Consider the following 55,193-nt stretch of genomic DNA (forward strand, 5'->3'; position numbering starts at 1 on the left):
CGCCGGCCGATGCGGACGCCATCCGCCGGGCGAGGCTGCAGGTCATCGGCTTTTCGCCCGCGATGGCCGCGGCTGACGAGGCCATCAAGGGCTTCCTCTATCCCAACATGTATCGCCACCCGCGCGTGATGCGCATCAGGCGCGAGGCGGAGGCGGTGGTTCGCGATCTCTTCGGCAAGTTTCTGCGCGAGCCGGAACTGATGCCGGAGGAGTGGCGGCTTGACCGTGAGCGGGACGATGAGCCCCGCATTGCCCGGCGGGTCGCCGACTACATTGCCGGCATGACGGACGGCTACGCCCTGCAGGAGCATCGCCGCCTGTTTGACGCAACACCGGAATTGCGCTAGGGCGCCGCCTTCGGAAAGGGCGCCCCCGGCGCGGCTCATCTTGTCTCAAGGACGGCCATGAACATCTTCGACGCGTACCAGCGCCGCCTGACCGGCGCGATCGAGCGGCTCGTTGCCGCGGGCAAGCTGCCTGAAGGGCTCGATCTTTCTCGCGTCGTGGTCGAGCCGCCGCGCGATCCCGCCCACGGCGACCTCGCCACCAACGCTGCCATGGTGCTGGCCAAGCCCGCCGGCACCAATCCGCGCGCCCTTGCGGCTCTCATCGCCGGGGAGCTGGAGAAGGAGGAGGGCGTTACGGCCGTCGAGATCGCGGGGCCCGGCTTCATCAATCTGCGCCTCGCACCCACCGTCTACCAGGAGGTGCTGCGGGCGGTCGCCACCCTCGGCACCGACTTCGGCCGTGGAGCGCCGAAGAAGGGCAAACCCATCAACGTCGAATATGTCTCGGCCAATCCGACGGGGCCGATGCACGTCGGCCATGGCCGCGGTGCCGTCTTCGGTGATGCGCTCGCCGGGCTCCTCGCCTTCGCCGGCCACGAGGTGACGCGCGAATACTACATCAACGACGCGGGCGCGCAGGTGGAGGTTCTCGCCCGTTCCGCCTTCCTGCGCTATCGCGAGGCGCTGGGCGAGGATATCGGCGCCATTCCGGAGGGGCTCTATCCCGGCGACTATCTCAAGCCCGTCGGCGAGGCGCTCAAGGAGCGCTACGGCCGCAGCCTCCTCGACATGGGCGAGGCGGAATGGCTGCCCATCGTGCGCGATGTCGCTATCGACGCGATGATGGCGATGATCCGCGACGATCTTGCCGCGCTCGGCGTCGTCCACGATGTCTTCTTCTCCGAGCGCACGCTGCACGGCAAGAACGGCGGTGCCATTGCCGAAACCATCGAGAGCCTGCAGGAGCGCGGCTATGTCTACCGCGGGCGCGTTCCGCCGCCCAAGGGCCAGCTTCCCGAGGACTGGGAGGATCGCGAGCAGCTTCTCTTCCGCGCGACCGATGTCGGTGACGACATCGACCGGCCGCTGATGAAGTCGGACGGCAGCTACACCTATTTCGCCGCCGACGTCGCCTATATGCGCAACAAGTATGAGCGCGGCTTCCGCGAGCTGATCTACGTGCTCGGTGCCGATCACGGCGGCTACGTCAAGCGCCTGCAGGCGGTGGGCCGCGCCATCGGCGGCGACGCACTTGAGGTCGTTGTGCTCCTGTGCCAGCTCGTCAAGCTGCTGCGCGCCGGCGAGCCGGTGAAGATGTCCAAGCGGGCAGGGGATTTCGTCACCCTGCGCGAGGTCATCGACGAGGTGGGCCGCGACGCGGTGCGCTTCATGATGCTGTTCCGCAAGAACGATGCGCCGCTCGACTTCGATCTCGCCAAGGTGGTTGAGCAGTCGAAGGACAACCCCGTCTTCTATGTGCAGTATGCGCATGCGCGCTGCGCGTCGGTATTCCGGCAGGCGGCCGAGGCCTTCCCCGATCTTGATGTGCGCGGTTCGGCGCTCGCGGGTGCAGACCTCGCCATGCTGGACGATGCAGCAGAGATTGATCTCGTCAGGCAGATCGCGCAGTATCCGCGCGTGATCGAGAGTGCGGCGGCGTCGCACGAGCCGCATCGAGTGGCGTTCTACTTGCACGAGCTAGCCAGCGCCTTCCATAGCTTATGGAACCGCGGCAAGGAGTCACCCCAATTACGGTTTGTTAATCAAACCGACCGAAAGTCGACCTTGGCGAGGCTGGCGCTCGTGCATGCGGTGCGGTCGATCCTTGCGTCGGGACTTGCGGTGCTCGGTGTAGCCGCTCCCGAGGAGATGCGTTGAACGCGACCTGCGTCGCGCTGCCGTAGGCATGGGGGCCGGTGCGCGTCGACTGGTCGAGCGATCGGCGCGCTGGTCATGGTCTGCGTGCGGCTGCATGGGCGGTCGGCGCAAGGAGTGCGGACAAGGCCCATGAACGAAACAGCCAAATCACGCTTCCTGCTCGATCTCGACGATCTGGAGCGGCAGCTGCGCCAGCCGTCCGAGGATGAGCGCAGCTTCGGTCCCGCCCCCGGCTCCGGCGCCGCCCCCGGCTTCGGCGGTGGCCAGGGCTCCCGTGTCGACGACCCGCTGGCGGAGCTTGCGCGCATCGTCGGGCAGGAGGACCCGTTCCGCGACCTCTTCAACGCGCCGCCCCGGCCGGCGGCGCCACCGCGCATGGAGCCGGCCTTCGATTTCGGCGACGTGCCGCTGCGCGGCGCCCAGCAGGACTTCTCCCGGGCCGACGGGCGGGCGCCCGATCCCTTCGAGGCCGCGTTCGAGAAGGCGTTGCTCGGGGACGATCCGCTGCCGGCGGCCGGCAATGCGACCAGGCGCTCCGACGATGACTTCCGGCCGGACGACTGGGACGCGCTCGCAGGCCGGCGCGCCGCGGAGCCGGAGCTGGCGGATGATGTGGAATATCCCCTGGCGCCGGTTAGTGCCTACGATCCGCGGTCGTTCGACCTCGACCAGGACTATGTCGATGAGAGCCGGGGTGACGATGAAGGGGTCGATGAGGAGGTTGAGCCGGCGCGGCGCAGCCGCAAGGGGCTGATCGCCGTCGCGTCCGTGTTCGCCATGGCGGTAGCAGGCGTCGCCCTCGCGCTCAACTACACCGGCAGGGATGAGGCAGAGGGCGAGCCGCCCCTGATCAAGGCCGCCGCCGAGCCAGTGAAGGTCGCGCCGCAGAATCCGGGCGGAGTCGACATTCCCAACCAGAACAAGCAGATCTACGAGGGCAGCAATGCGGCGCGCAAGCCGGCGGACGCGAACGTCGTGCGCCAGTCTGAGCAGCCGGTCGACGTCAATGCGCTGCTGCGTGCCAATGCAGCCCGCGCCTCCCAGGGGCAGCCGAATCCCGATGACGTGCGCCTGACGCTGCCGGAAGGGCTGGAGCCGCCGAGCCAGACGATTCCGGGGCTCGGCGAGCCGCGGCGCGTCAAGACCGTCGCCGTGCGGCCCGACGGCAGTGTCATCGACGCCGGGCAGCCGGTTCCGGCGGAGGCTCCCGCTGGGGCGCAGCAGCCTGCCCCGCAGCCCGAGCCTGCGACCGAGACCGCGGCCGCGGCCGCGACGCCTTCGCCGCCCGAGCCCGCCCCGCAGATGGCGGCCGAGCCGCCGCGGCAGCCGGCGCAGCGCTCCGCGCCGCTTTCCATCGTACCGCAGGCCTCCCAGGCCCAGCCCCGACCTGCGCCGGCGCAGCCGGCGCGCGTGGCGGCGGCGGATCCGGTGGTGCCTGCGCCTGACACGCGTCCCGCCGTCGGAACGGCACCGCGCGGTGGCGATTTCGCGGTGCAGCTCGCGGCCCGGCCGACGGAGGCGTCAGCGCGCGAATCCTTCGCCCAGCTGCAGCGCCGCTATGCAGACCTCAGCGCCTACCAGCCGATCATCCGGAAGGCCCAGGTCGGCGAGCGCACCGTCTATCGCCTGCGCGTCGGCCCCATGAGCCGGGAGGAGGCGACGAACCTTTGCTCATCGCTGCAGGCCCAGGGGGGCGACTGCTTCGTGGCCCGCAACTGACGGAATGGCGCTTTCTCGTAATGTTTCAGGCGGCGGCCCCCGGGTCGCCGCATCACTTTTGCGAGGGCCTTTTTCCACCGTCCGGATTGGGCTAGACCCGCCTGCATGATTATCCGCACTGCGATGAGAGACCGGACATGACGGCGATCAAGGCGTTCATCGCCGGCTGTGCCGGCCCGAGGCTCGATCCGGAGGAGGCGGCGTTCTTCCGTGAGGCCCAGCCCTGGGGCTTCATTCTGTTTCGGCGGAACGTCGACACGCCGGACCAGGTGCGGCGGCTGACAGATGCCCTGCGCGAGAGCGTGGGGCGCGCCGATGCGCCGGTGCTGGTGGACCAGGAGGGTGGGCGTGTGCAGCGCCTCGGGCCGCCACACTGGCCGGCCTACCCGCCCGCCGCTATCTTCGGACGCCTGCCGGCCAATGATTTCTTGCTGCGACGGGAGATGGCGCGTCTCGCGGCGCGGCTCATGGCGCACGACCTGCGGGCCGTCGGCATCACGGTGGACTGCATGCCGGTGCTCGACGTGCCCGTGCCGGGGGCCGACAGCGTCATCGGCGATCGGGCCTACGGGCGCGACGCCCGCGAGGTCGCGGTGCTGGGCCGCGCGGCCGCGGAGGGGCTTCTCGCCGGCGGAGTGCTGCCCGTCATCAAGCACGTGCCCGGCCACGGCCGCGGCAATGCCGACAGCCACCATGCCCTGCCGGTGGTGGAGGCCTCGCGGGAGGAGCTCGCCGCAAGCGATTTCCTGCCCTTCCGGGTGCTGGCGGATATGCCGCTCGCCATGTCGGCCCACATCGTCTACCGCGCCCTCGATCCGCGCCGGCCGGCGACGGTCTCGCGCCGCGTCATCGCGGAGGTGATCCGCGGCGAGATCGGCTTTTCCGGCCTGCTGATGAGCGACGACATCTCAATGAACGCGCTCGCCGGCACCATTGGCGAACGTGCTCGCGCTGCGAGCCGGGCCGGCTGCGACATCGTCCTGCACTGTAACGGCAAGCTCGACGAGATGAAGGCGGTGGCCGAGGCGGTGCCGACCCTGTCCGGCGCGGCGCGGGTGCGGGCGGCGGCGGCTCTAGCGCGCCTCGGGCACGAGCCGGAACCCTTCGATGTTGGGGAGGGGCGGGAGCGGCTGAAGTCCGTGCTTGCCATGGCGGGCGCCGGCGCCGAAACTTGATTCGGGCCCTGGGGGGGCTGCAAGAAGGTTGATCGATGTCTGTTGCTGAACTGCCCTTCGAGGAGGTTGTCGAGCGCGGCACGAGCGAGCCGGCCCTGATCGTCGACGTCGATGGTTTCGAGGGGCCCCTCGATCTGCTGCTCGAGCTCGCACGCCGGCAGAAGGTCGACCTCGCGCGCATCTCGATCCTTGCCCTCGCCGAGCAGTACATAGCCTTCATCGAGGAGGCGCGCCGCCTTCGCCTCGAGCTTGCGGCGGACTATCTCGTCATGGCCGCCTGGCTCGCCTATCTCAAGTCCCGCCTGTTGCTGCCCGAGAAGCCGAAGGGGGACGAGCCGAGTGCTGCCGATCTCGCCAGCGCCCTGACCCTGCGCCTGCAGCGGCTCGAGGCCATTCGCGCCGCGGCGCAGCGGCTGTCTAATCTCGACCAGCTCGGCCGTGACGTCTTCGCCCGCGGGGCGCCGGAGCCGATTGCCGTGGTGACGCGCCCGACGTGGGACGCGACGCTCTACGACCTGCTCGACGCCTATGCCCGCCAGCGGCAGAAGGTGGCCAACGCGCGCGTGACGCTGCGCAAGCGCTTCGTCTGGTCGCTCGTTGAGGCGCGGGAGGCGCTGGAGCGGCTCGTCGGCAGCGCGCAGGACTGGACGATGCTGGACCATTATCTCGCGGCCTACATCGCGTCGCCGGGGATGCAGGCCACCGTCCGCGCCTCGGCACTGTCCGCAACCCTCGAGATGGTACGTGAGGGCGTGCTCGACGTGCGTCAGGACGGCGCCTTCCGGCCACTGTGGATCCGGCGTCGTGCCGAAAAGCACCGGTCCGGCGGCGAGGGGGGCGGGGCCGAATGAGCGCCAGCATTGAGCGCATCGACCGGCACGACGAGACGGCCGAAGCCTTCGTCCAGGCGCTGCGCATCGCCGAGGCCCTCATCTTCGCCTCCCGCGAGCCGGTGGATGAGGCAGCCATCGCCGAGCGGCTGCCAAAGGGCGTCGACGTCTCGGCCGTGCTCGACCGGCTGCAGCACCTCTATGCCGGGCGTGGCGTCAACCTGAGGCGGGTGGCGCAGGGCTGGATGTTCCGCACGGCCTCGGACCTGTCGTACCTTCTGGCGCGCGAGCTGGCGGAGCCGAAGAAGCTGTCGCGCGCAGCGCTGGAGACGCTGGCGATCATTGCCTATCACCAGCCCGTCACGCGCGCCGAGATCGAGGAGATTCGCGGCGTCGCTACCTCGCGCGGCACGCTCGACCTGCTGCTGGAGACCGGATGGGTGCGCCTGCGCGGCCGGCGCCGCACGCCCGGCCGGCCGGTGACCTACGGCACGACGCCGGCCTTCCTGACCCACTTTGGCCTCGAGAGCATCGACGACCTGCCCGGGCTTGACGAACTCAAGGGGGCAGGGTTCATCGAGGGGCGTCTGCCGTCCGGCTTCTCCGTGCCGGTGCCCAATGATGCGCCGGAACTGCGTGATGACGAGGATCCCCTGGAGGAGGATCTCTTCCTCCTGCGGGAGCCGGAAGAGGACGAGCCGCTGACTGACGGCGACCAGTGACGGATGCGTGATGAGCGACAGTACGATGCGTGAGCCGGTGCGGTGGCCCTGGCGGGAGTGGGGGCCGCGCGGCACGGCGGGGGCGAGCTTCCCGTCCTCGCTCAGCATCGAGGACGTGTATCAGTTCTACGGCGATGTGGCGGCACTCTCGGGCGTGACGCTGTCGGCGGAGCCGGGCGAGATTGTCGGGCTGCTCGGCCATTCGGGATGCGGCAAGACGACGCTGCTGCGCATCGCTGCCGGCATCGAGCGGCCGGCGGCCGGCCGGGTGGTGCTCGACGGGCGGGAGGTGGCCGGGCCGGATACTTTCGTGGAGCCGGAGGCGCGCGGCGTCGGCCTGATGTTCCAGGACTATGCCCTGTTTCCGCACCTGACTAACCTGCGCAATGTGATGTTCGGCCTGCGGCGTCTGCCGCCGGCGGAGGCAGAGAGGGTGGCCCGGCATGCGCTCTCCCGCGTCGGGCTCGAGCGTCATGCGGACGATTATCCCCACATGCTGTCAGGCGGTGAGCAGCAACGCGTCGCCCTGGCGCGGGCGGTGGCCCCGCGCCCCGGCATCCTGCTGATGGACGAGCCTTTCTCCAACCTCGACCGGCGCATGCGCGACGTGATCCGCGACGAGACGGTGGCGCTCATGCGTGAGACCGGGGCGACCGCCATCGTCGTGACGCACGACCCGGAGGAAGCGATGCGCATCGCCGACCGCATCGTGCTGATGCGCGGCGGCAAGGTGGAGCAGATCGGTACGGCGGAGGAGCTCTATCGTCGGCCGCGGACGCTGTTCGCGGCGCGATTCTTCTGCGACTTCAATGAATTGCCTGGTGATGTGAAAGCCGGACGTGTAACGACTCCCCTGGGCACGTTCCCGGCGCCGGGCGTGCCCGACGGGCAGGCCGTCGTCTGCGTGCGTCCGCAGGGTGTCGCGCTAACCGTCCTGGACGAGGGCATACCAGGACGGATCACCATGCGGTGTTTCCTGGGGGAAGTCGACCTGCTGCACATCACGCTGGACGGGCTGGAAAGGCCCTTGCAGGCGCGCATTCGCAACGACGGGACGTTCCGCGAGGGGCAGGATGTGGGGGTGACGATCATTCCCGACGAAGTTCTTGTTTTCGCCGCGGGGGGAGCCTAGTTTCGGGGCGAAGTCGCAAAATGCGCCGAAGGGCGCGCGGGGACGCCGGGACGGCGTGGAGAAAAAGGTATGGGTGGCGCAAGCATCTGGCATTGGATTGTCGTCGGTCTGATCGTTCTGCTGCTTTTCGGTCGCGGCAAGATCTCAGAGATGATGGGTGACGTCGCGAAGGGCATCAAAGCCTTCAAGAAGGGCATGGCGGAGGACGACACTCCCGAGGCAGCGCCCGCGAGCGCGTCCGACAAGGGCAAGGTCATCGAGCACAAGGCGACGCCTGCAGCCGAGGTCGACGCGAAGTCGAGCGAGCGCAAGGTCGGTTGATCCGAGACAATCGCGTGTAGCCGGCCTGGACGGGGCGCCCGGGGCGTCCCGTCGGCTTCGTGACGCAGGTAACTGAGCGCGCCATGTTCGATATCGGTTGGAGCGAGCTTCTCATCATCGGGGCGGTTGCGCTCATCGTCATCGGCCCGCGCGACTTGCCGCGCACGCTGCGCGCCATCGGGCAGATGACGGCCAAGGTCCGTCGCATGGCCGGCGAGTTCCAGAGCCAGTTCAACGAGGCCATGCGGGAGGCCGAACTCGACGAGATCCGGCGCAACGTCGAGAGCGTCAAGGACGTGACCTCCGCCTTCGACAAGCCGTTCAACCCCATCGAGACAGCGCGGCGGGAAATCAAGAGCGCCATCGAGGGCGCGGGCACCGTCGCCAGGCAGGACGACGCTGCCACGAACGCCACGCCGGCCGCACCGGCGCCGGTCGATCTGCCGCCGCCGGAGCTGCCGCCTGCGCCCGATCCGGTCCAGTCGATCGCGGCTGCGCCGGCACCGGAACCTGCGCCGAACCCCGATCCGGCACCGAAACCCAGGCGCCGGACGAAGGCCGCTGTGGCCGACGGCGGCGCGCCGGCGGCCGGGGAGGCCAAGCCTGCCGCACCCTCCCGCAGGAGCCGGTCCAGTGCCGGGCCGAAGGCTGCTGACGGGCAGGAGGCGAAGCCTGTGACAACGAAGGCCCGGTCCACGGCATCGAGAAAGAAGACCGTCGCGTCTCCGGCTGACGGGGGCGAAGCATGAGCCAGGAAGACATCGACGCCACGCGCGCGCCGCTCATCGACCACCTGATCGAGCTGCGCTCGCGCCTCATCAAGTCGCTCATCGCCTTCCTGGCGATGTTCTTTCTCAGCTTCCTCTTCGCGAGGGAGATCTACAACGTCCTGATCTGGCCCTATGTCTTCGCGGCCGGGCCGGACGCGCAGGTCCAGCTCATCTACACGGCGCCGCTCGAATATCTGTTCACGCAGATCAAGATCGCCCTGTTCGGCGCGGCCTTCCTGTCGTTCCCGGTGGTGGCGGCGCAGATCTACATGTTCGTGGCGCCGGGCCTCTACAAGCACGAGCGCGAGGCCTTCCTGCCCTATCTCGTGGCGACGCCGGTCTTCTTCCTCATCGGCGCGGCGGTGGTCTTCTTCGTCGCCATGCCGATCGTGATGCGCTTTTCCATCGGCCAGCAGCAGGTGGCCGAGGCGGGGCAGGCGGCGATCACGCTTCTGCCGAAGGTGAGCGAGTACCTGTCGCTCATCATGACGCTGATCTTCGCCTTCGGCATCTGCTTCCAGCTTCCGGTCATCCTCACGCTGCTGGCGCGCGCCGGGCTGATCGACAGCGCCTTCCTGAAGGACAAGCGGCGCTACGCCATCGTGCTGGTCTTCGTGGTGGCCGCGGTCCTGACGCCGCCGGATGTCATCAGCCAGCTTGCCCTTGCCCTGCCGACGCTGCTCCTTTACGAGGCTTCCATCTTCTCGGTTCGGATGATCGAGAAGAAGCGCGCGGAAGCCGAGGCCGCGCGCGAGGCGACCTGACGGCTGATCCGGAAGGCCGCTGCCTTGACCTTCGGCCGGTCCGGATTGCCATGCACGATATCCGCTTCATTCGCGAGAATCCGAAAGCCTTTGACGAGGGCCTCGCCCGCCGCGGCCTCCCAGCCCAAGCGGAGGCCCTGATTGCGCTCGACGAGAAGCGCCGGTCCGTCATTTCCGAGCTGCAGGCCGCGCAGGAGCGGCGCAACGCCCTCTCGCGCGAGATCGGTGAGGCGAAGAAGGCCAGGGATGAGGCGCGGGCCCAGGCCCTGATGGCGGAGGTGGCCGCGCTCAAGGAGGCGATGCAGGCCGGCGAGGCTGCCGAGCGCAGGGCCATCGCCGAGCTTGAGGCTGCGCTCGCTGCCATCCCCAACCTGCCCAAGGCCGACGTACCGGATGGGCCGGACGAGACCGGCAATGTCGAGCGTCACCGGTATGGCGAAAAGCGCTCTTATGCTTTTGAGCCGAAAGAGCATTTTGATCTCGGCGAGGCGCTCGGCCAGATGGATTTCGAAACCGCGGCCAAGCTCTCGGGTGCCCGTTTCGTGGTGCTGAAGGGGCAGCTTGCCCGGCTTGAGCGCGCCATCGGCCAGTTCATGCTGGATGTCCACACGAGCGAGCACGGCTACACCGAGGTCAGCCCGCCGCTTCTCGTGCGGGACAACGCGGTTTATGGCGTCGGGCAGCTGCCGAAGTTTGAGGAGGATCTCTTCCGGACGACGGACGACCGCTGGCTGATCTCGACAGCCGAGGTGCCGCTGACGAACCTTGTCCGCGAATCGATCCTGTCCGAGGAGGAGCTGCCCAAGCGCTTCACGGCGCTGACGCCGTGCTTCCGCTCCGAGGCGGGCTCGGCCGGGCGCGACACGCGCGGCATGCTGCGGCAGCATCAGTTCTCCAAGGTCGAACTCGTGTCGATCACGACGCCGGAGGCGTCCGCGGACGAGCACGAGCGCATGCTCGCCGCTGCCGAGGCCGTGCTGAAGAAGCTGGACCTGCACTATCGCGTCGTGACGCTGTGCACTGGCGACATGGGCTTCGCCTCGCAGAAGACCTACGACATTGAAGTGTGGCTGCCGGGGCAGGGCGCCTACCGTGAAATCTCGTCCTGCTCGGTCTGCGGCGACTTCCAGGCCCGGCGCATGCGCGCCCGCTACCGGCCGAAGGATGCGAAGGAGCCGCGCTTCGTCCATACCCTGAACGGTTCAGGCACGGCTGTCGGGCGTGCGCTCATCGCCGTCATGGAGACGTGGCAGAACGAGGATGGCTCCATCACCGTCCCTCCGGCGCTGGTGAGCTACATGGGCGGCGTTACGCGAATCGAGAGAGCGGGCTGACATGCGCATTCTGTTGACCAACGACGACGGCATCCACGCCCCTGGCCTCAAGGTGCTGGAGGAGATCGCGCGCGAGCTGTCGGACGACCTGTGGATTTTCGCGCCGGAGACGGACCAGAGCGGCGTCTCGCACTCGCTGTCGCTCAACGATCCGCTGCGCCTGCGCATGGTCGACGAGCGCCGCTATGCCGTGAAGGGCACGCCGACGGATTGCGTCATCATGGGCCTGCGCCATGTGCTGAAGGACAATCCGCCCGATCTCATCCTGTCCGGCGTCAACCGCGGCCAGAACGTCGCCGAGGATGTGACCTACTCCGGCACCATCGCCGGGGCGATGGAGGGGACGCTGCTCGGCGTACCGTCGATTGCGCTGTCGCAGGCCTACGGTTCCTACGGGCGCGCGGCCATTCCGTGGAACTGCGCCCGCACGCATGCGCCGGGCGTCATCCGTCGCCTCATCGAGGCGGGAATCGAGCCGGGCATCCTCGTCAACGTCAACTTCCCGGCCTGCGAGCCCTCGGAGGTGAAGGGCACGGCCGTGACGGTGCAGGGGCGGCGCGACCAGGCGCTCCTCAACATCGAGGAGCGGCACGACGGGCGCGGCAATCCCTACTACTGGCTGATCTTCGCCCGCGAGAAGCAGGAGGCCGGAGCCGGCACGGACCTGCGCGCCATCGCCGAGAACCGCATATCCATCACGCCGCTCGAGCTCGATCTGACGCACGAGCCGACTATGACGCGCTATGCGCGAATTTTTGGGTAAGACCGGCACCTTCGACGACGCGGACGACGACGCCGGGCCGATTACCGGCGCGGAGGAGACTGTCGCCTTCCTTCTGAGCCTCAGGGCCAAGGGCATCCGCGACACGGCTGTGCTGAGGGCGATGGAAGTGGTGCCGCGGGACCTCTTTGCCCCGAGGCGCTTCGCCGATCTTGCCCGCGCCGACGTGTCGCTGCCGCTGCCCTGTGGCCAGACCATGACGGCTCCCGGCATCATTGCCGCGATGCTGACGGCGCTCGCCGTGCAGCGGCACCACCGCGTGCTCGAGATCGGCACCGGCTCCGGCTATCTCTCGGCAGTTCTCGGCAATCTCGGGCGCGAGGTCATCTCCATCGAGCGGTTCCGCACGCTGGCGCTCGCGGCGGCCGAGCGGGTGGCTTCGCTCGGCATGCCACACGTGCGCATCATGCCTGGCGACGGCCTCGGCATCGGCAATCTCGGCGGTCCCTTCGACCGCGTCATCCTCAACGGCCTCGTTGCATCCGTGCCAGCGGCCCTCACATCGACCCTGCCTCCCGGAGGCCGTCTGGTGGCGGCGCGGGTCGTGGACGGGGTCTCGCGCATCGTTATGATCGAGCGCGGCGCCGACGGCGAGCTGGCAGAGACGCCATTGCAGCCGGCGCGCATGCCGCCGCTCGTCCGCGGCCTTGCCCGTGCGCTTTGAGGCGAGGGGAAAAGGCTTTCCCGCGTTGCCAGCCTTACCATGCGTGCGGCCCGCGGCCGGCATCGCAACGGTTGCTTAACCTGAATCTCTTTTAATCACCCTAGATGCGTTGCGTTCTCGTGGGTGGTTCAATGGGTCAGAGCGTTGTCAACGAGCAGTCGCGGCTCCTGGTGCGCCTCGCTGCTGTCAGCCTGGTGGCAGGCGTTGCGGCCGGCTGCAGCTCGGATGTGATGCGCTTCACGGATGATCCGTTCTCGAACCCCTTCAAGGATCCCGGCGTGACCGGCAGCATCCAGCCCTCGCCGCCGGCGCCCGTCGCAAGCCAGCCGCTGTCCTCGCCCGCCGTGGCCTCCACCTACCGGCCAGCGCAGTCCGTGCAGCAGGCAGCCTATGCAACGCCCCAGCCTGCGAGGGCGACCAGCGCGCCGCCCCCTGTCACCGGCAGCGCGAACGGCTGGACGGCCCAGGGCGGAACCCCCATCTACGTCGGCACCGGTGACACCCTCGCGAGCATCTCCGGCCGTTACGGAGTGCCCATGGCCGCCATTCTGGCCGCCAACGGCCTGACCAGCGCATCGCAGATCACCCCGGGGCGCCAGATCGTCATCCCCGTCTATAATCCCGGCGCGTCGTCCGTCGCTGCTGCGCCGCAGCCGGTGAAGGTGGCCGCTGCCGGCAATAGCGTGCCCGCGCCCGCCCCGGCGCCTGTTCCGCCGCGGGCCTCGCGTCCGGTCGTCCAGGCGGCTCCGCAGTCCGCGCCGTCCAGGCCGGCCGAGAAGCCGGTTCAGGTGGCAAAGCTCGAGCCCAAGGCCGAGCCGGCCAAGCAGGAGGTGAAGGCTGCGCCGGCGCCGGCGCCGGTCGAGGCCGCGAAACCGGCGGAAAAGGCGCCCGAGCCCACTCGGACGGCGAGCCTCAATCCATCGGAGGTCGCGGGCGGGCTCGAGTTCCGCTGGCCGGCGCGCGGCCGCGTCATCGCCGGCTTCGGTGGCAAGGGAGGCAACGAGGGCATCAACATCGCCCTGCCGGAGGGCACGCCCGTCAAGGCGGCTGAGAGCGGCACGGTGGCCTATGCCGGCAACGAGCTCAAGGGCTACGGCAATCTCATCCTCATCCGCCACGATAACGGCTGGGTGAGTGCCTATGCCCACAACAGCGAGCTGCTCGTGAAGCGCGGGGACACCGTGCGCCGTGGGCAGACGATCGCCAAGTCCGGGCAGACCGGCAACGTGTCCTCCCCGCAGCTCCACTTCGAGCTGCGGCGCGGCTCGAGCCCGGTCGACCCGATGCCGTATCTCGCGGGATTGTGAGAGGGACTCTTCGCGCCACGGCCCGATGATCAGGGACGAACGATCGGTACGCGTGAGACCCCGTACCGATCCCAGGAGGCGGGCCCGGCGTGTGCCGGGCCCGTTTTCCTTTGCTCAGGCGTCGAGTCGGCGGCCGAGCCGCCCGGCGAGGTCCTGGATGAACTGCCAGGCCGTGCGGCCGGAGCGGGCGCCGCGCGTGGTCGCCCATTCGAGCGCCTCGGCACGCAGACGCTCCGGCTCGTAGTCGAGGCCGAAATGCGCAGCGTAGCCGTTGATCATGTCGAGATACTCGTCCTGGCTGCACTTGTGGAAGCCGAGCCACAGGCCGAAGCGGTCGGACAGGGAGACCTTCTCCTCCACGGCCTCACCCGGGTTGATGGCCGTCGAGCGCTCGTTCTCCATCATGTCGCGCGGCAGCAGGTGGCGACGGTTGGAGGTGGCGTAGAAGATGACGTTTTGCGGGCGCCCCTCGATGCCGCCTTCGAGCACGGCCTTCAGCGACTTGTAGGAGGTGTCGTCGGTGTCGAAGGACAGGTCGTCGCAGAAGACGATGAACCGGTGCGGATCGGCCTTGAGCAGCGCCATCAGGGCCGGCAGGCTCTCGATGTCCTCGCGGTGGATCTCCACCAGCTTCAGCGGGCGGGCACCGTCACCGGCCAGCCGCACGTTGGTCTCGGCGTGGATGGCCTTGACGAGGGAGGACTTGCCCATGCCGCGCGCGCCCCACAGCAGGGCGTTGTTGGCGGGCAGGCCGCGGGCGAAGCGCTCGGTGTTCTCCGCCAGCACGTCGCGCATGCGGTCGATGCCGCGCAGGAGGACGAGATCGACCCTGTTGACCTTCGGAACGGGGTCGAGTCGGGCCGGGGAGGGATGCCAGACGAAGGCGTCCGCCGCATCGAAATCGGGCGCCGTCGGGGCGGGCGGAGCGATTCTCTCGAGGGCGTCGGCGATCCGCCTCAGCGTCGCCAGCAGGGCGTCCGTGTTCGGGCTGTCGGTGGTCGGTTGTACGGGCATTCCTCGGCCTGTCATTCCTCGTTAGACTTGTGCCTGCGTGCCCGCGGCGGCAGCCGGCGGCCGGCGCCGGACAAACGGCAGCGGCCACGCCGACGGACGGGTGATGTCGTGCCGTCGGCCGTCACCACGGGCGGTTTGCTTTCAGCGGGCTCATCGTTATAGTCCGCGCGCTCTAATAACCCTTTGCGCCGCATGCATGCCAGCGATGCGGTTTCTCGCCGGAGGTCCGTCAGTGATCACGCCAGCCTTCGCCCAGTCCGCCGGATCGGCCGGTGGGGGCGACATGCTCATCCAGCTCGTTCCGTTCATCCTCATCTTCGTCATCATGTGGTTCCTCATCATCCGTCCGCAGCAGCGGCGGGTGAAGGCCCACCAGGAGATGATCAAGAACGTGCGGCGCGGTGACACCGTCGTCACCTCCGGCGGTCTCGTCGCCAAGGTGACCAAGGTCGTGGACGACGGCGAGATCGAGGTGGAGATTGCCGAGGGCGTCAAGGCGCGCCTCGTCCGCGGCATGATCTCCGAGGTCCGTTCCAAGTCCGAGCCGGTCAAGACCGAGGCACCGAAGAGCTGATTGATATCGCGCGCGGCGCCGCCCACGGCCGCCGCGCCCCGCCCTGCGTCAAGGCTGTCCCATGCTGCGCTTCTCGACCACCAAGGTCGTCCTCATGCTCGCCGTCACGGTGTTCGTCTGCCTTCTGGCAGTACCGAACCTGATGGCGCCTGATACCCGCAACGCCCTTCGCGAGGCCATTCCGGGCTGGGTGCCGTCGTGGCTCGTGCCGACGCAGGCCGTGGTGCTCGGCCTCGACCTGCAGGGCGGCTCGCACGTGCTGCTCGAGGTCGATTCGAACGATCTGGTGCGGTCGCAGGTGGCGACCCTGCGTGACGATGTGAGGCGGATCCTGCGCGAGACGCGCGTTGCGCCGCAGGGCGGCATCGTAGCGATGCCGCGCGGCGTGCAGCTGCGCTTCGCCAGCGAGGCCGACCGCGACAAGGTGCTGCCACGGCTTCGGGAGCTGTCGCAGCCCATCGGCAACGCCATCCTCGGCCAGACGGGCGAGCGCAACATCGACATCACGACGAACGGGGACACCGTCCAGCTCACGCTGAGCCAGGCGGGCATCGACGAGCGGGTGCGCCGCGCCGTCGACCAGGCCATCGAGGTGCTGCGTCGCCGCGTCGACGCGCTCGGCACGACGGAGCCGAACATCCAGCGCCAGGGCGCGGACCGCATCCTGGTGCAGGTGCCGGGTCTGCAGGATCCGCAGCGCCTCAAGGAGATTCTCGGCCGCACCGCCAAGCTCCAGTTCCGTTTCGTGGCTGATGCCGGCGCCAATCCTTCCGACGTGGAGATGATGCCCTCGCGCGACAGCGGGGGGCAGATGATGCCCGTCGAGCGCCGCGTCATCGTCGAGGGCGAAGACCTCACCGACGCACAGCCGGCCTTCGACCAGCGGACGGGCGAGCCCATTGTCAACTTCCGCTTCAATGTGCGCGGTGCCCAGCGCTTCGGCCAGGCAACGAGCGAGAACGTCGGCCGTCCGCTCGCCATCGTGCTCGACAACGAGGTCATCTCGGCGCCGCGCATCCTGCAGCCCATCACCGGCGGCTCGGGCCAGATCTCGGGCAACTTCACGGTGGAGCAGGCGAACAACCTCGCCATCCTGCTGCGCGCTGGCGCGCTGCCGGCCAAGCTCACCATTGTTGAGGAGCGCACGGTCGGCCCTGGCCTCGGCCAGGACTCCATCGAGGCCGGCAAGATGGCCGCCATCGTCGGCACCGTGCTCGTCGCGGTCTTCTTGATCGCGAGCTACGGCATCTTCGGCCTCATCGCCGACCTTGCCGTGCTTATCAACGTCATCATGATCATCGGCCTTCTGTCTGCCCTCGGAGCCACGCTGACGCTGCCCGGCATCGCCGGCATCGTGCTGACGGTGGGCATGGCGGTGGACTCGAACGTGCTGATCTACGAACGCATCCGCGAGGAGAAGCGAGCGGGACGCTCGGTGATCTCGGCCCTCGACGCCGGTTTCAGCCGGGCGCTGTCCACCATCATAGACTCCAACATCACCACGCTGATCGCGGGCGTCGTTCTGTTCCTGCTCGGATCGGGGCCGGTGCGCGGCTTCGCCGTCACGCTGTCGATTGGCATCGTGACGACGGTCTTCACGGCATTCACCCTGACGCGGCTGATGACGGCGCTGTGGTTCCGCACCGTGCGTCCCACGACGATCCCGCTTTGATCTGCTGCAGCGAGTGACGAAACCATGCGTCTTCTGCGCCTTGTCCCGGACGATACCAAATTCGGCTTCATGCAGTATCGCCGGGTCAGCTTTCCGCTGTCCGCGATTCTGTCCATCCTGACGGTCGTCCTGTTCTTCACCGTCGGCATGAACTTCGGCATCGACTTCCGCGGCGGTACGCTCATCGAGCTGCAGGCCAAGAGCGGGGAGGCCGATCTTGCCGCGATCCGCGCGAAGGCCGGCTCGCTCGGCTTCGGCGATGTCGAGGTGCAGACCTTCGGCGGGCCCGACCAGGTGCTCATGCGCTTCGGCCTGCAGGGAGACAGCGAGCAGGCCCAGCAGTCGCTGGTCAGCGCAGCGCGCGGTGCGTTCGAGACCGACTACGACTTCCGCCGCATCGAGGTGGTCGGTCCGCGCGTGTCGGGCGAGCTCGTCCAGTCGGGCACGCTCGGCGTCGTCGTGGCTGTCATCGGCGTGCTCATCTACCTGTGGTTCCGCTTCGAGTGGCAGTTCGCCGTCGGCGCCGTCATCGCGACCCTGCACGATCTCGTCCTGACCATCGGCTTCTTCGCGCTGACGCAGATCGAGTTCAACATGACCTCGATCGCGGCCATCCTCACCATCGTCGGCTATTCGCTGAACGACACCGTCGTCGTGTACGACCGCATCCGCGAGATGATGCGCAAGTACAAGCGCCTTTCGATCGCGGACATGATCGACGTTGCCATCAACTCGACCCTGTCGCGCACCGTGATGACGTCCGTGACGACCTTTCTCGCGCTGCTCGCCCTCGCCATCTATGGTGGCACGGTGATCGAGAGCTTCTCGTATGCGATGATCTTCGGCGTCGTCATCGGCACCTATTCGTCGATCTTTATCGCCGCCCCGGTGCTCATCTACCTCGGCGCGCAGATGGGCAGCGAGAGCGAGGCCGGTGAGAAGGCGCAGGCGGCGGCGCAGCGCTCGGCTCCCTGAGCGGGAGGATGGTGATGGCCGGACCGCGCTATGACGGCTTCGTACCGGGACGTCACCAGATCGACGCCTACGGCAACGGCGGCTTTCGCTTCGCCGACATGTCGCACAAGGGCTCGATCCTGGCGCTGCCATCGGGGATCAAGGCCTGGGAGGCGACGTCGGCGCAGAACCTCGGCCCCGCCGATTTCCTCCCGGTGCGGGCGGAGGCCGACGACATCGAGCTGCTGATCGTCGGCACCGGTACGGAACTTGTGCCGCTGGGCGAGCACTTGCGCTGGCACCTGCGCGAGCTGCGCATCGCCGTCGAGGTGATGCCGACTGGCGCGGCCGCCCGCACCTACAACGTGCTGGTCGCCGAGGGGCGCAAGGTCGCCGCGGCGCTCATCGCCGTCGCGTAACCCGTCGCGCAGCACGGAAAGGGAGCTGCCGTGAACGACGCCGCCGGGCCGAATACAGACGCCTTTGCCTATTGCGCCGGCGAGGTGCGCCGTCACGACCCGGACCGTTTCTTCGCCACCCTGTTCGCGCCGGCCGAGAAGCGGCCCTATCTGCACGCGCTCTATGCGTTCAATCTGGAGATCGCTCGCGTGCGGGAGGTGGTGAGCGACCCGATGCCGGGCGAGGTGCGTCTGCAATGGTGGCGCGACGAGCTCGAGGGAAGGGCGCGTGGTGACGCGCTGGGCCATCCGGTCGCTGCTGCGCTGCGGGAGACCGTCACCCGTTTTGGCCTGCCCGTCGGGGCGCTCATGGCGCTCATCGATGCGCGCAGCTTCGATCTCTACGAAGATCCGATGCCGAGCCTCGTCGATCTCGAGGGCTATTGCGGCGAGACTGCCTCGGCGCTGTTCCGCCTGGCATCCCTGATCCTCGCCGACAGCGGTGAGGTCGGGCCGGCCGATGCGGCGGGACATGCCGGCGTCGCCTATGGCATCACCATGCTGCTGCGCGCCTTCCCGTGGCATGCGGCGCGCGGCCAGCTCTACCTGCCGGCGGATATTCTCTCGCGCCATGGACTTTCGCGCGAGGAGGCGCTGTCGAGGGAAGAGGCGGCGCGACTCGCCCCCGTGCTGGCCGAGATGCGCGCCATCGCCGAGGACCACCGGCGGAAGGCACTCGCCTTCATCGCCGAGACTCCGGCAGTTGTGCGCCCCGCCTTCCTGCCGCTGGCCATCGTCGCTCCCTACCTTGCGCGGATGAAGCGGCGCTACGATCCCTTCTGCGACGTTGTGGAGGTGGCACAGTGGCGCCGTCAGTGGGCGCTGTGGCGCCTCGCGCGGCGGCTCTGAACGCAGGCAGTCCCTATTCCGCGGCGTGGCGGGCCTGCCCCTCGAGCCAGGCGGCGAGGTCTGCCCGCGCACGGTCGGTGAGGGCCTTTTTCTTGGCGAGTGCCTTGTCCTTGCCGCGCAGCCGGCGACCGTCCGCCCCCTTCGGCTCCGCTTCGAGCGGCGGGAAGAGGCCGAAGTTGATGTTCATCGGCTGGTAGGACTGCGGGCCGCCGTCGATGGTGCTGATGTGGCCGCCCGTGATGTGGTTGAGCAGCGCACCGAGTGCTGTCGTCGCCGGCGGCGGCGTGAGCGGCTCGCCGAGTCGCTCGGCCGCCGCGAAGCGCCCGGCGAGAAGGCCTATGGCGGCACTTTCCACATAGCCCTCGCAGCCGGTGATCTGGCCGGCGAAGCGAAGGCGCGGTTCGGCCCTGAGGCGCAGGGTGCCGTCAAGCAGGCGGGGCGAGTTGATGAAGGTGTTGCGGTGCAGGCCGCCGAGGCGGGCGAACTCCGCATTCTCCAGCCCCGGAATCATGCGGAAGATGCGGACCTGCTCAGAGTACTTCAGCTTGGTCTGGAAACCGACCATGTTGAACAGCGTGCCGAGGGCATTGTCCTGCCGCAGCTGCACCACCGCGTAGGGGCGCTCGTCGGGCTTGTGCGGGTTGGTGAGGCCCACCGGCTTCATGGGACCATAGCGCAGCGTCTCGCGGCCGCGCTCGGCCATCACCTCGATAGGCAGGCAGCCGTCGAAATAGGGCGTGTCCTTCTCCCACTCGCGGAACGCGGTCTTCTCGCCGGCGAGAAGCGCATCGACGAAAGCCTCGTACTGCTCCCGCGTCATGGGGCAGTTGAGGTAGTCGGCGCCGGTGCCGCCGGGGCCGGCCTTGTCGTAGCGCGACTGCGCCCAGGCGACCGACATGTCGATGCTGTCGCGATAGACGATGGGGGCGATCGCATCGAAGAAGGCGAGCTCGCCCTCGCCGGTGAGGCTGCGCACGGCCTCGGCGAGCGCGGGTGAGGTGAGGGGGCCGGTGGCGATGATGACGCTGTCCCAGTCCGCCGGCGGCAGGCCGGCGACTTCCTCGCGCACGATGGTGATGAGCGGATGCGTGGAGAGCGCCTCGCTGACGGCGGCGGAGAATCCGTCACGGTCGACGGCGAGCGCGCCGCCCGCCGGCACCTGGTGGGCATCGCCCTTGGCCATGATGAGGGAGCCGAGCGCCCGCATCTCCTGGTGCAGCAGGCCGACGGCGTTGCTTTCGGCGTCGTCGGAGCGGAAGGAATTGGAGCAGACGAGCTCCGCCAGGCCCTCGGTCTTGTGGGCCGGCGTCATGCGCACGGGGCGCATCTCGTGCAGGATGACGGGCACGCCGCGCGAGGCGAGCTGCCAGGCGGCCTCCGAGCCGGCGAGGCCGCCGCCGACGACATGGACAGGTGCGATCTTGGTCATGCCGCCTATGTGTCCGCAGGCCGGGCCCGCGTCAAGGCGCGCCGGGGGCAGACCCGGAAAACACGAACGCCCGCTGGCGGCGGGCGTTCCGAGCAAACAGTCCGGTGGATGGCGCAGCGGGCGGAGAAGCCGCAGCGCTCACCCTCAGACGGCAGCGTGCTTCTTCGCGACGAAGGGAATGTCCCAGCGCGAGATGCCGAGGTCGTTGAGCTCCCGGTCGGTCAGACGCGACAGCTCACGGACGGTCTCGCGGTAGCGAAGGTACGCCTTGATCCTGGCAAGGATGTAAGAAACGAACATGGGGCTCTCTCCTGTTCTTGCGGTCGCAACATGCTCGTTGCGCCGAACCGGACACACACTAGTTGTTGCGGTGCAGCATATAAGTGCGGCAACGCACATTGAGGAGAGGCAAGTTTGTATGTCAGCCCCGCGTCACCTGCATAACACGGCGGCAGTCGTGCCACAATTCGGGCACCGTTATGCTCCCGATGTGGGCAAAAGGGCGCTCCAGGTCTATTCCGCGGCCTGTTTGCGGTTGCGAAGGGGGCGCCGCGCCAGGACCTCGGCAAGGAAGCGTCCGGTGTGGCTTGCAGGCACCTTGCAGATCGTCTCGGGCGGGCCTTCGGCCACGATGGTACCGCCGCCGTCGCCACCCTCCGGGCCCATGTCGATCACCCAGTCGGCCGTCTTGATGACCTCGAGGTTGTGCTCGATGACAACGACGGTATTGCCCTGGTCAACGAGCTCGTGCAGCACCTCGAGCAGCTTGGCCACGTCGTGGAAGTGCAGGCCCGTCGTCGGCTCGTCGAGGATGTAGAGCGTGCGGCCGGTGGCGCGCTTCGATAGTTCCTTGGCCAGCTTGACACGCTGGGCCTCGCCGCCCGACAGGGTCGTGGCCTGCTGGCCGACCTTGACATAGTCGAGCCCCACGCGGGCCAGCGTCTCCATCTTGTCCCGGATGGCGGGTACCGCCTTGAACAGTTCCTTCGCCTCCTCGACGGTCATGTCGAGCACGTCGGCGATGGACTTCTCGCGGTACTTTACCTCCAGCGTCTCGCGGTCGTAGCGCTTGCCCTTGCACACGTCGCAGGTGACGTAGACGTCGGGCAGGAAGTGCATCTCGATCTTGATGACGCCGTCGCCCTGGCAGGCTTCGCAGCGCCCGCCCTTGACATTGAAGGAGAAGCGCCCCGGCTGGTAGCCGCGCGCCTTTGCCTCGGGCAATCCCGCGAACCACTCGCGGATCGGCGTGAAGGCGCCGGTGTAGGTCGCCGGGTTCGAGCGCGGTGTGCGGCCGATGGGCGACTGGTCGATGTCGATGACCTTGTCGAGATGCTCCAGCCCCTCGATGGCATCGAAGGGGGCGGGATGCTCGATGGCGCCGTTGAGGCGTCGCGCCACTGCCTTGTAGAGCGTGTCGATGACGAGGGTGGACTTGCCGCCGCCGGACACGCCTGTGACGCAGGTGAAGAGGCCCAGAGGCACGTTCACCGTCACGTTCTTGAGGTTGTTCCCGCGGGCGCCGACGAGCCGGAGCATCCGGCTCTTCTGCGGCTTGCGCCGCTTCTCCGGCACAGGCACGGACAGACGCCCGCTCAGATACTGCCCTGTCAGCGAGTTGGGGTTGGCGATGATCTCCTCGGGCGTGCCCTGGGCGACGATCTGCCCGCCGTGTATGCCGGCGCCGGGCCCCACGTCCACCACATGATCCGCCGACAGGATCGCGTCCTCGTCATGCTCGACGACGATGACGGAATTGCCGAGGTCGCGCAGGCGGCGCAGCGTGGCGAGGAGCCGCTCGTTGTCGCGCTGGTGCAGGCCGATGGAGGGCTCGTCGAGCACATAGAGCACGCCCGTCAGGCCGGAGCCGATCTGCGAGGCGAGTCGGATGCGCTGGCTCTCGCCGCCCGACAGCGAGCCCGAGTTGCGGGAGAGGGTCAGATAGTCGAGGCCGACGTCGAGCAGGAAGGTCAGGCGCTCGCGAATTTCCTTGAGGATGCGTCCGGCGATCTCGTTCTGCTTGTCGGTCAGCTTGCCGGGCAGGGCCTCGAACCACTTGCGTGCGTCGGCGACGGACATCTGCGCCACCTCGCCGATGTGCAGCCCGTCGATCTTCACCGCCAGGGCCTCGGGCTTGAGGCGGTGCCCCCCGCAGGCGCCGCAGGGCGTCTCCGACATGAAGCGGCCGATCTCCTCGCGCGCCCAGTCGCTCTCCGTCTCCTTCCAGCGGCGCTCGAGGTTGTTGACGACGCCCTCGAAAGGCTTCCTCACCTCGTAGGAGCGCAGGCCGTCGTCATAGGCGAAACGCACGGCCTCGTCGCCCGTGCCGTAGAGGATAACGTCGCGCGCCTTCTGGGGCAGCTCCTCCCAGGGCACGGTGAGGGAGAAGCCGAAGTGCTTCGCCAGCGCCTCGAGCGTCTGGCCATAGTAGGGCGAGGTGGACTTCGCCCACGGCGCGATGGCGCCGCCGCGCAGCGTCAGCCGTCTGTCCGGCACGACGAGGTCGGGGTCAATCTGCATCTCGTGGCCGATGCCACCGCAGACCGGGCAGGCGCCGAACGGGTTGTTGAAGGAGAAGAGCCGCGGCTCGATTTCGGGGATGGTGAAGCCCGAGACGGGGCAGGCGAAACGGGAGGAGAAGACGAGGCGCCTGGGTTGGCCCTTTTCGTCCTTCTCGTCGGCGAATTCCATCACGGCGATGCCGTCCGCGAGCTCGAGTGCGGTCTCGAGCGACTCCGACAGGCGCGCTGCGATGTCACGGCGCACCACGAGGCGATCGACCACCACGTCGATGTCGTGCTTGAGCTTTTTGTCGAGGGTCGGCGCCTCGGCAATCTCGTAGAACTCGCCGTCGATCTTCACGCGCTGGAAGCCGCGCTTCATGAAATCGGCGAGCTCCTTGCGGTACTCGCCCTTGCGCCCGCGCACGACGGGGGCGAGGAGGTAGAGGCGGGTCTTCTCCGGCAGTGCGAGCACCCGGTCGACCATCTGGCTCACCGTCTGGCTCTCGATCGGCAGGCCGGTGGCCGGGGAGTAGGGCACGCCCACGCGCGCCCACAACAGGCGCATGTAGTCGTAGATCTCGGTGACAGTGCCGACAGTGGAACGCGGGTTCTTTGAGGTCGTCTTCTGCTCGATGGAGATGGCCGGCGAAAGGCCGTCGATCTGGTCGACGTCCGGCTTCTGCATCATCTCCAGGAACTGGCGGGCATAGGCCGACAGGGATTCCACGTAGCGGCGCTGGCCCTCGGCGTAGATCGTGTCGAAGGCGAGCGACGACTTGCCGGAGCCGGACAGGCCCGTGAAGACGACGAGCTTGTCGCGCGGAATGGTGAGGTCGACGTTCTTGAGGTTATGCTCGCGCGCCCCGCGGATCGTGATGGTGCGGGTGGCGGCCGCCTCCGCGGCATGGTCGAAGAGATCGTCGATGGAAGCCATGGGTCCACAAACCGGCTGAGCTGCGCCGAAGCCTCGACGCCGCAGGAAAAGCTGCTGTCACCGCATCACGTGCGGGGTCCCTGAAGCCGTCCTCAGGGGAGTGCGCCGCCACATCCCTGGAAACGACAGTCGGACCCGTGAGCCAACCCGATATAGTGCGCCTTGCGCCAATTGCCCACTGGAGCAGATCGCCGCCGGCGGGCGCGGCCGCCGCGGCCCGGCCGGCGCCGTCGTAACGGGCAGCTTGCGCGCCGCGAGTCGGAGCGGTAAGAACATACCAAGAACAACTGGGCATGCAACTGTGGACAAGCCGCCGTGGGGACCGTCCGGCGCTATCAGGCGTCGGGTCGGCTCTGGTTTATGGTCGGTGGAGAGAAGATCGGAGGTGCAGGTATGGCCGGCAGCGTCAACAAGGTGATCCTCATCGGCAATCTGGGACGCGACCCGGAAGTGCGCACGTTCCAGAACGGCGGCCGTGTCTGCAACCTGCGCGTCGCGACATCCGAGACCTGGCGCGACAAGGCGACCGGCGAGCGGCGCGAGAAGACCGAATGGCACTCGGTCGTCATCTTCAACGAGAACCTGCTGCGCGTGGCCGAGCAGTATCTCAAGAAGGGCTCGAAGGTTTACATCGAGGGCCAGCTCGAGACCCGCAAGGCGACGGACGCCTCGGGTGCCGAGCGCTATTTCACCGAGGTCGTGCTTCGCCCCTACCGCGGCGAGCTTACCATCCTCGACAGCCGTGGTGGCGGCGGCGAAATCGTTGACGACGAGGGTGGCTTCGGCGGCTCGCGCGGCTCAGACTTCGGCCGCGCCTCGCCGATGGAGCGCAGGCCGGCGGCATCGGGCGGCGGTGGCGGCTACGCGGGCGATCTCGACGACGATATCCCGTTCTGATAGCAAGGATTCCACGGAAGTTCGGGCGACGGAGGCATCCGTCGCCCGTATCGTGTGGGGCTGGGGACGGCGATGACGAGCGAGTTCGACACGGATGCGATGGTGGCGGGCCTGTCGCGCTGGGTACTGGAGGAGAGCCCGACCCGGGATGCTGCTGCGATCAACCGCATGATCGACCTCGTCGCCGCCGAGGTCGAGGGGCTGCCGATCGCGGTCGAGCGGCTGCCCGGCAGGCAGGGGCTCGGCGACACGCTCGTCATGCGTGCCGGCCCTCGCACGGATGCCAAGGGTATCCTCGTCATGTCGCATGTCGACACCGTCCACCCGAAGGGCACCATCGACGGGCCTTTGCCGCTGCGCCGCGACGGGGACAGGCTCTACGGGCCTGGCGTCTATGACATGAAGGGTGGTGCCTATCTGGCGCTCGAGGCCTTCAAGCGCGTGGCCGTGGCGGGATCGGCGCAGCTGCCGATCACCTTCCTGTTCACGCCCGACGAGGAGATCGGCAGCCCGACGACGCGCGAGATCATCGAGGACGAGGGCCGCCGGGCATCCTATGCGCTGGTGACGGAGCCGGCGCGCGACGGCGGCAAGATCGTCACCGCCCGCAAGGGGGTGGGGCGCTTCGACGTGCGCGTCGAGGGGCGGCCGGCCCATTCGGGCACCAGCCACCAGCTCGGCCGCAGCGCCATCCGCGAGGCGGCGCGGCAGATCCTCGATATCGAGGCGATGACCGATTACGGACGCGGCATCACGACCACGGTCGGGCTCGTCTCTGGCGGCACGGCGGCCAACGTCATTCCGCACTTCACCTATTTCTCCGTCGATCTCAGGGTCATCAACGAAGCCGACGGCGTCGCGGCCGGCGAGAAAATCCTGTCCCTGAAGCCCTATGATCCGGACGTGAAGCTCACGGTCACCGGCGGCATGAACCGCCCGGCCTATGTGAAGACTGACGAGATCGCCCGGCTGCTCGCCCATGCGCAGCAGCTCGCCGCCGACATCGGCTTCGAGCTCGTCGATTCGCCGATGACCGGCGGCGGCAGCGACGGCAACTTCACCGCCGCGCTCGGTGTGCCGACCCTCGATGGCCTCGGCATCGACGGCGACGGAGCGCACACGCTGCAGGAATACGGCCTCATCTCCTCGCTCGCGCCGCGCGCCAGGCTGATGCAGCGCCTGCTCGAGACGCTGGCCTGACGACCTTCTTCCGGCAGGCTTCGGGCAAGCTTCGCCCTGCAGTTTCCTCCGCGATGCGGCTTCACTCCCGTCGGCCTGCCCGGCGGGCTCTTGTTGCGTGCCTGATGGAGGCGTTCGGGCGCGCCGGGTGACAGCTTGGGGCGAAACGTCTGAGAATGGACGCGGATCGGGCACTGAAGCGCACGGCCGGGCAAGCTGCCCGCCAGAAGCTGGAGGACGAAATCGCCCTCGTCGGCTTTGATCGCAGGGACCGCGAGAGGCTGCGTCAGCTCAAGCCCGTGGTTGCGGAAGAGCTTCCGGCGATCCTCGACGATCTCGTCGATCATCTGGGTGCCAGCGGCGTGGCTGGTGACCTCTTCGCGCGCAAGGACGTGCGCCGCAACGTCCGCACCGTGCTGCTGGCGCACTGGCTGCGCGTCTGTGATGCGCGCTTCGACGAGGGCTATCGCCAGTCCGTCAAGGCGGTGGCGGAGATGTACGCCAGCCTCGGGCTGTGCCCGCGCCTGTGCCTTGGCGGCTACGCCCGCACCACGAGCGCCCTCACGCGCTCCGTCACCCGGGCCATCCTGCGCTCGCGCCATATCTGGGGCCACAACAGCCTCGGGGCCAATCTCGACCTTGCGCTGGATGCGCTGATCAAGGCGGCGATGTTCGATCTCGACCAGTGCACGGCCGCCATGGAGGCACGCCGGAAGGAGGACGAAACGGCGCAGCGTCAGGCGATTGTGGAGGAATTCGAACATCTTGCATCAAGTGTCGTCGAGGCTGTCGCCGCAGCCTCGCGGAACGTGGAGACCATGGTCGGCAAGCTGCAGGCGGCTGCCGAACAGGCGAGCCGGCGCTCGCACCAGGCTTCCGCCGTGGTCGATGACGCCGGCGCCGGTGCGTCGGCGGTGAGCCAGGCGGCGGACGTCCTGCGGCAGGCCATTGCCGAGGTGGCGCGGCGTGCCGGCGAGGCCGCGCAGTCGGCCAACGAGGCGAGCAGCCAGGCCGGCCGCACGCGCGAGACGGTCGGTGCACTTTCGGAGGCCGCCCGGCGCATCGGCGAGATCCTCGGCGTCATCGAGGCGGTGGCCAAGCAGACGAACCTGCTGGCGCTCAACGCCACCATCGAGGCGGCCCGCGCGGGCGAGGCGGGACGGGGCTTTGCCGTCGTCGCGTCCGAGGTCAAGCAGCTTGCCCAGCAGACGGCTCGCGCCACCGAGGACATCGCCGGCCACATCCGCGACATCCAGGCGGTGGTTGACCGCGCCGTGGAGGACATCGGCGCCGTGAGTGCCAGCATCGAGGGCATCAATCTCGCCTCGGCGTCGATCTTCTCGGCCGTCGAGCAGCAGAGCGCCGGCGCGGCGGAGATCGGCACCCATACCGGCCGGGCCAGCGACGGCGTACATCGCGCCAAGGACGAGCTCGGGCTGCTCATGGCCGATGCCGAGGCAGCCGGGCGTCTGGCACAGGAGGTGGTGGAGGCGTCCCGGGCGCTTCTGGCGCAGGCGGACAGTTTCAAGGGCGAGACGGCCCGCATCCTCGCGCAGCTGAGGGCTGCCTGACCGGCCCGCATGCCGCGGCCGGGCTCCGGGGCGCACCTCGGGAACAAAGCGTCGACGGTCCGGTTCCTGCGATCTCGGACAGTGCCGGAGATGCGCATGGTGACGGACAGCGGCTTCTCACGCGCCCGGAAGGCTCTCGTGACCCATGGTTGCCACGGCGGGCGGGACCATTCCGAGATGGGCCATCTGTCGCTCGCGCGGATACTCGCCGCCACCCTCGACCTTGACTATGCGGGACGGGTGGAGGACAGCGTGGGGGCGGGCAGCCTCTATCATTTCCCCCGCCGCACGCTGTGCGGGCGCGACGAGGTCGAGCGCCTCCGGGTCACGGGAGAGGATGACCTGTTCGGCGGTTGGGTTGCCGAGCCGTTCATGGCGACGAAAGCCATCGTCCATCCGCTCGTGTCGGACCGGGCCGAGGCGCCGCCCTCGTGGCTGCCTGCCTTTCCGCGTGACGTGGAGGGGGTGGTGCTCGACGGCCTCACCGTGTTCAACGCTGCTGACGCGCAGGAGGCTGGCCGTCGCCTCCTCGCGCGCGGGCCGGTCCGCCTCAAGCCGGTGCGAGCCGAGGGAGCGCGCGGGCAGGTTGTCGTCCACTCCCGGGAGGAGTTCGGGCAGGCGCTTGCCGCTGTCCTCGGCTTTCACGACGTGCGCCACGGTCTGGTGCTCGAGGAAAACCTCTCGGATGTCGACACCGCCAGCGTGGGCGAGGTGCGGGCAGCCGGGCTCACGGTGGCCTATTTCGGCATCCAGAGCCTGACACAAGACAACGCGGGCGAGACGGTCTATGGCGGCTCGTCGCTCTATGTCGTGCGCGGAGGCATGGCCGCGCTCCTCGACCATCCACTGGATGAGAAGGCCCGGCGATGCGTCGAGGTGGCCCGCGTCTTCGACCGGGCGGCGGATGCCCACCTCGGCGGCTTCTTCGCCTCGCGCCGTAACTATGACATCGCCTTCGGCACGGCGGCGGATGGGAATGAGCAGCTCGCCGTTCTCGAACAGTCGTGGCGCGCCGGCGGCGCGACCGGAGCCGAGATTGCGGCGCTCGCCCTGTTTCGCGCCGACCCGCGCGTCTTCGCCGTGCGGGCCAGGACCGTCGAGTGCTACGGCGACGCGCATGTGCCGGACGGGGCCGTCGTGCACTATCGCGGCGACGATCCCGAGCTCGGCCGGCTGGCGAAATACACCATCGTCGACGACGTCATCCGGTCCTGAGCCGAGGGCGCAGGGAGCGGCCGCCGCACCGCGAACCAAAGGCAGACCGGCGCGTTATCCCGTTGGGGGCAGGTCCGGATCCGCCGGACAGCCATGCCTGAGACGGCGCATCGCTATGGAAACGGCTGGCCTGGGACACGCAACGCGCGCCCGACGACGCGGCAAGGTTCTGCGTGACACAGGCCGGGCGCTGGGCGGTGCATTGATCTTCTCCATGCCGATGCTGATGACCATGGAGATGTGGTGGCTGGGCTTCACGATAGATCCGCTGCGCCTTGTGTTGCTGGTCATCTTCTGCCTGCCACTCCTCGTTCTTCTGTCACGGCGGGTCGGTTTCGAGGCCACCCGTGGCTGGTGGGAGGACGTGGTCGACGCGCTCTTCGCGCTCGGCATCAGCATGGTGACGAGCACCGTGTGCCTCGTCGCTTTCGGCGCCATCGGCCCCGGCATGTCCGCCCGCGAGATTGCGGGAAAGATCGCCATTCAGGTTGTGCCGGCCAGCATCGGCGCCCTGCTGGCGCGCAGCCAGCTCGGCTCTGACGGGCCGGACGAGGGGAAGCGGCAGGAGAGCTATGGCGGCGAGATGTTCCTCATGGCTGTCGGTGCGCTGTTCCTCGGTTTCAATGTGGCGCCGACGGAGGAAATGATCGTCATCTCCCACCGCATGACGCCCTGGCATGCGGCGGCGCTCGTTGTGCTCTCGCTGATGGTGATGCACGGCTTCATCTTCGCCGTGGGCTTCCGGGGCGGGACAGAGCTGACGCCACAGACGCCCTGGTGGAGCGCCTTCATCCGCTTCACGCTGCCCGGGTACGTGATCGCAATGGCGATGAGCCTCTATGTCCTCTGGACGTTCGGCCGCTTGGACGACGCGGCGTTTGAACAGGTGATCGCCACGACGATCGTGCTTGGCTTTCCGTCTTCTGCCGGCGCAGCCGCCGCCCGGCTCATTCTCTAGGAGGCGGCCATGAACGCCAGCCGAAAACGCAGGGACGTCTCCGCGAGCCACGGGAAACGGTTCGAATGGGCCGTGGGCGCTGTGGCCTTCGTCATTGTCGTGGTCCTGCTCGGCTATCTCCTCGGCCTCGGCACCGCGTCCGGCAGGCAGCCGCCGCACTTCTCCATCACGGCCGGCGATGTGGTGCGGGTTGGCACCGGATACCAGATGCAGGTGGTCGTGACCAACGAAGGAGATGAGACTGCAGCGGACGTGACGTTGCGCGCGGTGCTGCACCGCGACGCCGGCGAGGAGGCGCGGGAGCTGCGCTTCGACTTCGTGCCGCAGCGCTCGACGCGGCGCGGCACGCTGATCTTCGAGCAGGATCCGGGCAGCCGCGCGGCAGTGCGCCTCTCCGTCAGCAGCTACGTGGAGCCCTGAAGAGCCGTCAACCGGAGGCGGTCTTGGGCAGGGATTCGGTCGGGAAGGTCTCCGTCCGCTCGATGCAGCTCGATGTCGAACGCTCGTCGAGCTCCTCAAGGAGCCGCAGCCGTGCCCGGCTGAGGCGACTCTTCACCGTGCCCAGCGCGCAGCCGCAGATCGCGCCCGCTTCCTCGTAGCTGAGGCCGAGCACGCCCACGAGAACGATGATCTCGCGATGCTGGGGCTGCAGGCGCTGGATGGCGTCGCGGAGCTCGCGCCCCCGCGTCGACCACTCCTGCGTCGCGTCGACCCGAAGGCGTGTCGAGGCGCAGTCGCTGGCGCCGGGGGCCTCGCGCCGGGCAAGCTTTGCCTGCGTGTAGAAGGTGTTGCGCATGATGGTGAAGAGCCAGGACTTGAGGCTGGTGCCAGGCTCGAACTGCTCGATCTTGGCCAGGGCCTTTGTCAGCGTCTCCTGAACGAGGTCGTCGGCATCGGTGGCGTTCCGGCAGAACGTCCGCGCGAAGGCGCGCAGGGCTGGAATAAGCGTGACGATCTCGGAGCCGGGTTCCTGGTGCGAGGCGTGTCCTTTCTCGAGCCTTTGGTCAGGCTGCATGGCGTGATGCCTCCGCAAATGCTGTGCTTTTGGCCGGCCCCCCTTCCATCCCCGTCTACAGGGGACAATGTCCGCCCCGCTCGATAGTTCCGCCCTTCGGGAGAAATGGGCGGGAGCGGAGAGCCGGCCCCGATGCGGCCGGCGTCCCGAGCGGACGGGGCAAGCTGCGGAGACTGCCGGACGGAACAACCCGGCCCGTCCGGCCGTTGAGCCAATGGACCATTTTGCAAGGATCAACGGAGGAGCGCGCCATGGCCGAGCGCCCGGTCTGGAAGGGGCAGCTGCGCCTGTCGCTCGTCTCCATCCCGGTGGAGATGTATTCGGCGACGAACTCGTCGGCGCGCGTTGCCTTCCGCCAGATACACAAGCCGTCTGGCAAGCGGGTGCAGTACCAGAAGGTCGTCCCCGGCGTCGGGCCGGTGAAGAACGACGACATCTGGAAGGGCTACGAGGTGGAGGACGACGAATACGTGCTGATCGATCCGGATGAGATCGACGCCATCCGCCTCGAGACGAAGAAGACGCTGGAACTCGTCCATTTCGTCGACGCCTGCGAGATCCCGCCACTCTATTTCGACCGGCCCTATTTCCTCGCCCCCACCGACGAATTGGCGGAGGACGCCTTTCGCGTTGTGCGCGATGCGCTTGCGCAGACCCGCAAGGCGGGGCTCGGCCAGCTCGCCATGCGCGGCCGGGAATATCTCGTCGCCGTGCGTCCGTGCGGCAGCGGCCTGATGGCGGAGACGCTCCATTACGAGGAGGAGATCCGCAAGACGGACCCCTTTTTTTCCTCGATCTCGAGCAAGCCCGCCGAGAAGGATCTGCTCGACGTTGCCAGGCAGCTCATCGAGCGCAAGAGCGGCCCCTTCGACGCCAGCGCCTTCGAGGACCGTTATGCCGAGGCCATCCGCAACCTCGTCGAGGAAAAGGCCAAGGGGCGGAAGCCCCGGCGCGTGCGGGCCGAGGAAGAGGCGCGGCCGCGCGGCGGCAATGTCGTCGACCTGATGTCGGCTCTCAAGCAGAGCCTCGAGAAGTCTGGCAAGAAGCAGCCGCAGAAGAAGCCGGCGGCGAAGGCGGGCTCGTCCTCGCGGCGCCGGAAGTCGGCGTGAGGGGTCCATGGCCGTGACGCAGAACCTCCTGCGGGAGTACAGAGAGCGGCGGGACTTCACCAGGACCGCCGAGCCCGACATCACGGACCGGGAGGCCCAGGGTGGCGAGGGACTGCTGTTCGTCGTGCAGAAGCATGCCGCCACCCGCCTCCACTACGATTTCCGCCTTGAATGGAAGGGCGTCCTGAAGAGCTGGGCGGTGACGCGCGGGCCGAGCCTCGACCCCGGCGACAAGCGCCTTGCTGTGCGGACGGAGGACCATCCGCTCGCCTACGGCGAGTTCGAGGGCGTCATTCCCGAGGGGCAGTACGGCGCGGGCACGGTCATGCTGTGGGACCGCGGCACCTGGGAGCCGGTGGAGGACCCCGAGAAGGGCCTGCGCCGCGGCAAGCTGACCTTCCGCCTGAACGGGGAGCGCCTGAAGGGCGAGTGGGCGCTGGTGCGCATGGCGCCGAAGCCGGGTGAAAAGCGCGAGAACTGGCTGCTGATCAAGCACCGGGAAGGGCAGGCTGGCCGGCGTCGCCCGGCCGACATCCTGGCGCGGCATACCCGCAGCGTCGCATCCGGCCGCACGATGAGGGACATCGCCGCTGCCGGGCGCACGATCGCCCCCGAGGATGTGGCGCCCGAGCGGCGCGCCCGCCGGCCATCGGCAAAATCCGCGGCTCCAAAGGCGGCGAAGGGGCGACGCGGCGAGCACGCGCTGCCGCGCTGGGTGGAGCCGCAGCTCGCCACGCTGGTCGACGCCGCCCCCGAGGGCGGACAATGGCTGGCGGAGATGAAGTATGACGGCTACAGGGCCCTCGTCGCCATAGGCCGCGGCGCCTGCCGAGTCTATACGCGCAACGGCAAGGACTGGACCCACCGTTTCGGCGAAATCGCACGGGCGGCCAGCCGTCTGGACACGTCGGGCGCGCTGATCGACGGCGAGATCGTTGCTTTCGACGACAAGGGCAGGACCGACTTCTCCACCCTGCAGGCGGCGCTGCAGGCGGGTGGCAAGGGGCTTGCGTTTTTTGCCTTCGACCTCCTGTGGCTCGACGGGGCGGATATCCGCTCGCGCCCGCTCGTGGAACGCAAGGACCTGCTGCACCAGCTGCTGGCCGAGGCCGGGCCGCCACTTGTCTACTCGACGCATGTTGTCGGCAACGCGCCCGAGGTGAACCGGCGGCTGTGCGCCGCGGGGCACGAGGGCATCGTGGCCAAGCGCGCGCAGGACGCCTATCGTTCCGGCCGCGGGCGCAGCTGGCTGAAGGTGAAATGCGCGGCGCGGCAGGAGTTTGTCATCGGCGGTTATCGGCCCAGCGACAAGAAGGGCCGCACCGTCGCCTCGCTTCTCATCGGGGTGAACGAGGGAGGTCGGCTCGTCTACAAGGGGCGTGTCGGCGCCTTCGAGGGGGACCATCTGGCCCGGCTCGAGCGCCTGCTCGCCAGCCGTGGCCGCAAGACATCCCCCTTCGTCGAGCTTCCGCGCGACATTGCGCGCGAGGCGCGCTTCGTGCGGCCGGACATCGTCGTCGAGGTGGGGTTCGCCGAGTTCACGCGCGAGGGCGTCGTGCGCCATGGCGTGCTCAAGGGCATCCGCGAGGACAAGCCGGCGCGCGAGGTGGTGATGGAAACTCCGGGGGCAACCGCCATGCAGGACCATGAAGCGCGGGATGTCATCGCCGGCGTGAAGCTGTCCAACCCCGATAAGGTGCTCTTCGCCGGGCAGGGTGTCACAAAAGCGGACCTTGCGGCTCACTACGAGCGGGTCGCCGGGCGCATCCTGCCTTTCGTCACCGGGCGACTCCTCAGCCTCGTGCGCTGTCCCGAGGGGGCCGGCACGCAGTGCTTCTTCCAGAAGCACGGCAACAAGACCGTGGCACGGCAGTTCCGGCGCCATGAGATCACCGAGAGCGACGGCGAGCGCGGCATCTATCTCTATGTCGACGACCTTGCCGGCCTCGTGGCCGGCGTGCAGATGGGAACGCTCGAATTTCACATCTGGGGCTCGCGCATCGACCGACTCCAGCAGCCGGACCGGCTCGTCTTCGATCTCGACCCTGACGAGGCGCTCGACTTTGCCGCCGTGCGCGCCGCCGCCTTCGATCTGCGCGAGCGGCTGGCTGCTCTCGGTCTGACGACCGTGCCGCTGTTGACGGGCGGCAAGGGCATCCATGTCATCGCGCCGCTGGCGCGCCGGGCCGCGTGGCCGACGGTCAAGGCTTTCGCCCGCGCCTTTGCCCGGCATGTCGCCGCAGAGGCGCCGGAGCGCTACGTTGCCCAGGCCGCGAAGGCCAAGCGCACCGGCCGCATCTTTATCGACTGGCTGCGCAACGAGCGTGGCGCCACCGCCATCGCGCCCTATTCGACACGGGCGAAGAAGAACGCGCCGGTTGCCACGCCGGTGGGCTGGGACGAGCTGACGACCATCTCATCCGCGCAGGCCTTCACCATTGCCGACATGGAAGCGCGCCTTTCCGCCCCCGACCCCTGGGCGGATGAGGCCGAGCTGCGCCAGACCATCACCAAGGCCATGCTCGGCAAGGTCAACGCGAGGGACGACGACTGAGTCTCGGCGCCGGGAACCGTCTGCTCGCGGGGCGGTTGGAGGAGTTCCCCCACGAGCAAGGTGAATGTCCATGACCGATGCACGACCGATGAAGGCCCCGTCCGACGATCCGGCCGCCGTAGCGCGACTGCGACACGACGTCGATCTCGGCAGGACGAGGGACAAGGTGGCCTTTCCCGACCCGGCCGCCGCGCCACTCGGTACGGACGATGAGGCGGCTGGCACGCCCGCAACCACTGCGGAACTGCACATGGAGAACGAGGCGCTGCCGCCGCCGCCGTCCCGGCCGCCGGACAGCCGCCGCGCCATCCTAGTCGGCGCCAGCATCGCCGCGGCCGCGGCCGTCGTCATCGTCGCTGTCGCGGCCCTCGTGTGAGGGGCGCGCAGGGCGCTGGCGGCAGCGTGCCGGGGATGGTCGGGGCCGGCCCGCAGCCCCGAAGACGGCCGAAGGGCCGGCGGAGGAAGGGCCCAGCCGGCGTCTGCCACGTCGCAGACCAGGGGAAGGGGGGTTGGGGGCGACGCACCATCGCCGGCTGGACGTCTACCAACCAGCGGCAAGGGACGAGGTTCCGCCGCTCACGAAAAATTCTTGCGGGCCGTGATCGCGGTTCCGCCGCCAGGGCTGATCGGCGTTGGCAGAAGCGTCAGGTTGTGGAGCCGGCAGGCTCGGGGCCGCTGGGGAACTCGGCCGCGACATCGTGCAGCCCGCTGCAGAAGGCTTCCGCCTTGCGGTTGTGGTTCCGCCGGCGCAGCGTGACGTAGTCCTGCCCGCTGTCGATGAAACCGTAGGGCGCGACGAGCCGGCTCGCGGCGATGTCGTCCGCCACGAGAGGCCAGGGGGCGATCCCGACGCCGAGGCCGCCGACGGCGGCCTCCAGCATGAAGTAGAAGTGCTCGAACTCGCTGGCCGGCCGCAGTTCCACGTCAACAGCGGCACGCTCGCACCAGTCGCTCCATGCCGAGCGGCGCGTCTGCGTCTGCAGCATCGGCAGCGAGAAGAGGTTGTCCGGCCCCGCGCCGAGCTTCGGCGAGCAGACCGGGCCGAACCGCTCGGCGAAGAGAGGGATCACTTCGGCGTCCTCCGGCCAGGGGCCGGCGCCGACGCGGATCGCGACATCGAAGCTCTCCCGCGAGAAGTCGACCGGCGTGTCCGCGGTGCTGAGCCTGATGGTGATGGCGGGATGGCTCTGGCGGAAGCGGTGGAGCCGCGGGATCAGCCATTTCATCAGGAAGGTGCCGAGGCAAGACACGTCGAGATGACCTTCCTCCGCGCTGGCGACGAGGCGCACCGCCGCGTCGATACGGTCGAAAGCCTCGCTCAGCGCCGGCAGCAGCGTCCGGCCCGCGTCGGTCAGCCTCGGCGCGTTCTTCGGCCCTTCGAACAGGCGCACGCCGAGCGCCTCCTCGAGATTCTGGATCTGGCGGCTGATGGCGCTGTGGGTGACGTGCAGCTCCTCGGCAGCCAGCTTCATGAGGCCGTGCCGCCCGGCGGCCTCGAATGCACGCAGGGCGTTGAGCGAGGGCAGGCGGCGCGCCATGTGCGTTTTCCTTGTATAGGAAGTGATTACTTCTCGTTTTTCGCGCCCGTTTTTCCCCATTATAGCGTGCAGCCATGTCCGCTGCGAAGTTCATAAAACTGAATTTTCCTCGCCGCCTCCGACCGTCCCTGGTGCGTCCGTGCGCCGGACGGATCGCGCCCGGCGTCCGGGCGGCTTTTGGAAAATGCAGGGGTGCGAATGCAGCACACCTTTCCGGAGAAAGCAGGATGAGCCTTTCACTCTGCCTCGCCCGCCCCGGCAGTGATCGGTGCACCATGAAGCGCCGGGGGCGGGCATGACCTTTGGCCCGATCCTGCTCGTCATCACGGCAGCCTTCGTCCACGCGACCTGGAACCTCCTGGCCAAGCGTGCCTCGTCCGCCGGAGCGGCCTTCGTGTTCGTCTACAATGTCGTCGCCTGTGTCGCGTACCTGCCGTGGGTGGTCTACCTGATGGCGGGCGGAGACATGCGATGGAGCTGGGAGGGAGTTACCTTCATCGTTCTCAGCGGCCTCGTCCATCTGGCCTACAGCCTGTGCCTGCAACGGGGCTACCAGCACGCCGACTTTTCCGTCGTCTACCCCGTCGCCCGGGGCACGGGTCCGATGCTCTCGAGCATCGGGGCGGTGCTGATCCTCGGCGAGCAGCCGACGCTCGCGGTCGTCGCGGGCCTCGTCGCCGTCGTGACCGGCATCGGCCTGATTGCGACGCAGGGTGACCTCTCCGCCTTCCGCAAGCCGGGAGGGCGGGTGGGCGTCAGCTGGGGGACGGTGACGGGCGGCCTGATCGCCTCCTACACCGTGGTTGACGCCTATGCCGTCAAGGCGCTCGGCATCGCGCCCGTGATCCTCGACTGGTTCTCGAACCTGGTGCGCTTCTTCCTGCTGGCGCCCGTCGTCATCGCCAACCCGCGCCGCGCCGCAGCCGCCATGCGCGGCCACTGGCTCAGAGCCATCGGCGTCGGCCTGCTGTCACCGCTCTCCTACATTCTCGTGCTGACGGCGCTGAATCTTGGCGCTCCGCTGAGTGTCGTCGCACCGATGCGCGAGATGTCGATGATGGTCGGGGCACTCATGGGCATGTTGATCCTGCGCGAGAAGGTGGGCCCGTGGCGGCTCGTCGGCTGCGCGGTCCTGATTGGCGGCGTCATCCTGCTGACGTCCCGCTGAAGGCCGCCTTCGACGGTCATGGGGCTGGCTTGCCGGCCCGCCTGTCCGGTCAGTCACGCCCGGCAGCGGGTTCCGGCTGTCTCGGCAACGGTCTCGACTGCGCGCCGCGCCGGCCGAGGCTGTTGACGATGACGACGCCGGCAAGCGCGAGGCTGCCGCCCAGAAGGGTGGCGAGAGACGGTGCCTCGCCGAGGGCGATCCAGGCCAGGACTACCGCACAGGGCGGGATGAGATAGAGAAACATGCCGGCGCGGGCAGCACCGAAGCTGCGGATCGCATAGGTCCAGCACGCCTGTCCGACGATGCCCGGCCCGATGGCTAGGAAGATCACTGACAGCATGGTGTCCGTGCCGGCTGCACGCACCTCGGAAAGGCCGTCGCGCAGCCAGGGCAACAGCATCACCGCGCCAGCCAGCAGCACGAAGGCGGTCACGTCGGGCGGGGCCAGCCGCTGCAGCAGGTCGCGCTGGAGCACGGAGTAGAGCGCGGCACAGACAGCGGCGCCGAGGACGAGGCTTGAGCCGGCGCCGAACGCGATGCCGCCCGGCTGCCCCCAGGCGATCACGGCAACCCCGGCGAGGCCGGTCACGGCCCCCAGCCAGCCCCAGGGCGTGAAGACCTCGCGGAGGAAGATGACGGCGAGCAGCGCCATGAAAAGCGGCTGGGTATTGACGATGAAGCTCGCCGCCCCGGCGGACACCTCGGCCTGCCCTAGGTTGAGCAGGATGTTGTAGAGCGCGATGCCCAGGCACCCGCACAGCGCCACCCGCCCGTAGTCCCGCGCGGAAAAGCCCCGCGGCCGCCGCCAGGCGAGCCATGCGCCCACGAAGAGCGCCGCAAGGGCGAAGCGCAGCGAGGCGAGCGGCAGCGGAGAAAGCTCGCGCAGGGCAAACCGGATGGCCGGGAAGGACGCCGACCAGGTCAGCACCGTGCCGGCGACGGCGAGGGCGGGCAGAAGCCCCGGGATGGAGCGTGTGTTCGACATACGAGCTATGTGCCACAGACGCAGCTATTGACATATCGCGCCGATCTACATTCAGCTATGAGCGTCATGCACATCTTGTCTCTTCCTCCGCTCGAATACCTGCAGGCGGTGGTGGCTGCTGCAACGCTGGGATCCTTCAGCGCCGCAGCGGAACGGCTCGGCATCACGCATGGTGCGGTGAGCCGCAGGATCGCGGCGGTGGAGCACTGGGCCGGTCGGCCTCTCTTCATGCGGCACGGCCGGGGCGTCCGCCCCACGCTGGAAGGTGAACAGCTCGTCGCCCGGATTGAAACGGCCATCACCATGCTGGAGGATGGGCGGCCCTCCCGCAGGGGGGAGGGTGAGCTTCCGGTCATCCGCGTCGGCGTGGTGGCATCCTTCGCGCGGCTGTGGCTGATCCCGAACCTGCCGTTTCTGGAAGGGACACCCGCCGATCTGCGTGTCGAGCCCGACGTCGACGATCGCCTGATGACGCTGTCCGATGCGCGTATGGCGATCCGGCTCGGCAAGGGCGACTGGCCTGGCGTCGTTGCCGAGCCGCTCGTCACGGAGACGCTCTATCCCGTCGCGGCGCCCTCGCTCGCCGGCGCCCTCGGCTGCTCCCCTTCGCCGGAGAGGCTGCTGGAGCATCCGTTGCTTCACGATGCCTCGACGATCGGCTGGCGCCACTGGCTGACCGGCCTCTCTGTCGACTATGCGCTGCGGCCGCAGGATCGTATCCTGCAGGGGCACGACCTCGCCCTGCTGGCTGCTGCGGCTGGCCTCGGTATATCCCTCGTGCGCGATCCCTACGGGCTCGCCTTTTCCCGCAGCCTGGGGCTCGTGCCCGTCCACGAGCAGAGGGCCGTCAACCCCAACCGTTTCCATGTCGTCACACGCCCCGGCCAGCGCCACCCGGCGATGCAGAGGCTGATCACGCGGTTCCACCAGCTTTTCACGCCGGCGCCGACCGTGCCTGAACATTCGCCGGTCTGACGCGGCACGGCCAGCGCGCCGGACTCCTGCCGCCGCCATGGGCCTGCGGGTCGCCACCGTCGTCCAGATTCCACGAAATGTTGCCGAATTGACGGGGGTCAATTCAGTGGCCGGCAGTCCTTGCGAAGCTCTCCATGCGGCGGTCAAGCATGGAGGACTATCGGTGTCATGAGAAATCAGCTGAAAGAACGTGTCGCCATTTCCGGCGTCGGATGTTCCCGTTTCGGTGATTTGCTTCGAACGCCCGACCTCAAGGGTCTCACCATCCAGGAGCTGACGGCGCGCGCGGTCAAGGAAGCGCTCGATGATGCGGGACTGACCGGACAGGACGTGGACGCGGTGTTCGCCGGCAACGCCATGGTTCACAGCTCGCAGGTGCCTGCGACCTATTCGCAGCTGTCGAAGTGGACGGGCACGCAGTTCAAGGCGGGCGTGCATTTCGAGGCCCAGTGCTCGACCACCAACATCGGTGCCATTCTGGCGGCCATGTCGATTGCGGCCGGTGTGTACGACACGGTCCTCGTCTTCGGCCTCGAGACGACGCGCACCAAGGTGAAGGGCCACAGTCCCTATGAGCGCGAGCCGATTTCCCACCAGCAGACCTGGTTGTGGACCGACATGGCCGTGAACCAGGCCTATGCCGTGGCCCAGGGTTACGACATCTTCTCCACCTACAATGGCCTCGTCTCGCTGGGGTACTGCCGCAAGTACGGCGTCTCGATCGAGGATTTCGACCGCTCCATGTACGAGCTCTGCCGCACGCGGCGGTTCCACGGCTCGCTGAACCCCAAGGCCAATATTCAGGAGACGCTGGAGGCCCGCGCGGCCCGCGCCGGCTACTCCGACCCCTACGAATACTGGCAGTCGGACGAGCACAATCCGTTCGTCGCCTGGCCTTCGCGTCTGCTCAGCTTGGTGACGACCGCCGACGGCGCTTCCGCCATGGTGCTGACCCGCGCCGACCTCGCCAGGGGCGGCAAGTCGCAGCCCGTCGAGGTCAAGGGCTTCGGCGTCAGCTACAGCGACCTGCCGTGGTATGGCGAAGACCCGACTTATTGGGAGTTCGACAGGCGCGCGGTCGATGCGGCGTTCGACATGGCGGGCATCAAGGCCGCTGACATCGACTACCTGCACACGCACGACTGCTCGCACATCAGCAGCATCTGTACGGCCGAGACAATCGGCTACCTAGAGCCGGGCAAGGGACTTCAGGCCGCCCGTGAAGGCCGCCTGCGGTTTGACGGCGACCGCCCCATGTCCACCCATGGCGGGCGTCACGCCTTCGGCCATGCCTGGGGGGCGAGTGCCGGATCGGACACCTACGAGGCCGTCCTGCAGATGCGGGGGCAGGCCGGGGCGCGGCAGATCCCGAAGGCCCCGGAAGTTTCGGTCATCCATACCCACGGCTACGCCATGATCGGTGCCGTGCTTGTCCTGGGGAGCATGTGAGATGAACGCCGTTCAAGAACAGCCGAGCGTGATCCGCTCCTACTACGAGAAGCTGGCGCAAGGAAAACTGCTGGCCGTCACCTGCAAGTCCTGCGGCACTCACACCTTCCCGCCAACCGGCTGTTGCGAGCGTTGCGGAAGCTGGGAAGTCGAGCCGGTGGAGCTGAGCGGGGAGGCGACGTTGCTCTATGCGACCCACAACCTCTCGCCCGCCTGCCATCCGCGTTTCGAGAAGATCGCGCCCTATGTCTACGGCCATCTGCGGCTGAAGGAGGGGCCGATCGTTCAGGCGATCATCCTGGGCGTTGAGCCGAAGCCCGCCGCGTTGCGGGAGCTTTTCGAGCGCGGGCCCGTTCCCGCGGTCGCCGAAACGCTCCAGATGGATGACTTGCCGGTTCTTGCCTTCCGCATCAGGGCGTGAAGGCTGCGGTATCGGCTCTCGATGGGCGTGCAGGCCGCTGAGGCTGCCTCTCCATCGACTGGCCGAGGGCAGGGCCGTGCCGCTGCGACGCGGGGCACGGCCCTGGCGCTGAAGCCCGTGTGGGGCCACATGCCCTCGCGGTATCATCGCCGAGGCCTTGGCCTCTACGCATTTCGGTACGTTTGCGACTATCTCAATTTCGTCAACATCTTGCCGGCTGCTTTCGGGCGTCACTGGAGAACGGCAGGCCGCAGACGGCGGAGCTTCACGACAATGGACAATCAGGACCGGCAGGCGATCGAGGGCTTGTTTGCGCGCCTCCGCGAGGTCGAGCGCCAGGCGGGCCCGCGGGATCACGAGGCTGAGAACTTCATCCGCGAGCGCATCGCGCAGCAGCCGGGCGCCCCGTACTACATGGCGCAGACTATCGTCATGCAGGACTATGCACTTCAGGAAGCGCAGCGACGCATCAAGGAGCTGGAGCGCGAGGCGTCGCGCCGGACCGGCCGCCTCCTGACGGGGGTCTTCGGCGGCGACCAGCCGAGCCGCGGCTCCGTCCCCTCGGTGCCGTGCAGCGCGGCGGGGCAGGAGGACCTGGGGACGGCCCCGCCGGCCGAAAAACGGCAGTCCGGCCATGGCAGCTCCCTGGCCGGCGCAGCGCAGACCGCACTCGGCGTCACCGGCGGCATGCTGCTGGGTGCTGCCATAGGAAGCCTGTTCGGCGGCATTGCGACGCAGGCTGCTGAAGTGCCGCCCGCCGCAGCGCCTGAACACGCGGCCAACGACGAGGGGGGCGGCTTCTTCGATGGATTCTTCGGTGACCTCTTCGGCGGCGACGAGGGGCCGTGAAGCGCGTCCGCTGACGGGCCGGGCACCTCATGCTAGCAGGTCGTACAGCTCTTTCGATATGCGCCTGAAGCGGTTGGCGAGGAAGTTCACCAGCGTGCGCACACGCACCGGAATGAAGCGGCCGCTGGGCAGGATCACGTTCAGCGGATAGTGGTCGAGCTGCCAGTCCGCCAGCAGGCGAACGAGACGCCCGTCGCGCATCTCGTGCCGCATCTCGACCGGGGTCTTGAGGAGGATGCCGGCCCCCGCGACGGCCCATTGGCGGGCGAGCGACGCGTCGTCGACGCTGCGGTTCCCGCTCACGTGCACCTCGATCGACTGGCCGTAGCGGGTGAAGCGCCAGGTGCGGTGAGGCCGGCCGGCGCGGTCGTAGGCAAGGCAGTTGTGGCGGATGAGGTCCATCGGCGTCTTCGGTGCGGGGTGCCGCACCAGATAGGCGGGCGCGGCGACGACCACGGGCGCGGTGTCCATGAGGGGGCGGGCCACCAGCCGTGAGTCGACGAGGTGCCCGTAGCGGATCGCGAGATCGACCTCGTCGCGCACCACGTCGAGCGGCCGGTCGCCTACCGACAGGGCCAGCTGCACGCCGGGGTGCGCCTCCAGAAATTCGTCCAGCATGGGCAGGAGCGTCGAGCGCGTCAGGTCGGACGGTGCCGCGACGCGGATCAGGCCCACCAGGCCGGCCCTGTCGCTGGTCGCCTGTGCCTCGCCCTCCGCGATGAGATCGAAGGCCCGGCTCGCATAGTTCAGCAAGATCTGCCCTTGCGGCGTCAGCCGCATGGTCCGCGTGGAGCGTTCGAACAGGCGAACGCCAAGCTGCGTTTCCATCCGTTTCAGGGCCGCACTGGCTGCTGCCGGCGTGACGCCGAGGGCCCTCGCTGCCCCCGTGAGGCTGCCGGCGCGAGCAGTCTGCAACAGCACCCGCAAATCACCGATATTTTCAATCATCATTTGAATATGTATCAATATGGCTTCTCTTATCAAACACTTATTGAAGGATATCGTGCGGTCCGTTCTTCCTCTCCTGAAAGGACGGCCACCATGAAAGCTGTTGGATACCGCCAGAACCAGCCGATCACGGACGACAGGTCGCTCGAGGATGTCGAGCTGCCAACCCCGGCCTTCCGCCCGCGCGACCTGCTGGTCCGGGTCAAGGCCATCTCTGTGAACCCGGTCGATACGAAGATCCGCCAGGCACGCAAGCCGGCGGAAGGACAGGTTGAGGTGCTCGGCTGGGATGCGGTCGGCGTGGTCGAGGCCGTGGGGCGCGACGTCAGCCAGTTTGCCCCGGGCGATCGCGTCTACTATGCCGGCGCCATAAACCGGCCCGGTGCCAACAGCGAGCTGCACGCCGTGGACGAGAGGATCGTCGCGCGCGCGCCGCGCTCGCTCGACGATGTGGCGGCTGCCGCCCTGCCGCTGACGTCGATCACGGCCTACGAGATGCTCTTCGACCGCCTGCGTATCGGCAAGGGCGGGGGCGTCGGGCAGACACTGCTGATCGTCGGCGGTGCCGGCGGCGTCGGCTCCATCCTGATCCAGCTCGCCCGGCAGCTCACGCAGCTGTCCGTCATCGCGACGGCGTCGCGACCGGAAACCCGCCAGTGGTGCCTCGATCTCGGCGCCCATGCGGTGATCGACCACCGGCAGCCGCTGTCGGCCGGGCTGAAGGCAGCGGGCGTCGGCGCGGTCGACTACGTCGCTGCGCTGACCCGGACTGGGCAGCACCTCGACGAGATCGTCGAAAGCCTCAGGCCGCAGGGCGCGATGGCTGTGATCGACGATGATCCGCTGGACATCCTGAAGCTGAAGACGAAGTCCATCGCGCTGCACTGGGAGCTGATGTTCACCCGTTCGCTGTTCGAGACGCCCGACATGGGCGAGCAGGGACGGCTGCTGACGGAGGTGGCCGAGCTGGTGGACGCCGGCCGCATCCGGAGCACCGTCAATCACCAGCTGGGCGCCATCAACGCGGAGAACCTGCGCCGCGCCCACGCGCTCATCGAGAGCGGAAAGGCGCAGGGCAAGGTTGTACTCGCCGGCTTCTGACAGCGGGAAGTTCGGACGGACGAGAGAAGGGGCAGCATTGCCGCCAGCCTGATTCCCGGCTGACATGCCGCTGCATCGCTGGTCCTGTTTCCGTGGCCGCGGCATCGCCGCGGCCATTTCTTCGTCTGTATCTCCGATCCCAGCTGTCGGGCGGCGGACGTCATGTCCGGGGACGTCTGTCATGCCGGGTCGTCGATGGTCGGGCGCCGATGCTCGGCCAGCTGGGCCATCCAATCATCGGGTTCCAGTAAGTCATGAATGGCAACTATTTATGGTCATTTGGTCAAAGCAGTATGTGAGGACGTAGTGCTGAGAGAAGAGGGCTTGGCTGCCGCTGCCCTGATCGCAGTTCCTCATCCGGGCAAGGGGCGGCTCCTTGGGTGGGCCTGCCGCGACCGCACGGGGCATCTTTCATGACAGCAGCCCCCTCGGGCTTGAGGGTCCGAGGGGGCTTCGATGGGGCTGCCGGGCGTCCGGGCAGGGCGCATCATGCATCCCATGCAGCGGACGCCGCTTCGCCGGAGTTGCCCCCTGCTCGCGGCACAGGGGGCGACAGCGGATCAGTGACCGAGGCGCGCGCGCAGGTAGCCTTCAACGTCGGTGACCTTGATGCGGCGCCGCTCGTTGAAGGTGCCGGACTTGTCCCACCACATGCCGTCGCCGAGGGCGAACGCCGCGCGATAGCGGACCATCACGTCGCTCGGTGCTTCAGCCAGGTCGGCCCGCAGCTTGTCCAGGGTCCACTCGGTCTTCTCGAACGTGCGGCCCGTGACACGCTCGACAACCTCGGCGAGGTGGCCGTAGGAGATGGTGTCCCCGGCGACGAAAACCACCTCGTTGGCGATGCGCGGCTCCGAGAGAAGAATTTCGGTGGTCAGCCTGCCCACGTCCTCGGGTGTCGTCACCGTCACCTTCGTGTCCCAGCTGCCGAGCCCGTGGATCGTACCGCGGTCGAGATTGACCACGTCGAACGAGGGCTCGAACAGGAAGCTGGTGAACATGCCGGTCGAGACGATCACCCACTCCACCGCATCTTGGGAGCGGAGCAGCTGACGCACCTCGTACTGCTCGTCAAAGACGGGCTGTCCGCTTCCACGCCCGACGATGTCGTAATCGACGCCGAACTGCCACGGGAAGTACCGTCTGACACCCGCCTTGATCACTGCGCGGGTGATGCGCAGCTGCGTGCCGGGTCCGGCGACGAAGCCTGTGCAGTTCACGACAGTTCGGTAGGGGCGGAAGGCCTCGGCCAGCGAGTCCTCGTCCGCGCTCAGGTCGAGGCTGATGACCGTCACGCCGAGCGAGCGCAGCTCCTCGAGATTGGCCTTTTCCTGCTCGGAGGGATTGTTCAGCATCTGGGGCGCCACCAGGCAGGTGATGGAATTGCCTGCCGCGCGAATTCGCGGCGCGAGCGCCCGCAGGACGGCCATGCCCAGCTGTCCGGCGCCGAGCACGAGGATGTCGCGCGTGTCGACCTTTCCGTTGTCCGTAGCCATTTGCGTGTCCTTTCACTTGCTCACGTTGAATCTGCTGGAAGGGGGCGGTCAGGCAGCCTGATTGATGACATTGACCTGGCAGAACTCGGCGAGACCGAGCTCCGTCCACTCCACCCCGATGCCGGATTGCTTGGCGCCCGCGAGCGGCACGTCCGGGCCGAAGTTGAGATGCTGGTTCACCCAGACCGTGCCTGACTGCATCCGCTGCGCGAGCTCCTTTGCGCGCGCGGGATCGCCGGACCAGACCGAGCCGCCCAGGCCGAAGTCGCTGTGGTTGGCCAGTGTGAGAGCTTCCTCGCCGTCCGCGACGCCGACGATCGGCAAAATCGGGCAGAACTGCTCCTGCGCGACGAGCTCGCTGGAATCGTTGATGTCGCGCACCACGGTCGGCCGGACAAAGTAGCCGGGTCCATCGATTGTCGAGCCTCCGGCGATGATGTGTCCGTCGCGGCGTGCGACCTCGAGGAAGTACTTCGCCTTCTCGAACTGCTGGCGGTTCTGCAGTGGGCCGAACCGGGAGGCCGGGTCGTTGCCCGGGCCGACGACGGCTTCGCGGGCGCGGCGCGCAATCGCTTCGCTGAACGCGTCGTAGATCGTGTCCGCGACATAGACCCGCTTGATGGCGAGGCATGCCTGGCCCGTGTTGAAGAAGGCGGCGTTGAAGATGCGCTCCGTGGTCTCTTCGACGTTCACGTCCTCAAGCACGATCGCCGCGTCGTTGCCGCCCAGCTCCAGCGTCAGCCGCTTCAGCGTCGGCGCCGCGCTCGCCATGATCCGCCGCCCGGTCGCCGTGGAGCCCGTGAATGTGACCTTGGCGATGTCCGGATGCGAGGTGAGCAGGTCGCCTAAGTCATTCTGGTCCGTGATGACGTTGAGCACGCCCGCAGGCAGAATGGCGGCTGCCAGCTCACCGAGCATCAGGGTGAGGATCGGTGTCGTGGGCGCCGGCTTCATCACCATCGTGTTTCCGGTGACGAGCGCCGGGGCGATCTTGGCCGCGGGAATGAGCAGCGGGAAGTTCCACGGGCTGATCCCCGCCACGACCCCGAGAGGGCGGTGGCGCAGCTCGACCCGGCCGCCCTGCATCCGAATGTCCTTCTCGGGCAGTCTGAGCCCAGCGAAGTGGCGGATGAAGGCGATGGAATAATCCACCTCCTGCGCGGCTTCGACGCGCGGCTTGCCCTGTTCGGCGACCATCGTGTCGATGAAGTCCTGCCGCCGTTCTTCCACGGCGTCGGCGAGAGCCTTCAAGAGATCGCTTCGTGCATCCCACTCCAGCGCGTCCCAGGCCGGCTGGGCCCTCTTCGCAGCCTCAATGGCCGCTTCCGCCTGCCGGCGAGACGCGCGTGCCACCGTCGCAAACACTTCGCCCGTGGCCGGGTTGACCACGTCGAGGGTGTAGTCACCGGCCACGAGTTCCCCGTCGATGAGGAGTCTTGATCCGAATGTCATGGGTATAGCTCCAGTTGAAGAGCCAGCTTCGGTCCGGTCGGGAGGACGGGAGCCGGGTTATTCGTCCTGGGAGGGAAGACCGCTGCCGTGCTCGCGGATGATGCGCCATCCGTTGGCGGATCGGCGCCAAACGAGGCTCGAAAGCGTGTGCGCCCGGCCTTCCTCGCCTTCTGCAGTCACGAAGGAGGTGATGAACTGGACGCTTGTGACGGCGAGGTCGGACGACACGAGCGTGCTCGGGCGTCCCACAAGGATGTTTGTGAGGCGCCGCATGCGCGGAATGACCTCGTCCCAGATCGCGGCATACTGGGCGACATTTCTGTTAACGCGCCGCTTCTGGTCGAAATCGTCGAAGAACTGGGTTCCCTCGGATGACCAGTCGTAGAAGCGTTCGAGGCGCTCGCGGAAGTCGAAAGGCGCTTCCGGGGTATGTCGCCAGCCTGTCTCGACCCAATCCTGGACGAGATTATTTAGTATAATGATGTCAGATTGTGAGTTTTGGATATCCGTCGTATGTATGTTCATCGTTCTTGTCCTTGTGCGTTAGAAGCATGACGGTGATATCTGAACGCCTTTGCATCCCGTCACCGAGCATATGGCTGCGGACGCACGTGGGATAAGAGCGAAGAAACTGATCTCGTTGTTCGTATAGAATGAATAATCGCCGGAGCACGCGCGCATGGTGCAATCCGTGCGCCGCTAGTCGCGGCGCACCAGGGCCGGATCGGCAGGGCGGGGAATGAAAAGATGGATCGGCTTCAGGCGATGGAAACGTTCACGCTCGTCGTGGAGACAGGAGGCTTCAAGCGCGCTGCCGAAACGCTCCGTATCCTGCCCTCAACGGTGACCAAGACCATCAAGGATCTGGAGGCGCATCTCGGTGTCCAGCTGCTCAACAGGACGACCCGGGCGGTCAGCGTCACCGACGCGGGGTTGCGCTATTACGAGAGCTGCAAGGCCATCCTGCGTGACATCGAGGCCGCGGAGGGGGAGGTGGCCGGCCGGGGCGGCACGATCCGGGGAACCGTGCGCGTCGGTACAACGCCCACGCTCGCGCGCCACGTCATCATTCCGGCGCTTCCGCAGTTCGCGGCGCGGCATCCGGGCATCTACATCGACCTGCACCTGAGCGATGCGGTGATCGATCTTGTTCATGAGGGGGTCGACTGTGTCATCAGGGCCGGTGAGCCACAGCTGTCAAACCTCGTGCTCCGGCGGCTCGCCCGTTTCCCGTGGTACGTGTGCGCGTCGCCCGCCTATCTGCGGCGATACGGCGAACCGCGGAGCCTGGCCGACCTGCAGGCTCATCTGGCCGTGGGCTACGCCGACAGTCGCAGGAGCCGCTCCACGAACTGGACGTTCCGGGACGGCGATGAGACTGTCATCGTGTCGATGAAGGACAGTATCACCGTGGATGACACGGATGCATATGTCGCCGCGGGAGTGGCAGGGCTGGGCCTCATCCGCGCGGGGAGCTTCGTGGTGCGTGAGCATCTGGCCGAGGGGCGCTTGGTCAGGCTTCTGGCCCATGCGGAGCCATCGACCGACCCGTTGTCGGCGCTCTATCCGCAAAGCCGCCATCTTTCGCCGGCCGTTCGCGCTTTCGTTGACTGGAGTGTGGAGGTCATCGGCCGGGAGGCGAGAGGCTGGTAGTCGCAGGTCGCGCGTTGCCGCCGTCGGGGAGATCTCTGCCGGCGATCAGAACTCGCGCCGGATCACGAGCCGGTCGATCGAGAAGGGACCTCCGCCAAAGGCGGCGATGAGACCGGCGCCGGCGGCCCAGAACGTCGAGTTGAACACCGCCTTCTCCTGCACCTCCATCAGAAACGCGTGCCCTCCATCGACCAGGAGGCGTTGCTGGCCCGCCTGTGTCAGGTAGTGGGAGGCGTTCGACAGGAATCTCAGGCCCTCGGCGGTCAGGAACGCCTCGCCGTAGGGATGGACGGCGTGAAACCAGAGGGTGACGAGCAGCATGACCGCATTGGCAAAGGCGACGGGGCGCGTCAGCAGGCCGAGGCAGATCAGGAGCCCGCCGACGAACTGGAGCGCCGCCAGCACCGGCGAGAACAGCCAGCCGGGATAAAGGCCGATGCTCTCCACGAAACCGGCCTGGGCCAAGGGCGCGAGGATCTTGGGCCAGCCCGCGACCACCAGATGACCGCCGATGATGAGCCGAAAGGCGGCCCAACCGACCGGCTGGGCGACGTTGGCGTAGAAGCCAGCCATGAAGGGCAGGAAAAGGCGCTTTTCGGCGCAGAAGCTCTTTCCAGTCATATCGGATCTCTCTTGCAACTTAGGCCTGCTTTTCCTGTGCGGGATCGGCGCTGCGCGTGTGCCGCATTTCCGCCCGCGCGGGAGCGGAGCGGGCTTCGCCCACCTGCTCTCAGCCTTCTGTCGTCCAGCGTGTGTGGGGAAAGAGGTTGAGCGCCCGGTGCAGCAGCGAGATGAACACCAGCATCAGTGTGATTGAGATGACCACGGATACACCGCGGTACAGCGAGTTCTGGATCATGTCGTCGGTCGGCGTGAGCAGGCCGAAGAGGATTGCGAGCGCCGTGACGGCGGCAAAGCCCTTACCGGGGATTCCCTCGCGGGTGTGCGCCGCGCTGAACCAGATGAGGCCCACCAGGAAGGCGCAGGCAGTCAGCGGCCAGAAGCTCGAGTGACCTGAGATCGCCAGTTGGGCGAGCGTGGCATGGACCGAGCCGATGACCGAGCCGTAAAGGCGCGTGCGGCCGGCGCTCCAGATGCCGTCGTGGCTCAGCGCGAGCAGGATAAGCACGGTCGCCATCTGCGCGCTCAGCGAGTCGCTCATCTCGAACAGCTGGAAAAACGTGAACGACCCTGTTGCGCCCAGTGCGCAGAGCAGGACGATGTGGCGCCGCTGCGCCGGGGTCCGGGGTGGCGGAACGCGGGGCGCGCGGGGCTCCGCGTCCGGAAAGATGGTGAACGCCGCATAGTACAGGGCGACGCTGCAGACGATGGAGCCGCAGGCAGCCCAGAACAGCTCCTCCCACAACATCTGCGGATAGCTGCCGTAGTGGACGAGGCCGCTGGAGATGGCCAGCGACAGGGCGCCGAACATGAAGAGCTTTCGCGGGCTGGTCATCAGCCAGAAGCAGATGCTGACGAAGCCCAGGTAGGCCGCCGTCATGACGACGGGATGCGTGGACAGCACGGCCACCATGATGCCGGCGGCAACCATCCCCGTCGGGGCGCTGACGAGGAACTGCAGGGCGATGTGCCGGTCGAATGCCGGCGCCAGACCGATCAGGACCAGCGGGTAGACGGCGTAGTAGACGGCATAGGGCCAGGCAAGGAGCGTTGCCAGCGTCCAGCCGGCGAAGGCTCCGAACGCCATGCGGCAGGCCTGCCGCCAGTCGTTCGCGCTCATGACGGGGGTCCTTTCAGTAGACATAGCGCACCAGGGCGAAGAGCCGGATCTGGGCCTGCGCGAGAGCGCGGGCAATGACGGAGCCGTTCGGCACGAGTTGCACGGTCGCGCGGGCACCGCTGACGAGCCTGGGCGGGGCGTCGAGGCTCACGTTGACGCGCACGCGCTGGGCACGCCGGATCCAGCGATCGGTTTCCACCGTCTGGGCCAGCGTGCCGTCCGCATTGACCTGCCCCTGCGCGACGCCGGCATCAATTGATGCGACGCGTCCTGCGAATACCCGGCCGGGCAGGGCATCGAAGCTCACCAGCGCCTCGTCGCCGACGCCAACCCGGGTCAGGGCCTTCTCCCGAAAATCGGCCGCAATGATCGGATTGAGGCCGACAACAGCGAGGACTGGAGTGCCAGGGGCGACATAATCGCCGGGACGCAGCCGCATGTTGGCAATGACGCCGTCTTCCGCCGCGACGACCCGTGTCTGCGCGAGATCGCGCCGCGCCAGGGCCAGCTTGTTGCGGGCTTCCCGCAGGTAAAGGTTGTCGGGTCCATCCTCGCCGCGCTGGACGAGGCTGGCGCGCAGTCGCGCCTTCGCCACCTCCACGGCGGCAAGCGCCGCATCGCGTTCGGCCGCTGCAGTTTCGGCGACGCTGAGCGAGACGGCATTGCGCTTGCTCAGCTCCCACTTCCGGGTCGCCTGGCGGACGGCTTCCTCGGCCGTCGCCTTTGCACTGACGATGGCGGCACGCGCTTCGGCGATATCCGCATCCCGCTGCTGGATCGTCTGCTTGGCTTGGTCGAGCGCCAGTTCCGCCGCATCGACGGCGATCTGGTAGCGTGTAGGGTCGATCTCGAACAGCACCTGCCCGGCCTTCACCCGCTGGTCGTTGGTGATGTGGACGCGGACGACGGTGCCGGACACTTCCGGCGCTACGCGGGTCGTGTCGTAGAGCACCCGTGCCTCGGGGGTGATCGGCATGAATTGGTCGGCCACCACGGCGTAGAGGAGCAACAAGGCTCCAGCGGCGGTTGCGGTGTAGACGCTGCGGCGGAAGCGCTGCTCCGGCGTCAGCGCGGGGCGCGTTGTATCGGTCATGGCAAGTGGCGCTTTGATAGTGTCAGCCGTTGCTTGTCGCCGGCTATTTGGCTGCCCGCGCCCGACCTTGTAGCCGCAGAAATTTGCAGGCATCCTTCCGAAAAACGGAAGGATGCTGGTGACGGACGATCTCAACGACCTGCGCTTGTTCGTGCGTATCGTCGCCGCCGGAAGCCTCTCGGAAGCGGCGCGACGCATGCAGAGCTCGCTGCCCGCCGTGAGCCGGCGCCTCGCCGCCCTGGAGGCGCGCCTCGGCGTGCGGCTGATCGAGCGCGGTCCGCGCCGCTTCACGCTGACGGAAGAGGGCAGCTTCCTGCTGGAGCGCGCCGAGGCCATTTTGCGCGACCTCGACGCCGCCGAGGCCGAGGTCATGGCCCGCGCGAGGTATCCGCAGGGACATATGCGGATCGGCGCGCCGCTCGAAATCGGCCGGAACCGCATCGCGCCGCTGGTTGCGGAGTTCACGGCGCGCTATCCTGGCATCAGCATCGAGCTGGTGCTGAACGATGCCCACGTCGACATTCTCGAGGATGAGATCGACATTGGCATCTTTCTCGATGAGCCAAGCGACGGAAGCCTCATCACGCGAACCCTGCTGCGCAGCCGGCGCGTGACCGTCGCATCGCCCCGGTACCTCGCAACGCACCCGCCGATCACCCGGCCTGCCGATCTTCTCCATCACGATTGCGCAAGGCTCGTGCGCGGCCGCCGGATCTTTGATCGCTGGCTGTACAGGGAGCACGGCCAGGTGCAGGATATCCGGGTCTCGGGAAGGCTGCTGTCGAACAGCGCCGAGGTGGTCCACCAGTGGGCCCTCGCCGGCGAGGCCATCGCCTACAAGGCCCTGTGGGACGTGGAGCAGGATATCCGGGCAGGAAAGCTGGTGCGCCTCCTGCAGGATTTCGAGTGCGACGAGATCAATCTTTACGCCGTCTATGCGTCGCGCTCACACCTGCCACTCCGCATGCGGCTGTTTCTCGATTTCGTCGCCGAACGGCTCCAGGCCGAATGCTGGCAGCTCACCCGTGATGCCTCCGAGCCCGGCTGGCACGCAACGCATTCCGAGATGTGAACTGCCCGCCGCAGGGGGCTGCGGCGGGCAGTTGCCTGGATTGGGGCGTCAGATGCGCGACTTGCGCAATTCGAGAATTCACAGAGGACTGAAAGCAAGGCGTCCGAGCAAGTGGATGGAACTCTTCTACGTGCAGGACGGCGCGCGTTGGTCGACCGGGATTACCGGAAACGGCCTCGCGCTCGCCTGATGAGGCAGGATCACGGCCGCTGCGTGAGCGCTGCCATCGCAGGGGAGCTGGTGGTTTTCCTCCATCAGCTCAGAGAGAAGGGAGTTCACGGACCGGGACGCCGTCCACTGGACAACGCCCGGCGCTCCGCAAACAGTGCTGAAAGGGCTTGTGACGCGGCTATCGCCCGCGGGAAGCCGGCCGTGACCGTCGTCAGATAGACGATTTCCTTCAGTTCCTCTTCGCTCACCCCGACGTTGAGCGCATAGCTGGCATGGATCTTCATGAATGCGGGCTCGCCCATCGCTGCGAAGGCAGCCACCGCTGCGAGCTGGCGTGTCCGGGTATCGAGACCCGACCGCGACCAGACCTCACCCAGCGCGTATCCCCGGGTCGCATCGGCGAGGAACGGGAACTCTTCCTTCATTCGCTCGAGCGCAGGTTGGGTGGCACCGTTGTTCAGTTCCTTGACAACGCCGTCGCCGCGGCGCTGCCGTTCGTCAGCAGACTGGGCCTGAGCCGTTGCGGGAGAAGCCGCGAGCAGCAACATGACAGCAACGGCACGAGGATGAAGAGAGAAGGTCATGGCGGCGGCTCTCACATTGTCGCCGTCGGACGCACGACGATCTCGCTGACGTCGACATCCTCAGGCTGCTCGATTGCGTAGCGCACCGCACGGGCGATGGCGTCAGGCTTGAGCGCTATGGCGCGGTAGGTCCGCATCAGCTCGGCGGCGGTGGGATCGGTGATCGTGTCAGCGAGTTCACTTTCCACGACGCCGGGATGGATGCAGGTGACGCGGATCCGGTCATTCTCCTGTCGCAGGCCATCCGAGATCGCACGCACGGCAAACTTCGTCGCGCAATAGACGGCAGCCGTTGGCGAGACTGTCAGAGCACCGATCGAGGCAATATTGATGATGTGGCCCGAGCCGCGCGCCCTCATTTCCGGCAGCACGGCAGCGATACCGTAGAGCACGCCCTTGATGTTGACATCGACCATCCGGTCCCATTCGTCGACCTGGAGTGAGGACATCAACGACAGCGGCATGACGCCGGCGTTGTTGACGATCACATCGACGCGCCCGAAGGCTTCGCGGGCAGTCTCTGCAAAGGCCGAAACATCGGCGCGCTCGGTGACATCCAATCTCCGGGTCAGCGCCTCTCCGCCTCGGCTGCGAATTTCTTCGGCGAGCGCCTGAAGCCGGTCCGTTCGGCGGGCGCCGAGGACCAGCTTCGCTCCGGCCTTGCCAAGTTCGCGAGCAATGCCGGCCCCGATGCCGCTGGATGCGCCGGTGATGAGAACCACTTTTCCCATGCTGGTCTCCTTTCAACCTCTTCACGGCGGTTGAAAGGACGGTAGCTGTAGGCGACTGTTGCGATAAGCCGCCCCTTGCTTCCCAGAATGGAAAGCTATTCTAACCAATGGCACCGGATCTCAACGCCCTTTCCGTCTTCGCCCTGGTGGCGGAGGAGCGGAACTTTCGTGCTGCGGCGGAGCGCCTTGGCGTGAGCCGCTCGGCAGTGAGCCAGAGCGTGCGCCGGCTGGAGGAAGGGCTCGGAATTGCACTCGTTCGGCGGACAACACGGAGCGTCAGCCTGACCGAGGCCGGGGAACGCCTCTATCGGCAAGTTGCTCCCGCAATCGCTGAGATGCAGTCAGCCGTTGAAACGGCCAGAAGTTTTCGGGAGCGTCCGCGCGGGCAGCTGCGTCTAGCGGTCTCCTCGATAGCCGAACACTTCCTGGCCGGTCCGTTCCTGGCGCGCTTCACCGAAGCCAATCCCGAGATCCAACTGGACGTCTACGTGACGGACGACGAACTCGACATCGTCGCCGAGGGGTATGATGCCGGTGTTCGTCTCGGGGAGGTCATCGAGCAGGATATGATTGCCATACCCGTCGCCGGGGATGAACGCCAGCTCGCGGTCTGCTCGCCTGCCTACCGGGACAGATTCGGCGTCCCTTCGCATCCGAGCGAACTTGCTGCCCATCGCTGCATCGGCTGGCGGCCGTCTCCAAAATCCGCGCCATACCGCTGGGAGTTCGCGGATGAAGGCAAGGCGTACAGTGTCGACGTGGCGCCCGAGATCACCACCAACGACATGGCCTTGATGATCAAGCTCGCCGTCGCAGGCGCCGGCATCACATTTGGAATGGAGGAGAGTTTCCGGCCCGCGATCGATCGAGGCGAACTCATCCCTCTGCTCGAGGATTACTGCCCCTACTTCTCAGGTTTTTATCTCTATTATCCGAGCCGCAGGAACGTCGCTCCAAAGCTGCGTGCGCTCATTGAACACCTGCGACGGCGAGAGTGACCATCCTCGGTTCCCCGGAGCGCGGACGCTTCGATCTGACAGTCGAGAATAGATGGCCAATCCGCCAGCTTTGCCGACGTGAGGCCGCGGCATGCCGGCTGTCTCTGGCGATCCGGGGGAGCCAGGCCCCTGCAAGGAGGCTCCTGACATGGGAAGAAAATGCCCGCCGCAGGGGCCTGCGGCGGGCAGTTGCTTGGA

At 67.6% G+C, this 55,193-nt stretch carries 53 protein-coding genes (1 of these 53 running past the window's edge); 37 read left to right on the forward strand and 16 right to left on the reverse strand.

Going from position 1 to position 55,193, the window contains the following annotated elements; genetic code table 11:
• The 14 genes from HNQ73_RS01955 to HNQ73_RS02020 all read left to right on the forward strand — a co-directional run.
• Positions 1-347: the 3' portion of a deoxyguanosinetriphosphate triphosphohydrolase gene (locus tag HNQ73_RS01955; RefSeq protein WP_183331691.1), read on the forward strand. 862 nt of this gene lie to the left of the window's left edge; only the last 347 of its 1,209 coding nucleotides appear in the window; its start codon lies beyond the left edge, outside the window; the stop codon is at positions 345-347.
• A gap of 57 nt (positions 348-404) precedes the next feature.
• Positions 405-2,165 carry an arginine--tRNA ligase gene (argS, locus tag HNQ73_RS01960; RefSeq protein ID WP_183331693.1) on the forward strand — a complete coding sequence of 587 codons (1,761 nt, stop codon included), beginning with the start codon at positions 405-407 and terminating at the stop codon, positions 2,163-2,165.
• Positions 2,166-2,294: 129 nt separating this feature from the next.
• On the forward strand, positions 2,295-3,884 hold the full coding sequence (locus HNQ73_RS01965; protein WP_183331695.1) for an SPOR domain-containing protein: 1,590 nt from the start codon (positions 2,295-2,297) through the stop codon (positions 3,882-3,884).
• 137 nt (positions 3,885-4,021) lie between these two features.
• Complete coding sequence (gene nagZ, locus HNQ73_RS01970) at positions 4,022-5,059, forward strand: beta-N-acetylhexosaminidase (protein WP_183331697.1); 1,038 nt, start codon at positions 4,022-4,024, stop codon at positions 5,057-5,059.
• A 35-nt stretch (positions 5,060-5,094) separates the two neighbouring features.
• Positions 5,095-5,910 (forward strand): segregation and condensation protein A, encoded by an 816-nt coding sequence (locus HNQ73_RS01975; RefSeq protein WP_183331699.1) that lies wholly within the window; start codon positions 5,095-5,097, stop codon positions 5,908-5,910.
• Positions 5,907-6,611, forward strand: coding sequence for an SMC-Scp complex subunit ScpB (gene scpB, locus HNQ73_RS01980; RefSeq protein WP_183331701.1), 705 nt, complete (start codon positions 5,907-5,909; stop codon positions 6,609-6,611). Before HNQ73_RS01975 ends, scpB begins: the two co-directional genes overlap by 4 nt.
• A gap of 10 nt (positions 6,612-6,621) precedes the next feature.
• A complete protein-coding gene (locus HNQ73_RS01985; protein WP_183331703.1) occupies positions 6,622-7,743 on the forward strand; it encodes an ABC transporter ATP-binding protein in 1,122 nt (373 codons plus the stop codon).
• Between the two features lie 69 nt (positions 7,744-7,812).
• Positions 7,813-8,064 carry a twin-arginine translocase TatA/TatE family subunit gene (locus tag HNQ73_RS01990; protein ID WP_183331705.1) on the forward strand — a complete coding sequence of 84 codons (252 nt, stop codon included), beginning with the start codon at positions 7,813-7,815 and terminating at the stop codon, positions 8,062-8,064.
• An 83-nt stretch (positions 8,065-8,147) separates the two neighbouring features.
• A complete protein-coding gene (tatB, locus tag HNQ73_RS01995) occupies positions 8,148-8,813 on the forward strand; it encodes a Sec-independent protein translocase protein TatB (RefSeq protein WP_183331707.1) in 666 nt (221 codons plus the stop codon).
• Positions 8,810-9,598, forward strand: coding sequence for a twin-arginine translocase subunit TatC (tatC, locus tag HNQ73_RS02000; protein WP_183331709.1), 789 nt, complete (start codon positions 8,810-8,812; stop codon positions 9,596-9,598). The genes tatB and tatC overlap by 4 nt, the downstream gene beginning before the upstream one ends.
• Positions 9,599-9,648: 50 nt before the next feature.
• Positions 9,649-10,932, forward strand: coding sequence for a serine--tRNA ligase (serS, locus tag HNQ73_RS02005; RefSeq protein WP_183331711.1), 1,284 nt, complete (start codon positions 9,649-9,651; stop codon positions 10,930-10,932).
• Between the two features lies 1 nt (position 10,933).
• On the forward strand, positions 10,934-11,695 hold the full coding sequence (gene surE / locus HNQ73_RS02010) for a 5'/3'-nucleotidase SurE (protein ID WP_183331713.1): 762 nt from the start codon (positions 10,934-10,936) through the stop codon (positions 11,693-11,695).
• Positions 11,676-12,377, forward strand: coding sequence for a protein-L-isoaspartate O-methyltransferase family protein (locus tag HNQ73_RS02015; protein ID WP_183331715.1), 702 nt, complete (start codon positions 11,676-11,678; stop codon positions 12,375-12,377). Before surE ends, HNQ73_RS02015 begins: the two co-directional genes overlap by 20 nt.
• A gap of 131 nt (positions 12,378-12,508) precedes the next feature.
• On the forward strand, positions 12,509-13,684 hold the full coding sequence (locus tag HNQ73_RS02020; protein ID WP_183331717.1) for a M23 family metallopeptidase: 1,176 nt from the start codon (positions 12,509-12,511) through the stop codon (positions 13,682-13,684).
• A 114-nt stretch (positions 13,685-13,798) separates the two neighbouring features.
• Here HNQ73_RS02020 and HNQ73_RS02025 read toward each other — a convergent pair whose 3' ends face one another.
• Complete coding sequence (locus HNQ73_RS02025; RefSeq protein WP_183331718.1) at positions 13,799-14,698, reverse strand: ATP-binding protein; 900 nt, start codon at positions 14,696-14,698, stop codon at positions 13,799-13,801.
• A 205-nt stretch (positions 14,699-14,903) separates the two neighbouring features.
• On the opposite strand from HNQ73_RS02025, the gene yajC reads away from it, so the two are divergent.
• The 5 genes from yajC to HNQ73_RS02050 all read left to right on the forward strand — a co-directional run bounded on the left by yajC (position 14,904) and on the right by HNQ73_RS02050 (position 19,205).
• Complete coding sequence (gene yajC, locus HNQ73_RS02030) at positions 14,904-15,272, forward strand: preprotein translocase subunit YajC (RefSeq protein WP_373284836.1); 369 nt, start codon at positions 14,904-14,906, stop codon at positions 15,270-15,272.
• A gap of 61 nt (positions 15,273-15,333) precedes the next feature.
• Positions 15,334-16,944 (forward strand): protein translocase subunit SecD, encoded by a 1,611-nt coding sequence (gene secD, locus HNQ73_RS02035; RefSeq protein WP_183331720.1) that lies wholly within the window; start codon positions 15,334-15,336, stop codon positions 16,942-16,944.
• 24 nt (positions 16,945-16,968) lie between these two features.
• Positions 16,969-17,919 (forward strand): protein translocase subunit SecF, encoded by a 951-nt coding sequence (gene secF / locus HNQ73_RS02040; protein ID WP_183331722.1) that lies wholly within the window; start codon positions 16,969-16,971, stop codon positions 17,917-17,919.
• 14 nt (positions 17,920-17,933) lie between these two features.
• Positions 17,934-18,317 carry an Mth938-like domain-containing protein gene (locus HNQ73_RS02045; protein ID WP_183331724.1) on the forward strand — a complete coding sequence of 128 codons (384 nt, stop codon included), beginning with the start codon at positions 17,934-17,936 and terminating at the stop codon, positions 18,315-18,317.
• 30 nt (positions 18,318-18,347) lie between these two features.
• Positions 18,348-19,205, forward strand: coding sequence for a phytoene/squalene synthase family protein (locus HNQ73_RS02050; RefSeq protein WP_183331726.1), 858 nt, complete (start codon positions 18,348-18,350; stop codon positions 19,203-19,205).
• A gap of 13 nt (positions 19,206-19,218) precedes the next feature.
• Here the strand turns inward: HNQ73_RS02050 and trmFO are convergent, their stop codons facing one another.
• The 3 genes from trmFO to uvrA all read right to left on the reverse strand — a co-directional run bounded on the left by trmFO (position 19,219) and on the right by uvrA (position 24,072).
• A complete protein-coding gene (gene trmFO / locus HNQ73_RS02055; protein WP_183331727.1) occupies positions 19,219-20,634 on the reverse strand; it encodes a methylenetetrahydrofolate--tRNA-(uracil(54)-C(5))-methyltransferase (FADH(2)-oxidizing) TrmFO in 1,416 nt (471 codons plus the stop codon).
• Between the two features lie 144 nt (positions 20,635-20,778).
• A complete protein-coding gene (locus tag HNQ73_RS02060) occupies positions 20,779-20,934 on the reverse strand; it encodes a DUF1127 domain-containing protein (RefSeq protein WP_183331729.1) in 156 nt (51 codons plus the stop codon).
• Between the two features lie 213 nt (positions 20,935-21,147).
• Positions 21,148-24,072 (reverse strand): excinuclease ABC subunit UvrA, encoded by a 2,925-nt coding sequence (uvrA, locus tag HNQ73_RS02065; protein WP_183331731.1) that lies wholly within the window; start codon positions 24,070-24,072, stop codon positions 21,148-21,150.
• 393 nt (positions 24,073-24,465) lie between these two features.
• Between uvrA and ssb the strand changes: the two genes are divergently transcribed.
• The 6 genes from ssb (at position 24,466) to HNQ73_RS02095 (ending at position 30,312) form a co-directional block, all read left to right on the forward strand.
• Positions 24,466-24,969, forward strand: coding sequence for a single-stranded DNA-binding protein (gene ssb, locus HNQ73_RS02070; RefSeq protein WP_183331733.1), 504 nt, complete (start codon positions 24,466-24,468; stop codon positions 24,967-24,969).
• A gap of 72 nt (positions 24,970-25,041) precedes the next feature.
• Positions 25,042-26,169, forward strand: coding sequence for a M20 family metallopeptidase (locus HNQ73_RS02075; protein WP_183331735.1), 1,128 nt, complete (start codon positions 25,042-25,044; stop codon positions 26,167-26,169).
• A gap of 155 nt (positions 26,170-26,324) precedes the next feature.
• Positions 26,325-27,719 (forward strand): globin-coupled sensor protein, encoded by a 1,395-nt coding sequence (locus HNQ73_RS02080; RefSeq protein ID WP_183331737.1) that lies wholly within the window; start codon positions 26,325-26,327, stop codon positions 27,717-27,719.
• Positions 27,720-27,815: 96 nt separating this feature from the next.
• Positions 27,816-28,934: a DUF3182 family protein gene (locus HNQ73_RS02085; RefSeq protein ID WP_183331739.1), complete on the forward strand. Its 1,119-nt coding sequence runs from the start codon at positions 27,816-27,818 to the stop codon at positions 28,932-28,934.
• A 115-nt stretch (positions 28,935-29,049) separates the two neighbouring features.
• Positions 29,050-29,892 (forward strand): TIGR02587 family membrane protein, encoded by an 843-nt coding sequence (locus HNQ73_RS02090; protein ID WP_183331741.1) that lies wholly within the window; start codon positions 29,050-29,052, stop codon positions 29,890-29,892.
• Positions 29,893-29,901: 9 nt separating this feature from the next.
• Entirely contained in the window at positions 29,902-30,312 is a 411-nt protein-coding gene (locus HNQ73_RS02095) for a hypothetical protein (RefSeq protein ID WP_183331743.1), read from the forward strand.
• Between the two features lie 7 nt (positions 30,313-30,319).
• Here HNQ73_RS02095 and HNQ73_RS02100 read toward each other — a convergent pair whose 3' ends face one another.
• The gene (locus HNQ73_RS02100; RefSeq protein WP_183331746.1) at positions 30,320-30,907 is read right to left on the reverse strand and encodes a sigma-70 family RNA polymerase sigma factor; all 588 of its coding nucleotides are present in this window, start codon (positions 30,905-30,907) and stop codon (positions 30,320-30,322) included.
• A gap of 251 nt (positions 30,908-31,158) precedes the next feature.
• Here HNQ73_RS02100 and ku point away from each other — a divergent pair, with 251 nt between their 5' ends.
• From ku to HNQ73_RS02115, 3 genes are all read left to right on the forward strand, one after another.
• Entirely contained in the window at positions 31,159-32,016 is an 858-nt protein-coding gene (ku, locus tag HNQ73_RS02105; protein WP_183331748.1) for a non-homologous end joining protein Ku, read from the forward strand.
• A 7-nt stretch (positions 32,017-32,023) separates the two neighbouring features.
• Complete coding sequence (ligD, locus tag HNQ73_RS02110; RefSeq protein WP_183331750.1) at positions 32,024-34,570, forward strand: DNA ligase D; 2,547 nt, start codon at positions 32,024-32,026, stop codon at positions 34,568-34,570.
• Positions 34,571-34,640: 70 nt separating this feature from the next.
• Entirely contained in the window at positions 34,641-34,946 is a 306-nt protein-coding gene (locus tag HNQ73_RS02115; protein ID WP_210304923.1) for a hypothetical protein, read from the forward strand.
• A 268-nt stretch (positions 34,947-35,214) separates the two neighbouring features.
• On the opposite strand, the gene HNQ73_RS02120 is transcribed toward HNQ73_RS02115, so the two are convergent.
• Entirely contained in the window at positions 35,215-36,108 is an 894-nt protein-coding gene (locus HNQ73_RS02120; RefSeq protein ID WP_183331752.1) for a LysR substrate-binding domain-containing protein, read from the reverse strand.
• A gap of 295 nt (positions 36,109-36,403) precedes the next feature.
• On the opposite strand from HNQ73_RS02120, the gene HNQ73_RS02125 reads away from it, so the two are divergent.
• The gene (locus tag HNQ73_RS02125) at positions 36,404-37,276 is read left to right on the forward strand and encodes a DMT family transporter (RefSeq protein WP_183331754.1); all 873 of its coding nucleotides are present in this window, start codon (positions 36,404-36,406) and stop codon (positions 37,274-37,276) included.
• Between the two features lie 49 nt (positions 37,277-37,325).
• Here the strand turns inward: HNQ73_RS02125 and HNQ73_RS02130 are convergent, their stop codons facing one another.
• Positions 37,326-38,261 carry a DMT family transporter gene (locus tag HNQ73_RS02130; protein ID WP_183331756.1) on the reverse strand — a complete coding sequence of 312 codons (936 nt, stop codon included), beginning with the start codon at positions 38,259-38,261 and terminating at the stop codon, positions 37,326-37,328.
• A gap of 66 nt (positions 38,262-38,327) precedes the next feature.
• Here HNQ73_RS02130 and HNQ73_RS02135 point away from each other — a divergent pair, with 66 nt between their 5' ends.
• The 4 genes from HNQ73_RS02135 (at position 38,328) to HNQ73_RS02150 (ending at position 41,955) form a co-directional block, all read left to right on the forward strand.
• The gene (locus HNQ73_RS02135; RefSeq protein ID WP_183331758.1) at positions 38,328-39,236 is read left to right on the forward strand and encodes a LysR family transcriptional regulator; all 909 of its coding nucleotides are present in this window, start codon (positions 38,328-38,330) and stop codon (positions 39,234-39,236) included.
• A gap of 231 nt (positions 39,237-39,467) precedes the next feature.
• Positions 39,468-40,685 (forward strand): thiolase family protein, encoded by a 1,218-nt coding sequence (locus tag HNQ73_RS02140; RefSeq protein WP_210304892.1) that lies wholly within the window; start codon positions 39,468-39,470, stop codon positions 40,683-40,685.
• Position 40,686: 1 nt separating this feature from the next.
• Positions 40,687-41,106: a Zn-ribbon domain-containing OB-fold protein gene (locus tag HNQ73_RS02145; protein ID WP_183331762.1), complete on the forward strand. Its 420-nt coding sequence runs from the start codon at positions 40,687-40,689 to the stop codon at positions 41,104-41,106.
• 273 nt (positions 41,107-41,379) lie between these two features.
• Positions 41,380-41,955, forward strand: a complete 576-nt coding sequence (locus HNQ73_RS02150; RefSeq protein ID WP_183331764.1) for a DUF2076 domain-containing protein — start codon at positions 41,380-41,382, stop codon at positions 41,953-41,955.
• Positions 41,956-41,982: 27 nt separating this feature from the next.
• Here HNQ73_RS02150 and HNQ73_RS02155 read toward each other — a convergent pair whose 3' ends face one another.
• The gene (locus HNQ73_RS02155; RefSeq protein ID WP_210304893.1) at positions 41,983-42,903 is read right to left on the reverse strand and encodes a LysR family transcriptional regulator; all 921 of its coding nucleotides are present in this window, start codon (positions 42,901-42,903) and stop codon (positions 41,983-41,985) included.
• 93 nt (positions 42,904-42,996) lie between these two features.
• Here HNQ73_RS02155 and HNQ73_RS02160 point away from each other — a divergent pair, with 93 nt between their 5' ends.
• Positions 42,997-44,004, forward strand: coding sequence for a zinc-binding alcohol dehydrogenase family protein (locus HNQ73_RS02160; RefSeq protein ID WP_183331769.1), 1,008 nt, complete (start codon positions 42,997-42,999; stop codon positions 44,002-44,004).
• A gap of 560 nt (positions 44,005-44,564) precedes the next feature.
• Here the strand turns inward: HNQ73_RS02160 and HNQ73_RS02165 are convergent.
• The 3 genes from HNQ73_RS02165 to HNQ73_RS02175 are packed head-to-tail and all read right to left on the reverse strand — an operon-like array spanning position 44,565 to position 47,477.
• Positions 44,565-45,500 (reverse strand): aromatic alcohol reductase, encoded by a 936-nt coding sequence (locus HNQ73_RS02165; RefSeq protein WP_183331771.1) that lies wholly within the window; start codon positions 45,498-45,500, stop codon positions 44,565-44,567.
• 48 nt (positions 45,501-45,548) lie between these two features.
• On the reverse strand, positions 45,549-46,952 hold the full coding sequence (locus HNQ73_RS02170) for an aldehyde dehydrogenase family protein (protein ID WP_183331772.1): 1,404 nt from the start codon (positions 46,950-46,952) through the stop codon (positions 45,549-45,551).
• A gap of 57 nt (positions 46,953-47,009) precedes the next feature.
• On the reverse strand, positions 47,010-47,477 hold the full coding sequence (locus HNQ73_RS02175) for a Cif family virulence factor (protein ID WP_183331774.1): 468 nt from the start codon (positions 47,475-47,477) through the stop codon (positions 47,010-47,012).
• A gap of 222 nt (positions 47,478-47,699) precedes the next feature.
• Here HNQ73_RS02175 and HNQ73_RS02180 point away from each other — a divergent pair, with 222 nt between their 5' ends.
• Positions 47,700-48,605 carry a LysR family transcriptional regulator gene (locus HNQ73_RS02180; protein WP_183331776.1) on the forward strand — a complete coding sequence of 302 codons (906 nt, stop codon included), beginning with the start codon at positions 47,700-47,702 and terminating at the stop codon, positions 48,603-48,605.
• Between the two features lie 45 nt (positions 48,606-48,650).
• Here HNQ73_RS02180 and HNQ73_RS02185 read toward each other — a convergent pair whose 3' ends face one another.
• The 3 genes from HNQ73_RS02185 to HNQ73_RS02195 form a co-directional block, all read right to left on the reverse strand.
• A complete protein-coding gene (locus HNQ73_RS02185; protein ID WP_183331778.1) occupies positions 48,651-49,226 on the reverse strand; it encodes a DoxX family protein in 576 nt (191 codons plus the stop codon).
• Between the two features lie 109 nt (positions 49,227-49,335).
• On the reverse strand, positions 49,336-50,346 hold the full coding sequence (locus HNQ73_RS02190; RefSeq protein ID WP_183331780.1) for a DUF2955 domain-containing protein: 1,011 nt from the start codon (positions 50,344-50,346) through the stop codon (positions 49,336-49,338).
• Positions 50,347-50,359: 13 nt separating this feature from the next.
• Complete coding sequence (locus HNQ73_RS02195) at positions 50,360-51,439, reverse strand: HlyD family secretion protein (protein ID WP_210304894.1); 1,080 nt, start codon at positions 51,437-51,439, stop codon at positions 50,360-50,362.
• Positions 51,440-51,557: 118 nt separating this feature from the next.
• Here HNQ73_RS02195 and HNQ73_RS02200 point away from each other — a divergent pair, with 118 nt between their 5' ends.
• The gene (locus HNQ73_RS02200) at positions 51,558-52,511 is read left to right on the forward strand and encodes a LysR family transcriptional regulator (protein ID WP_210310563.1); all 954 of its coding nucleotides are present in this window, start codon (positions 51,558-51,560) and stop codon (positions 52,509-52,511) included.
• Between the two features lie 275 nt (positions 52,512-52,786).
• Here the strand turns inward: HNQ73_RS02200 and HNQ73_RS02205 are convergent, their stop codons facing one another.
• Together HNQ73_RS02205 and HNQ73_RS02210 are read right to left on the reverse strand one after the other, a co-directional pair.
• Entirely contained in the window at positions 52,787-53,266 is a 480-nt protein-coding gene (locus HNQ73_RS02205; RefSeq protein ID WP_183331784.1) for a carboxymuconolactone decarboxylase family protein, read from the reverse strand.
• 11 nt (positions 53,267-53,277) lie between these two features.
• Positions 53,278-53,997: an SDR family oxidoreductase gene (locus HNQ73_RS02210; protein ID WP_183331786.1), complete on the reverse strand. Its 720-nt coding sequence runs from the start codon at positions 53,995-53,997 to the stop codon at positions 53,278-53,280.
• Positions 53,998-54,104: 107 nt separating this feature from the next.
• On the opposite strand from HNQ73_RS02210, the gene HNQ73_RS02215 reads away from it, so the two are divergent.
• A complete protein-coding gene (locus HNQ73_RS02215; RefSeq protein ID WP_183331788.1) occupies positions 54,105-54,995 on the forward strand; it encodes a LysR family transcriptional regulator in 891 nt (296 codons plus the stop codon).
• Positions 54,996-55,193 lie beyond the last annotated feature (198 nt).

Source organism: Chelatococcus composti (genome assembly GCF_014201415.1).
Classification (GTDB): domain Bacteria; phylum Pseudomonadota; class Alphaproteobacteria; order Rhizobiales; family Beijerinckiaceae; genus Chelatococcus_A; species Chelatococcus_A composti.

What these genes read in the sequence shown, in the direction of transcription:
- argS (WP_183331693.1), top strand. Translation starts at nt 405, where the DNA reads ATGAACATCTTCGACGCGTACCAGCGCCGCCTGACCGGCGCGATCGAG.
- HNQ73_RS01965 (WP_183331695.1), top strand. Translation starts at nt 2,295, where the DNA reads ATGAACGAAACAGCCAAATCACGCTTCCTGCTCGATCTCGACGATCTG.
- nagZ (WP_183331697.1), top strand. Translation starts at nt 4,022, where the DNA reads ATGACGGCGATCAAGGCGTTCATCGCCGGCTGTGCCGGCCCGAGGCTC.
- HNQ73_RS01975 (WP_183331699.1), top strand. Translation starts at nt 5,095, where the DNA reads ATGTCTGTTGCTGAACTGCCCTTCGAGGAGGTTGTCGAGCGCGGCACG.
- scpB (WP_183331701.1), top strand. Translation starts at nt 5,907, where the DNA reads ATGAGCGCCAGCATTGAGCGCATCGACCGGCACGACGAGACGGCCGAA.
- HNQ73_RS01985 (WP_183331703.1), top strand. Translation starts at nt 6,622, where the DNA reads ATGAGCGACAGTACGATGCGTGAGCCGGTGCGGTGGCCCTGGCGGGAG.
- HNQ73_RS01990 (WP_183331705.1), top strand. Translation starts at nt 7,813, where the DNA reads ATGGGTGGCGCAAGCATCTGGCATTGGATTGTCGTCGGTCTGATCGTT.
- tatB (WP_183331707.1), top strand. Translation starts at nt 8,148, where the DNA reads ATGTTCGATATCGGTTGGAGCGAGCTTCTCATCATCGGGGCGGTTGCG.
- tatC (WP_183331709.1), top strand. Translation starts at nt 8,810, where the DNA reads ATGAGCCAGGAAGACATCGACGCCACGCGCGCGCCGCTCATCGACCAC.
- serS (WP_183331711.1), top strand. Translation starts at nt 9,649, where the DNA reads ATGCACGATATCCGCTTCATTCGCGAGAATCCGAAAGCCTTTGACGAG.
- surE (WP_183331713.1), top strand. Translation starts at nt 10,934, where the DNA reads ATGCGCATTCTGTTGACCAACGACGACGGCATCCACGCCCCTGGCCTC.
- HNQ73_RS02015 (WP_183331715.1), top strand. Translation starts at nt 11,676, where the DNA reads ATGCGCGAATTTTTGGGTAAGACCGGCACCTTCGACGACGCGGACGAC.
- HNQ73_RS02020 (WP_183331717.1), top strand. Translation starts at nt 12,509, where the DNA reads ATGGGTCAGAGCGTTGTCAACGAGCAGTCGCGGCTCCTGGTGCGCCTC.
- HNQ73_RS02025 (WP_183331718.1), bottom strand. Translation starts at nt 14,698, where the DNA reads ATGCCCGTACAACCGACCACCGACAGCCCGAACACGGACGCCCTGCTG.
- yajC (WP_373284836.1), top strand. Translation starts at nt 14,904, where the DNA reads ATGCGGTTTCTCGCCGGAGGTCCGTCAGTGATCACGCCAGCCTTCGCC.
- secD (WP_183331720.1), top strand. Translation starts at nt 15,334, where the DNA reads ATGCTGCGCTTCTCGACCACCAAGGTCGTCCTCATGCTCGCCGTCACG.
- secF (WP_183331722.1), top strand. Translation starts at nt 16,969, where the DNA reads ATGCGTCTTCTGCGCCTTGTCCCGGACGATACCAAATTCGGCTTCATG.
- HNQ73_RS02045 (WP_183331724.1), top strand. Translation starts at nt 17,934, where the DNA reads ATGGCCGGACCGCGCTATGACGGCTTCGTACCGGGACGTCACCAGATC.
- trmFO (WP_183331727.1), bottom strand. Translation starts at nt 20,634, where the DNA reads ATGACCAAGATCGCACCTGTCCATGTCGTCGGCGGCGGCCTCGCCGGC.
- HNQ73_RS02060 (WP_183331729.1), bottom strand. Translation starts at nt 20,934, where the DNA reads ATGTTCGTTTCTTACATCCTTGCCAGGATCAAGGCGTACCTTCGCTAC.
- uvrA (WP_183331731.1), bottom strand. Translation starts at nt 24,072, where the DNA reads ATGGCTTCCATCGACGATCTCTTCGACCATGCCGCGGAGGCGGCCGCC.
- ssb (WP_183331733.1), top strand. Translation starts at nt 24,466, where the DNA reads ATGGCCGGCAGCGTCAACAAGGTGATCCTCATCGGCAATCTGGGACGC.
- HNQ73_RS02075 (WP_183331735.1), top strand. Translation starts at nt 25,042, where the DNA reads ATGACGAGCGAGTTCGACACGGATGCGATGGTGGCGGGCCTGTCGCGC.
- HNQ73_RS02080 (WP_183331737.1), top strand. Translation starts at nt 26,325, where the DNA reads ATGGACGCGGATCGGGCACTGAAGCGCACGGCCGGGCAAGCTGCCCGC.
- HNQ73_RS02085 (WP_183331739.1), top strand. Translation starts at nt 27,816, where the DNA reads ATGGTGACGGACAGCGGCTTCTCACGCGCCCGGAAGGCTCTCGTGACC.
- HNQ73_RS02090 (WP_183331741.1), top strand. Translation starts at nt 29,050, where the DNA reads ATGGAAACGGCTGGCCTGGGACACGCAACGCGCGCCCGACGACGCGGC.
- HNQ73_RS02095 (WP_183331743.1), top strand. Translation starts at nt 29,902, where the DNA reads ATGAACGCCAGCCGAAAACGCAGGGACGTCTCCGCGAGCCACGGGAAA.
- HNQ73_RS02100 (WP_183331746.1), bottom strand. Translation starts at nt 30,907, where the DNA reads ATGCAGCCTGACCAAAGGCTCGAGAAAGGACACGCCTCGCACCAGGAA.
- ku (WP_183331748.1), top strand. Translation starts at nt 31,159, where the DNA reads ATGGCCGAGCGCCCGGTCTGGAAGGGGCAGCTGCGCCTGTCGCTCGTC.
- ligD (WP_183331750.1), top strand. Translation starts at nt 32,024, where the DNA reads ATGGCCGTGACGCAGAACCTCCTGCGGGAGTACAGAGAGCGGCGGGAC.
- HNQ73_RS02115 (WP_210304923.1), top strand. Translation starts at nt 34,641, where the DNA reads ATGACCGATGCACGACCGATGAAGGCCCCGTCCGACGATCCGGCCGCC.
- HNQ73_RS02120 (WP_183331752.1), bottom strand. Translation starts at nt 36,108, where the DNA reads ATGGCGCGCCGCCTGCCCTCGCTCAACGCCCTGCGTGCATTCGAGGCC.
- HNQ73_RS02125 (WP_183331754.1), top strand. Translation starts at nt 36,404, where the DNA reads ATGACCTTTGGCCCGATCCTGCTCGTCATCACGGCAGCCTTCGTCCAC.
- HNQ73_RS02130 (WP_183331756.1), bottom strand. Translation starts at nt 38,261, where the DNA reads ATGTCGAACACACGCTCCATCCCGGGGCTTCTGCCCGCCCTCGCCGTC.
- HNQ73_RS02135 (WP_183331758.1), top strand. Translation starts at nt 38,328, where the DNA reads ATGCACATCTTGTCTCTTCCTCCGCTCGAATACCTGCAGGCGGTGGTG.
- HNQ73_RS02145 (WP_183331762.1), top strand. Translation starts at nt 40,687, where the DNA reads ATGAACGCCGTTCAAGAACAGCCGAGCGTGATCCGCTCCTACTACGAG.
- HNQ73_RS02150 (WP_183331764.1), top strand. Translation starts at nt 41,380, where the DNA reads ATGGACAATCAGGACCGGCAGGCGATCGAGGGCTTGTTTGCGCGCCTC.
- HNQ73_RS02155 (WP_210304893.1), bottom strand. Translation starts at nt 42,903, where the DNA reads ATGATTGAAAATATCGGTGATTTGCGGGTGCTGTTGCAGACTGCTCGC.
- HNQ73_RS02160 (WP_183331769.1), top strand. Translation starts at nt 42,997, where the DNA reads ATGAAAGCTGTTGGATACCGCCAGAACCAGCCGATCACGGACGACAGG.
- HNQ73_RS02165 (WP_183331771.1), bottom strand. Translation starts at nt 45,500, where the DNA reads ATGGCTACGGACAACGGAAAGGTCGACACGCGCGACATCCTCGTGCTC.
- HNQ73_RS02170 (WP_183331772.1), bottom strand. Translation starts at nt 46,952, where the DNA reads ATGACATTCGGATCAAGACTCCTCATCGACGGGGAACTCGTGGCCGGT.
- HNQ73_RS02175 (WP_183331774.1), bottom strand. Translation starts at nt 47,477, where the DNA reads ATGAACATACATACGACGGATATCCAAAACTCACAATCTGACATCATT.
- HNQ73_RS02180 (WP_183331776.1), top strand. Translation starts at nt 47,700, where the DNA reads ATGGATCGGCTTCAGGCGATGGAAACGTTCACGCTCGTCGTGGAGACA.
- HNQ73_RS02185 (WP_183331778.1), bottom strand. Translation starts at nt 49,226, where the DNA reads ATGACTGGAAAGAGCTTCTGCGCCGAAAAGCGCCTTTTCCTGCCCTTC.
- HNQ73_RS02190 (WP_183331780.1), bottom strand. Translation starts at nt 50,346, where the DNA reads ATGAGCGCGAACGACTGGCGGCAGGCCTGCCGCATGGCGTTCGGAGCC.
- HNQ73_RS02195 (WP_210304894.1), bottom strand. Translation starts at nt 51,439, where the DNA reads ATGACCGATACAACGCGCCCCGCGCTGACGCCGGAGCAGCGCTTCCGC.
- HNQ73_RS02205 (WP_183331784.1), bottom strand. Translation starts at nt 53,266, where the DNA reads ATGACCTTCTCTCTTCATCCTCGTGCCGTTGCTGTCATGTTGCTGCTC.
- HNQ73_RS02210 (WP_183331786.1), bottom strand. Translation starts at nt 53,997, where the DNA reads ATGGGAAAAGTGGTTCTCATCACCGGCGCATCCAGCGGCATCGGGGCC.
- HNQ73_RS02215 (WP_183331788.1), top strand. Translation starts at nt 54,105, where the DNA reads ATGGCACCGGATCTCAACGCCCTTTCCGTCTTCGCCCTGGTGGCGGAG.